Source organism: Gordonia sp. PP30, assembly GCF_023100845.1.
GTDB lineage: Bacteria > Actinomycetota > Actinomycetes > Mycobacteriales > Mycobacteriaceae > Gordonia.
Genome location: NZ_CP095864.1, coordinates 1 through 56401, shown reverse-complemented (window position 1 = coordinate 56401; position 56401 = coordinate 1). Strand labels below are relative to the sequence as shown.

54 protein-coding genes, 3 tRNA genes and 1 pseudogene (1 of these 58 cut by a window edge) are annotated in these 56401 nt (G+C 67.9%); 25 read left to right on the top strand and 33 right to left on the bottom strand.

The features are described 5' to 3' along the window. Nucleotides 1–11, top strand: the 3' portion of a protein-coding gene (locus MYK68_RS00285) for a hypothetical protein (RefSeq protein ID WP_247865647.1). It extends 763 nt beyond the left edge of the window; only the last 11 of its 774 coding nucleotides appear in the window; the start codon falls outside the window, past its left edge; its stop codon occupies nucleotides 9–11. 27 nt (nucleotides 12–38) lie between these two features. Here the strand turns inward: MYK68_RS00285 and MYK68_RS00280 are convergent, their stop codons facing one another. Together MYK68_RS00280 and MYK68_RS00275 are read right to left on the bottom strand one after the other, a co-directional pair. After that, nucleotides 39–326, bottom strand: a complete 288-nt coding sequence (locus MYK68_RS00280; RefSeq protein ID WP_247865646.1) for a YciI family protein — start codon at nucleotides 324–326, stop codon at nucleotides 39–41. 52 nt (nucleotides 327–378) lie between these two features. Further along, the gene (locus MYK68_RS00275) at nucleotides 379–939 is read right to left on the bottom strand and encodes a TetR/AcrR family transcriptional regulator (RefSeq protein ID WP_247865645.1); all 561 of its coding nucleotides are present in this window, start codon (nucleotides 937–939) and stop codon (nucleotides 379–381) included. Nucleotides 940–2218: 1279 nt separating this feature from the next. Between MYK68_RS00275 and MYK68_RS00270 the strand changes: the two genes are divergently transcribed. The 5 genes from MYK68_RS00270 (at nucleotide 2219) to MYK68_RS00250 (ending at nucleotide 5095) form a co-directional block, all read left to right on the top strand. Continuing rightward, on the top strand, nucleotides 2219–2479 hold the full coding sequence (locus tag MYK68_RS00270; RefSeq protein WP_247865644.1) for a helix-turn-helix domain-containing protein: 261 nt from the start codon (nucleotides 2219–2221) through the stop codon (nucleotides 2477–2479). After that, complete coding sequence (locus MYK68_RS00265) at nucleotides 2479–3003, top strand: hypothetical protein (protein ID WP_247865643.1); 525 nt, start codon at nucleotides 2479–2481, stop codon at nucleotides 3001–3003. Before MYK68_RS00270 ends, MYK68_RS00265 begins: the two co-directional genes overlap by 1 nt. Before the next feature lie 64 nt (nucleotides 3004–3067). Next, nucleotides 3068–3259 (top strand): hypothetical protein, encoded by a 192-nt coding sequence (locus MYK68_RS00260; protein ID WP_247865642.1) that lies wholly within the window; start codon nucleotides 3068–3070, stop codon nucleotides 3257–3259. A 46-nt stretch (nucleotides 3260–3305) separates the two neighbouring features. Next, nucleotides 3306–3944, top strand: a complete 639-nt coding sequence (locus MYK68_RS00255; protein ID WP_247865641.1) for a hypothetical protein — start codon at nucleotides 3306–3308, stop codon at nucleotides 3942–3944. 116 nt (nucleotides 3945–4060) lie between these two features. Beyond that, a complete protein-coding gene (locus tag MYK68_RS00250) occupies nucleotides 4061–5095 on the top strand; it encodes a DUF2637 domain-containing protein (RefSeq protein WP_247865640.1) in 1035 nt (344 codons plus the stop codon). Nucleotides 5096–5426: 331 nt separating this feature from the next. Here the strand turns inward: MYK68_RS00250 and MYK68_RS00245 are convergent, their stop codons facing one another. From MYK68_RS00245 to MYK68_RS00235, 3 genes and pseudogenes are all read right to left on the bottom strand, one after another. Then, the gene (locus MYK68_RS00245; RefSeq protein ID WP_247868133.1) at nucleotides 5427–5642 is read right to left on the bottom strand and encodes a helix-turn-helix domain-containing protein; all 216 of its coding nucleotides are present in this window, start codon (nucleotides 5640–5642) and stop codon (nucleotides 5427–5429) included. A 6-nt stretch (nucleotides 5643–5648) separates the two neighbouring features. Continuing rightward, a pseudogene (locus tag MYK68_RS00240) lies at nucleotides 5649–6018 on the bottom strand (recombinase family protein); the annotation flags it as partial. A 151-nt stretch (nucleotides 6019–6169) separates the two neighbouring features. After that, nucleotides 6170–6385: a hypothetical protein gene (locus MYK68_RS00235; protein ID WP_247865639.1), complete on the bottom strand. Its 216-nt coding sequence runs from the start codon at nucleotides 6383–6385 to the stop codon at nucleotides 6170–6172. Nucleotides 6386–6468: 83 nt separating this feature from the next. Here MYK68_RS00235 and MYK68_RS00230 point away from each other — a divergent pair, with 83 nt between their 5' ends. Beyond that, nucleotides 6469–7095, top strand: coding sequence for a hypothetical protein (locus tag MYK68_RS00230; protein ID WP_247865638.1), 627 nt, complete (start codon nucleotides 6469–6471; stop codon nucleotides 7093–7095). Nucleotides 7096–7409: 314 nt separating this feature from the next. On the opposite strand, the gene MYK68_RS00225 is transcribed toward MYK68_RS00230, so the two are convergent. Both MYK68_RS00225 and MYK68_RS00220 read right to left on the bottom strand, forming a co-directional pair. Continuing rightward, complete coding sequence (locus MYK68_RS00225; RefSeq protein ID WP_247865637.1) at nucleotides 7410–8210, bottom strand: TIGR02391 family protein; 801 nt, start codon at nucleotides 8208–8210, stop codon at nucleotides 7410–7412. A gap of 317 nt (nucleotides 8211–8527) precedes the next feature. Beyond that, nucleotides 8528–9720 (bottom strand): IS3 family transposase gene (locus MYK68_RS00220; RefSeq protein WP_247865341.1). Its coding sequence is split into 2 segments (ribosomal slippage): nucleotides 8528–9433 and nucleotides 9436–9720, totalling 1191 coding nucleotides; the frame shifts between segments, so codons are not numbered across the junction. Between the two features lie 83 nt (nucleotides 9721–9803). Here MYK68_RS00220 and MYK68_RS00215 point away from each other — a divergent pair. Beyond that, on the top strand, nucleotides 9804–10406 hold the full coding sequence (locus tag MYK68_RS00215) for a hypothetical protein (protein ID WP_247865636.1): 603 nt from the start codon (nucleotides 9804–9806) through the stop codon (nucleotides 10404–10406). 238 nt (nucleotides 10407–10644) lie between these two features. On the opposite strand, the gene MYK68_RS00210 is transcribed toward MYK68_RS00215, so the two are convergent. The 8 genes from MYK68_RS00210 to MYK68_RS00175 all read right to left on the bottom strand — a co-directional run bounded on the left by MYK68_RS00210 (nucleotide 10645) and on the right by MYK68_RS00175 (nucleotide 18220). Then, nucleotides 10645–11799, bottom strand: a complete 1155-nt coding sequence (locus MYK68_RS00210; protein WP_247865635.1) for an ApeA N-terminal domain 1-containing protein — start codon at nucleotides 11797–11799, stop codon at nucleotides 10645–10647. 3 nt (nucleotides 11800–11802) lie between these two features. Next, a complete protein-coding gene (locus MYK68_RS00205) occupies nucleotides 11803–12057 on the bottom strand; it encodes a hypothetical protein (RefSeq protein WP_247865634.1) in 255 nt (84 codons plus the stop codon). A 38-nt stretch (nucleotides 12058–12095) separates the two neighbouring features. After that, nucleotides 12096–15194: an N-6 DNA methylase gene (locus MYK68_RS00200; RefSeq protein WP_247865633.1), complete on the bottom strand. Its 3099-nt coding sequence runs from the start codon at nucleotides 15192–15194 to the stop codon at nucleotides 12096–12098. Nucleotides 15195–15254: 60 nt separating this feature from the next. Continuing rightward, nucleotides 15255–15716, bottom strand: a complete 462-nt coding sequence (locus MYK68_RS00195; RefSeq protein WP_247865632.1) for a PIN-like domain-containing protein — start codon at nucleotides 15714–15716, stop codon at nucleotides 15255–15257. Next, on the bottom strand, nucleotides 15713–16336 hold the full coding sequence (locus MYK68_RS00190) for a DUF433 domain-containing protein (protein ID WP_247865631.1): 624 nt from the start codon (nucleotides 16334–16336) through the stop codon (nucleotides 15713–15715). The genes MYK68_RS00195 and MYK68_RS00190 overlap by 4 nt, the downstream gene beginning before the upstream one ends. 162 nt (nucleotides 16337–16498) lie before the next feature. Further along, nucleotides 16499–17407, bottom strand: a complete 909-nt coding sequence (locus tag MYK68_RS00185; RefSeq protein ID WP_247865630.1) for a hypothetical protein — start codon at nucleotides 17405–17407, stop codon at nucleotides 16499–16501. Continuing rightward, a complete protein-coding gene (locus MYK68_RS00180) occupies nucleotides 17404–17898 on the bottom strand; it encodes a hypothetical protein (protein ID WP_247865629.1) in 495 nt (164 codons plus the stop codon). Before MYK68_RS00180 ends, MYK68_RS00185 begins: the two co-directional genes overlap by 4 nt. Before the next feature lie 4 nt (nucleotides 17899–17902). Then, the gene (locus tag MYK68_RS00175) at nucleotides 17903–18220 is read right to left on the bottom strand and encodes a hypothetical protein (RefSeq protein WP_247865628.1); all 318 of its coding nucleotides are present in this window, start codon (nucleotides 18218–18220) and stop codon (nucleotides 17903–17905) included. A gap of 133 nt (nucleotides 18221–18353) precedes the next feature. Between MYK68_RS00175 and MYK68_RS00170 the strand changes: the two genes are divergently transcribed. Next, the gene (locus MYK68_RS00170) at nucleotides 18354–19358 is read left to right on the top strand and encodes a site-specific integrase (RefSeq protein ID WP_247865627.1); all 1005 of its coding nucleotides are present in this window, start codon (nucleotides 18354–18356) and stop codon (nucleotides 19356–19358) included. A gap of 149 nt (nucleotides 19359–19507) precedes the next feature. On the opposite strand, the gene MYK68_RS00165 is transcribed toward MYK68_RS00170, so the two are convergent. Next, a tRNA-Leu gene (locus MYK68_RS00165) sits at nucleotides 19508–19593 on the bottom strand. Between the two features lie 258 nt (nucleotides 19594–19851). Between MYK68_RS00165 and MYK68_RS00160 the strand changes: the two genes are divergently transcribed. From MYK68_RS00160 to pknB, 7 genes are all read left to right on the top strand, one after another. Continuing rightward, nucleotides 19852–21159 carry an FHA domain-containing protein gene (locus MYK68_RS00160; protein WP_247865626.1) on the top strand — a complete coding sequence of 436 codons (1308 nt, stop codon included), beginning with the start codon at nucleotides 19852–19854 and terminating at the stop codon, nucleotides 21157–21159. A gap of 120 nt (nucleotides 21160–21279) precedes the next feature. After that, nucleotides 21280–21741, top strand: coding sequence for an FHA domain-containing protein FhaB/FipA (locus MYK68_RS00155; protein WP_247865625.1), 462 nt, complete (start codon nucleotides 21280–21282; stop codon nucleotides 21739–21741). Further along, complete coding sequence (locus tag MYK68_RS00150) at nucleotides 21738–23198, top strand: PP2C family protein-serine/threonine phosphatase (RefSeq protein WP_247865624.1); 1461 nt, start codon at nucleotides 21738–21740, stop codon at nucleotides 23196–23198. The genes MYK68_RS00155 and MYK68_RS00150 overlap by 4 nt, the downstream gene beginning before the upstream one ends. After that, entirely contained in the window at nucleotides 23198–24589 is a 1392-nt protein-coding gene (locus MYK68_RS00145; protein ID WP_247865623.1) for an FtsW/RodA/SpoVE family cell cycle protein, read from the top strand. The genes MYK68_RS00150 and MYK68_RS00145 overlap by 1 nt, the downstream gene beginning before the upstream one ends. Next, nucleotides 24586–26070: a penicillin-binding transpeptidase domain-containing protein gene (locus MYK68_RS00140; RefSeq protein WP_247865622.1), complete on the top strand. Its 1485-nt coding sequence runs from the start codon at nucleotides 24586–24588 to the stop codon at nucleotides 26068–26070. Before MYK68_RS00145 ends, MYK68_RS00140 begins: the two co-directional genes overlap by 4 nt. Further along, the gene (locus MYK68_RS00135; RefSeq protein ID WP_247865621.1) at nucleotides 26070–27407 is read left to right on the top strand and encodes a serine/threonine-protein kinase; all 1338 of its coding nucleotides are present in this window, start codon (nucleotides 26070–26072) and stop codon (nucleotides 27405–27407) included. The genes MYK68_RS00140 and MYK68_RS00135 overlap by 1 nt, the downstream gene beginning before the upstream one ends. A gap of 3 nt (nucleotides 27408–27410) precedes the next feature. After that, a complete protein-coding gene (gene pknB, locus MYK68_RS00130; protein ID WP_247865620.1) occupies nucleotides 27411–29303 on the top strand; it encodes a Stk1 family PASTA domain-containing Ser/Thr kinase in 1893 nt (630 codons plus the stop codon). A 319-nt stretch (nucleotides 29304–29622) separates the two neighbouring features. Here the strand turns inward: pknB and MYK68_RS00125 are convergent, their stop codons facing one another. After that, nucleotides 29623–30279 carry an aminodeoxychorismate/anthranilate synthase component II gene (locus tag MYK68_RS00125; protein WP_247865619.1) on the bottom strand — a complete coding sequence of 219 codons (657 nt, stop codon included), beginning with the start codon at nucleotides 30277–30279 and terminating at the stop codon, nucleotides 29623–29625. 54 nt (nucleotides 30280–30333) lie between these two features. Here MYK68_RS00125 and crgA point away from each other — a divergent pair, with 54 nt between their 5' ends. Together crgA and MYK68_RS00115 are read left to right on the top strand one after the other, a co-directional pair. After that, nucleotides 30334–30630: a cell division protein CrgA gene (gene crgA, locus MYK68_RS00120; protein ID WP_247865618.1), complete on the top strand. Its 297-nt coding sequence runs from the start codon at nucleotides 30334–30336 to the stop codon at nucleotides 30628–30630. Nucleotides 30631–30703: 73 nt separating this feature from the next. Next, nucleotides 30704–31189 (top strand): PH domain-containing protein, encoded by a 486-nt coding sequence (locus tag MYK68_RS00115; protein WP_247865617.1) that lies wholly within the window; start codon nucleotides 30704–30706, stop codon nucleotides 31187–31189. Between the two features lie 4 nt (nucleotides 31190–31193). Here MYK68_RS00115 and MYK68_RS00110 read toward each other — a convergent pair whose 3' ends face one another. Together MYK68_RS00110 and MYK68_RS00105 are read right to left on the bottom strand one after the other, a co-directional pair. After that, entirely contained in the window at nucleotides 31194–31952 is a 759-nt protein-coding gene (locus MYK68_RS00110) for a rhomboid family intramembrane serine protease (RefSeq protein ID WP_247865616.1), read from the bottom strand. Nucleotides 31953–32080: 128 nt separating this feature from the next. After that, on the bottom strand, nucleotides 32081–32608 hold the full coding sequence (locus MYK68_RS00105) for a peptidylprolyl isomerase (RefSeq protein WP_247865615.1): 528 nt from the start codon (nucleotides 32606–32608) through the stop codon (nucleotides 32081–32083). A gap of 66 nt (nucleotides 32609–32674) precedes the next feature. On the opposite strand from MYK68_RS00105, the gene MYK68_RS20720 reads away from it, so the two are divergent. The 5 genes from MYK68_RS20720 to MYK68_RS00085 all read left to right on the top strand — a co-directional run bounded on the left by MYK68_RS20720 (nucleotide 32675) and on the right by MYK68_RS00085 (nucleotide 36951). Then, complete coding sequence (locus MYK68_RS20720) at nucleotides 32675–32809, top strand: hypothetical protein (RefSeq protein ID WP_283255258.1); 135 nt, start codon at nucleotides 32675–32677, stop codon at nucleotides 32807–32809. Between the two features lie 1007 nt (nucleotides 32810–33816). Continuing rightward, complete coding sequence (locus MYK68_RS00100) at nucleotides 33817–34260, top strand: DUF4190 domain-containing protein (protein ID WP_247865614.1); 444 nt, start codon at nucleotides 33817–33819, stop codon at nucleotides 34258–34260. Nucleotides 34261–34297: 37 nt separating this feature from the next. Continuing rightward, a complete protein-coding gene (locus MYK68_RS00095) occupies nucleotides 34298–35014 on the top strand; it encodes a cutinase family protein (protein ID WP_247865613.1) in 717 nt (238 codons plus the stop codon). Between the two features lie 60 nt (nucleotides 35015–35074). Then, a complete protein-coding gene (locus MYK68_RS00090) occupies nucleotides 35075–36250 on the top strand; it encodes an alpha/beta hydrolase (RefSeq protein ID WP_247865612.1) in 1176 nt (391 codons plus the stop codon). Next, a complete protein-coding gene (locus MYK68_RS00085; RefSeq protein ID WP_247865611.1) occupies nucleotides 36247–36951 on the top strand; it encodes a cutinase family protein in 705 nt (234 codons plus the stop codon). Before MYK68_RS00090 ends, MYK68_RS00085 begins: the two co-directional genes overlap by 4 nt. Before the next feature lie 42 nt (nucleotides 36952–36993). Here MYK68_RS00085 and MYK68_RS00080 read toward each other — a convergent pair whose 3' ends face one another. Together MYK68_RS00080 and MYK68_RS00075 are read right to left on the bottom strand one after the other, a co-directional pair. Further along, complete coding sequence (locus MYK68_RS00080; protein WP_247865610.1) at nucleotides 36994–37590, bottom strand: hypothetical protein; 597 nt, start codon at nucleotides 37588–37590, stop codon at nucleotides 36994–36996. Between the two features lie 269 nt (nucleotides 37591–37859). Further along, entirely contained in the window at nucleotides 37860–38294 is a 435-nt protein-coding gene (locus MYK68_RS00075; RefSeq protein WP_247865609.1) for a MarR family winged helix-turn-helix transcriptional regulator, read from the bottom strand. A gap of 311 nt (nucleotides 38295–38605) precedes the next feature. Here MYK68_RS00075 and MYK68_RS00070 point away from each other — a divergent pair, with 311 nt between their 5' ends. Then, nucleotides 38606–40807, top strand: a complete 2202-nt coding sequence (locus tag MYK68_RS00070; protein WP_247865608.1) for an MMPL family transporter — start codon at nucleotides 38606–38608, stop codon at nucleotides 40805–40807. A gap of 249 nt (nucleotides 40808–41056) precedes the next feature. Here the strand turns inward: MYK68_RS00070 and istB are convergent, their stop codons facing one another. The 7 genes from istB to gyrB all read right to left on the bottom strand — a co-directional run bounded on the left by istB (nucleotide 41057) and on the right by gyrB (nucleotide 49616). After that, on the bottom strand, nucleotides 41057–41857 hold the full coding sequence (gene istB / locus MYK68_RS00065; protein ID WP_283255218.1) for an IS21-like element helper ATPase IstB: 801 nt from the start codon (nucleotides 41855–41857) through the stop codon (nucleotides 41057–41059). Beyond that, the gene (istA, locus tag MYK68_RS00060) at nucleotides 41854–43068 is read right to left on the bottom strand and encodes an IS21 family transposase (RefSeq protein ID WP_247865596.1); all 1215 of its coding nucleotides are present in this window, start codon (nucleotides 43066–43068) and stop codon (nucleotides 41854–41856) included. Before istA ends, istB begins: the two co-directional genes overlap by 4 nt. Nucleotides 43069–43202: 134 nt before the next feature. Then, nucleotides 43203–43275, bottom strand: a tRNA-Ala gene (locus tag MYK68_RS00055). Between the two features lie 26 nt (nucleotides 43276–43301). Beyond that, nucleotides 43302–43378: transfer RNA gene (locus MYK68_RS00050), tRNA-Ile, on the bottom strand. A 280-nt stretch (nucleotides 43379–43658) separates the two neighbouring features. Beyond that, the gene (locus MYK68_RS00045) at nucleotides 43659–44777 is read right to left on the bottom strand and encodes a DUF3566 domain-containing protein (RefSeq protein ID WP_247865607.1); all 1119 of its coding nucleotides are present in this window, start codon (nucleotides 44775–44777) and stop codon (nucleotides 43659–43661) included. A 61-nt stretch (nucleotides 44778–44838) separates the two neighbouring features. Then, complete coding sequence (gene gyrA / locus MYK68_RS00040; protein ID WP_247865606.1) at nucleotides 44839–47337, bottom strand: DNA gyrase subunit A; 2499 nt, start codon at nucleotides 47335–47337, stop codon at nucleotides 44839–44841. 236 nt (nucleotides 47338–47573) lie between these two features. Then, nucleotides 47574–49616, bottom strand: a complete 2043-nt coding sequence (gyrB, locus tag MYK68_RS00035) for a DNA topoisomerase (ATP-hydrolyzing) subunit B (RefSeq protein ID WP_283255257.1) — start codon at nucleotides 49614–49616, stop codon at nucleotides 47574–47576. Nucleotides 49617–49907: 291 nt separating this feature from the next. On the opposite strand from gyrB, the gene MYK68_RS00030 reads away from it, so the two are divergent. Next, complete coding sequence (locus MYK68_RS00030; protein ID WP_247865605.1) at nucleotides 49908–50405, top strand: hypothetical protein; 498 nt, start codon at nucleotides 49908–49910, stop codon at nucleotides 50403–50405. Between the two features lie 7 nt (nucleotides 50406–50412). Here MYK68_RS00030 and MYK68_RS00025 read toward each other — a convergent pair whose 3' ends face one another. From MYK68_RS00025 to dnaA, 5 genes are all read right to left on the bottom strand, one after another. Next, complete coding sequence (locus tag MYK68_RS00025; RefSeq protein ID WP_247865604.1) at nucleotides 50413–50958, bottom strand: DUF721 family protein; 546 nt, start codon at nucleotides 50956–50958, stop codon at nucleotides 50413–50415. Continuing rightward, a complete protein-coding gene (gene recF / locus MYK68_RS00020; RefSeq protein ID WP_247865603.1) occupies nucleotides 50955–52142 on the bottom strand; it encodes a DNA replication/repair protein RecF in 1188 nt (395 codons plus the stop codon). Before recF ends, MYK68_RS00025 begins: the two co-directional genes overlap by 4 nt. Before the next feature lie 15 nt (nucleotides 52143–52157). After that, nucleotides 52158–53078 carry a phosphogluconate dehydrogenase (NAD(+)-dependent, decarboxylating) gene (gnd, locus tag MYK68_RS00015; RefSeq protein ID WP_247865602.1) on the bottom strand — a complete coding sequence of 307 codons (921 nt, stop codon included), beginning with the start codon at nucleotides 53076–53078 and terminating at the stop codon, nucleotides 52158–52160. A gap of 34 nt (nucleotides 53079–53112) precedes the next feature. Then, nucleotides 53113–54348, bottom strand: coding sequence for a DNA polymerase III subunit beta (gene dnaN / locus MYK68_RS00010; protein WP_247865601.1), 1236 nt, complete (start codon nucleotides 54346–54348; stop codon nucleotides 53113–53115). Nucleotides 54349–54916: 568 nt separating this feature from the next. After that, nucleotides 54917–56401, bottom strand: a complete 1485-nt coding sequence (gene dnaA, locus MYK68_RS00005) for a chromosomal replication initiator protein DnaA (RefSeq protein WP_247865600.1) — start codon at nucleotides 56399–56401, stop codon at nucleotides 54917–54919.

The following is a 56401-nucleotide window of genomic DNA, read 5'->3' as shown; positions in this document are numbered from 1 at the left end:
TCGGGCCGTAAGCGGGTCGGTTCCCGGCGCGTCGGCGGTCAGCCCGCGAGGAACGACAGGCGCGGGTCGGTGAAGTTCGGTTCGATCTCGGCGATCTCCGCGGTGACGACGTCGTGCACCACGAATGGGTCGTCGGCGACCCGCTGCCCGAGCTGGTCACGGTCCGTCCCGGCGGCGAGGACCGCACCGCCCAGGCCGGGCTTGAGGCTGCCGACGAGAAGGAACACGCCGTCCCGGATGCCCTGCTGAATCCAGTCTTGATGGCCGGCCATGTGGTCCGGGGCCGCGGCTTTGTTGTCGCTGAAGCGAAGTAGGACGAGGAACATCGTGGACTCCTGTTCGGGGATTCGGAACGGCCGTGGAAGTGGCCGGCGGCGTCTATGCCGCCGTCGGGTCGTCGGTGAGTTGCCGCCAGAATCGGGTGACCTCGCGGCGCACCCAGTCGCGGTCGCGGAACGCGCTGGACAGCGTCGCCACGCCCTGGCTGAACATGAGCACGTGCAGCGCCAGCTCGTCGGCGTCGTCCCGTCCGAGCAGACCGAACTGGTCGCGCAACCACGCGCGGAACGTCTCGAACAGCGCCACCGCCTGCAAGCGCGCGGGATGGTCGAGCTTGGCCAGCTCACTGCTCAAGGTGCCGACGGGGCAGCCGTGCAGTTCGATGTCCGCCTCGTTGGTGATCACGATGTCGACGAATCGCCGCACGCGCTCCAGCGGATCGGACGACGACGCCTCCCACTCGGCGAGCATGGCGCGGGTGGCGGCCAGTCGTGCGTCGATCACGGCGTCGAGGATCTCGTCCTTGGTCTTGAAGTGGTAGTAGAAGTTGCCGCGGGAGATCTGTACCGCCTGCGCGATCGACGCGAACGACGTCGCCTCGTACCCCTGCTGGTAGAACAGCCGGTCCGCGGCCTCGATGATCGCCTCTCGAGTGCTCACCCCGGCTCCCTCCGTCTCTCTAGGTCATCTGTCCTAGATGTTCCTGAGCCGAGATTAGGACACTCGTCCTAGAGATGCAAGGGCTGCTGCCGAGACGATCCGGTCCGCCCGTGGCAGCGGTTCGACGCAGAAGCAGCGCCCGCGACCGCTGCTTCCGCACGTAACCGCTGCCACACCGGCCCGACCGCACGAACGACGAGCGCCGCGACACCTTCCCGAAGAAGATGTCGCGGCTCTCGTCGCATGGTGGGCGAAGGGGGACTTGAACCCCCACGTCCCGAAGGACACTGGCACCTGAAGCCAGCGCGTCTGCCATTCCACCTGGTCGAGAGGGTGGCGGCGGAATGGCCGGGCGCGTTGCGCGCGAGAAAGTGTGCCCAGAATGTGCCCACGGCCCCCGGTGTCAGCGTCCCCTCCGCGACAGCTATCGAGGGGACGTGACACCGGGGTCCGTGGTGGTGGTGGGCACCACGGTTCCGGTCGCTCAACGCGGCTCGGGAGCCCTGAACCCCGGGGTACTCACGGGCGAGTACCCCGACCCCTGAACCCCGGCACGTCGCAACGGCGTGCCGGGGTTCCCCGTTGCCCGGCCCGCCCGTCCACCAGCCGCGCACTGTCGCATTAAGAGGGACCGGCTATCCCCGCCGCGCCCCGTAGAACCACCACTGCCCGCCAACTTCGAAACAGGTCGATGACCGGCTCGGCCACGCGTCCCCGGCCTGATCGCACCCCCACTGGGTCGCGTGCGGCCCGATCCGCGCCCATGAGAATCCGGCGGGCAAGCTGCCGCTCGGAGGGTCCGGCCAGGCGTCCGGCTCCGGCTGCTCGGTGGTTGTCTGCGGAGGCGGAGGAGGTGGCAGGGCCTTTCCAGTCGGCTCGGTCTCGGTCGTCGTCTCTGTGACCGTGCTCGCCGTCGTCCCGGTCTCCGTCTCCGTCGCAACTTCGGTGAGCGTCGTCGTCTCCGGCGCGGCCCTGGGCGGGTCAGCAGCGCCCGTCGCGAGCACCACGCCGAGCGTCACGACCGCGATCAGCAGTCCGGCGGCGATGATCCAAGGCACGGGCGACCGCCCTGCTCTTGGCTGCGGTCCCAGGTGCTCGAACCCCGGCGGACGAGGCGGCTGGACAGGAACGGGCCGGGTTCCCGGGCGCAAAGGTGGGCGGTGCGGGTGCTGATTCGTCATGCCGAGATCGTGGCTGAAAGCTGAGAGGAACCTAGGCCGGCGGGCGTCACGTCCCCGGTCCGAGGGTCACGGGCTCCGGGATGACGACGTGTATGTGTATGACAACTCACGAGAGCACCGCACTGGTGCACGAGACAGTGCCGCCGGAGCCGTGGCTCACGGCGGACGAGGTCGCCGTGCTGGCCGGGCTGACGCCGCGCACGATCCGCACCGCTGCTCGCTCGGGGCGCATCCCCGGCGAGCGCGTCCGCCCGAGCGGTGGACGCCGCCACCGGTGGCGGTTCCGCTGGGCGGAGGTCGCCGAGGCATTGACCGCCGATCCGATCACCGAGACCACCGAAGAAGAGGAGAAGGGCTGATGGGAACCCCCGACGTGCAGATCGACCACGACGCGACTGCGGATTTCGTCTCGGCCCTCCGTGCCCAAGCCGATGCCCTCGAAACGTCAGCACCCCGTTACACGGCGGCGGTCGTCGCGGCTGCGAAGGCGGACGCGTCGCTGGGGTCACGCGATGGTGCGCCGATCCCGCTCTACGCGGAGGCCGTGACCGCGCTCGAACGAGTCATGGACAAGATCGAGCGCCAGGCGCTCGCTATCGCTCGCAAGATCAGGGCCGATGCTGACGTTCTCGAAGCCGCCCGCGCCGAGATCGCGGATGCCGACGGCGACGGCGCGGACGCGGTGAACAAGGCCGATGTCGCCCTCGGCGACGTGGGCGACATCGGCGGGTCGGTATCGCCGAAGGGCGGGCAGGACATCGCGGGCTCGGTCGTCGGCGAGGACCCCCGCTCCGGGAACCCGCAGGCGAAGGGCGGCGTGCCCGTCGCCGCTTTCGTCGACACGGCTGCTGTCATCGCCGCCGTGCGCGGCGGCACCCGATAGCCCACTCCCACAAGAAGTTTCACCCCGGGGCACCGTGCCCCGGACCTAGAGAAAGAAGAAGAGAATGAGCAGCACCAACACCCCCGCCGTGACGAAGTTCGTCGAACTGCCCGTCCCCCGGCGGCTGGACCTCCGCGACGATCAGGGCCGCTTGATCGTCGGACACATGGTCCCCCTCAGCGACGGCGAACTGGACTTCTCGCGCGCCGTCGCCGTGACCGAGACGCCTGTTCCTCTCGGCGTCCTGCCTGCCTGATTCCCCTGGACCATCTACCGCGAAGGACAAGAACACGACGACCTCGATGCTCCCCGCCCCGGCGACCGCACTGGCTCCGATCCCCGCACCCGCCGCCGGGGCGCTGATCTTCGACACCCCGGACTCGATCCCCGGCGAACCCCCGCTCCACCACATCTTGATTCGTCTGAGCCACGACGACGGGCGCACGGTCCACGTCGAGATGCCGGTCGAGTCCGGCTCCGGCACCCCGTACTGGTCCGACTACGCGCACGACGTTCTCGACGCCCTTGCGGCGCTGAGCGGACAGGCGATTCCCCGGTCTGTCTATCTGGTCGAGAGCGCACTGCTCGAAGCCGCCCTCGGCACGGTAGGGACGTGCCGCTACACCGAGCACGAGATCACGGCGAAGGTCGTCACCGTGGATGACCTCGAAACCGTGACCGTGACCGTCAGCGGGTTCGGCGAGGAGCAGTCTGCGCGGCTCTGTATCGACCCGCACACGGACCTGCCTGACGTGGAAGACCTCGCCCGCGACTGGCTCCGCGATGCCGTGATGCACCTGGACTACCGGGCCAGCGCCGAGGCCGCACGAGTTCTCGATTCGGTGGACTGGCCGCGCGTCCTCCCCGCGATCCGCGCCGGTGGCAGCGTCGAGGTCCGCCGCCTCGATGGGCCGATCCTGGTGACGCTCTCGCCCGCCTGACCCAACCGAACCCCGGCCCGCCGCACCTGCGGGGGCCGGGGTTCCCTCCCCTCCGTGACCCGCCGCTCCCTGAGCCGGCCTCGTCACGTCCCCGCAACATGATCCCGAGGAACACGATGCAGACCTCCGCCACTGATCCTGATGACCGCCGCCGCCGTCGCGCCCGGCGCTACTTCGTCTCGCTCATCTGGTGCTCGCTCGCGCTCTCTGTGCTCGGGAACGGCATCCACGCCGTCGAGGCCGAATCTGCGGGGAGCACTGCTGTTCGGGTCGCTGTCGGCATCCTCCCGCCGCTGATCCTCGCCGCCCTGATCCACGGCCTCGGGCACCTCGCCGGAGCCGGAATGTCTGGACGCCTGTACTGGTTTGGGGTGCTCTCGGTCGTGGCCGTCGCGGCGCTTGCGGGCGTGGCGTCGTTCGTCGCGCTTCGAGAACTGGCCGTCGGCGCAGGGTGGTCGACGGCACTCGCGCCTCTGCTTCCGATCATCGTGGATGCGCCAGTCCCCATCGCAACGGCGGTCGTTGTTGCCATCGACCGCGCCGCGATGCGCGTAGCGCCGAAGGCCGACCGCGTGGTGCACCAGGACGATGACGCACCCGCACTCGCACCTGAGCCGGTGCACCACGGACTCGCGGTGCACGAGGACGACGGCGTGGTGCACCAGGCCCACGGAGCATCAGAAGAGGTTCGCCACACCGCGCCGGTGCTGGCCGTGGCGCAGCCTGAGACCCGGGCCGACCAGCAGATTCCTGCTGGTGCACCGGAGCCGGTGGTGCACCAGACTGTTCCGGTGGTGCAGCCGGATGCCGCCGAGGTGATGGCTCCTCCGGTGCACCAGGACGTTGCACCGGCTCCGGCGATGGTGCACCGCGCGCCGGTGAAGTGCACCAGCGCACCGAAGCCGGAACCGGAGCCTGCCGATGGCGCACCGCTGGACGACGACGAGGTGCACCGGCTGGCCGATCGGATGGTCTCGGAACGGCGCACCACCGCCGACTTCTCGACCGTGCGCGAGGTGCTGGCGCGCTCGGCGCGGGGTGAGTCCAGCCGCGCGGTCGCCGAGGCGACTGGCATCGGTTCGAGCACGGTCTTGCGCATCAAGAAGTCAGCAGCGGAACTCGCCGAGGACCGGGAACTCCTGAACGCCTGACCCAATCTCATTGTCCTGCAACACCTCTCGCCGGTCCTCTGCCCTCTGGACCTCCCTCACGGGTGCCCTTTGCGCCGACTAGGCCCGCTGCACGCTCGATGACGTGCAGCGGGCCGCGTGGTGTTCCCCATATAGCACCCCTGACCTGGCCCGATGAATAACCACGCCGAGGGCACCGCCGGTCACGTGAGAATCCTCTGGCCCTCCCTCTGGTGGCCCCTCTGGCACTCCCTCAGGCCAATCATCTTGCCCGCGCTCTCGTCGGTCCTACGCCGCGCCCGCACCCCGGGGGAAGTGACGCCTGGAACAGGAAAAGTGCAGGTGAGAAGGGCTATGAGGCCGCCTGCTCGGCGATTTCGTCTCGAAGGGCGCGGTACACGGTGGACCGTCCGAGGCCGACGGTCCGCGCCGCCTGGCTGGCGGAGACTCCCGACCGGATCAACGTGCGGGCGGCATCGAGCTTGTCGGCATCCGCCGGTCGCTGGCCCCCGATCCGGCCCCGAGCACGAGCGGCGGCCAGTCCGTCGCGGGTGCGCTCCCGGAGCATTGATCGCTCCAACTCCGCAAGCGCGGCCAGCAGTTGAAGAGTGAACGCTGCGAACGGCGACGATGAACTCGTGTCGACCGGCTCGGTGAGGCTTCGGATTCCGACTCCGCGCGCCGACAGATCGTCGGTCAGGCGGAGCATGTCGCGGACGCTTCCTGATCCGCGAGAGCGAGTAGACCACGATGGTGTCCCCCGACCGCGCGTACCCGAGCAGTTCGGTCAGTGCCGGGCGGTCAAGGGTTCCACCGGAGAGCTTGTCGGTGAACACCCGGTCGACCCCTGCCTCGGCGAGGGCGTCCAGTTGCAGACTCTCGTCCTGGCGCGCGGTGCTGACGCGGGCATACCCGAGAAGCTGCCCGGTCTCGCCGGTGCTCATCGCTGCGCCGTCCCGTGAACGTCCGACCCGGCACGAGGGACACCTGATGATGCGGGACGGTCATGCGGGACGGATCGACCTGGGAGACCGCAGCGGGGGCGACGGTCTCCGGTGGTCGTCCCGCGAACGGTGGAATGTCGGACGGTCATGGTCACTCCGCCGTCATCGCGGTGAGCCAGGCGTCGGGGTCCAGCCCGTCGAGAGTTGGTCCCCACCCCGGCACGATCACGAACTGCCGCTCGGCCAGGACGATGCCATGCCGCCGGGCGCGCTCGATCACGCGCGCCATCGTGGTCCGGTCCTCTTCGGTCGGCTCCACCGGGGTCAGGCCAGGCAGGTTCGGGACGCTGTACGGATCGATGGTCATGTCGTCGATGGTGCGCCGGACCGACGGCGCGGACCAGGGCGCGGGTGTCACGTCCCCGCGACCAACGATGGTTGGATCGAGACGTGAATAAGAAGAGCATCAACAAGGCAACGGCGAAGTTTCAGAAGCAGGTCGCCGAGACGGATGACTTCCTGTCGAGTATTCGCGCGCACGACAAGACTGCGATGGGGACGAAGGGTCTGCGCGCCTCGGACATCCACCGCTGCTACGAGCAGGCAATCCTCGACCTGTACAGGTCGTTCGAGGGATACATGCTCGCCTGTCTGATCGCCTGCCTCAACCACGACCCGACCGAGTTCAGAACAAAGGGTGGCCGCGAGTGGCAGTTGCCGAAGCACATCAACCAGAGTGTCTGCGAACTGCTCATTTGCAAGGGTGGCTACTTCGATTTCAGTGGGCGGTCGGGCCTTTTGAGCGAGATCAAGAGCATAGTCGGCGACAGCCATTGGCTCTACACCACGACCAAAGACACCAAGTACAAGCAGCCGCTCGACCAACTGTCTGCCGTTCGCAACTACGCCGCGCACGACAGTGAGCAGAGCCGCAAGTCGTTCAAGAAGGTGACGGGACAGACCAGGCCCCGTCGCGCGGGTTCATGGCTGTCAGCAAACGGCGGCAAGAACTACACGACGATCCGCGACAAGCTCGTCGCTTTGTCTAACGAAGTCGATGTGCTCGCACCGTTCTGACACTACGTAGCCGGGGACGTGACGTTGGCCGGCTCGGCGTTGTCAGTGGTCACGGTGACGCTGGTGCATGCGAATCGACCCGCCGCTAAGGCCACTCGTCACCGCTGCCCGCCGCTGCGGGTGGACCCTGGATCGCCGACGGCGGCATCTGCGCCTCATCCCTCCGCCTGAGTGGTCAGCGCCCGACGGTCGGGCCGTCGAGCCGGTGATCGTCGCTTCCACGGGGTCGGACCACCGTGGACCGCTGAACGCGGCTGCCGCGCTGCGGCGGGCGGGGGTGCCTGTGCCTCACCGGGGCGGGCGGTGCTGACCTGTCACGAGGCCCGGACTGCTGAATCCAACCGACGATGCACCATCGACGCGGTGCCGAGCACATCGAGCGCATCCTGCTCGGACATCTGCCACTTGATCTTCGGCTCGTGCGCCGAGGGATTACGGAACGCGGCGAACAGCCCTTCGGCGAGGAGCGCGATGCCGCGCTGCTCATTCCGCTGGGTCTCGGTGCTGAGCACGTTGAGCCGGATCGTCGGGGTCTTGCCGCCGAGCGCCTGCTGCACCAGCTTGGACCCGTCAAGGTCCAGGCCACTCAATCGGCGGAGGCGATCACCTAGTCCCTTGATCGCCTCGAACACGGCCTCGTAGTAGTCGTCGCGCGGCAGTTCGGCGCGGCAGTGGCGCAACACTTCGTCGTGGGCACCGCGCTCGGCCAGGAAGTTCCGCAGCCGGGTCGAGCGAGCGGCAGCTTCGCTATCGGTCGTGGCCCGCTTTGCAGTGACGACGCGCCCCTTCTCGTTGACTTGGAACCCCGAGAGGGACAGCGCCTGAGTTAGTTCATCGCGGGCGACCGCCGCCTGGGCTCGGCGACTGAGGGTGCGGTCCGGGGTCATCGCGGCGTGGATCAACCCGATGACGGCTCGACCGTCACCCTTCTCGTTCTGCTTCTGCCGAAGTGAGGCGTCCAGCCTGCGCCACTTGGTCGTGCCTTCGCCGAATGGATCGGGCAGACGCGCATCGGCGAGAAGCTGCGTCAACTCGGTACCGGTGTAGAGGTCGCCGACTGCACGGGCGACTGCCTCGATGGTGCCAGGCTCGAATGAGGGGACTGGGATGGTCACCTGTCCAGTCTGACGGCGGCGTGCGACGCGGGAACCGGGAGGGCGCCGTCACGTCCCCTGGGTAGCGACAACCAGGGTTCAGATACGAGGAACCCCCGTTGGCAAGAGCCTCCGGGGGGTCCATGTAAAAACGGGCAACGCCCGCGCTATGTCCCATACTGTACGCATAGGGTAGCGGCATGGCAAACGGCTCAGCGGCAATCACGTCACATCTGCATCCTGCGCGACTCGCACCTTACGCTGCGCGATGCGATGGAAGCTCCTATAGCGTGTGGGCACTCCATGGGACTGCTGCACGTTTAGGTGACAGGTTGTAGTCACGCTGCGAGAGCGACGCTGTTGGTCATGATGGTCTCGAATTCGATGGGCGTCAAACGGCCGAGGCGGGCTTGCCGGCGGCGGCGGTGGTAGGTCCGCTCGATCCAGGTGACGATCGCGGTGCGCAGCTGTTCTCGGGTGGTCCAGGAGCGGCGGTCGAGGACGTTCTTCTGCAGCAGCGCGAAGAAGCTTTCCATAGCGGCGTTGTCTCCGCTGGAGCCGACTCTTCCCATGCTTCCGACCATGCGATGACGGGTCAAAGCGCGCCGGAATTTGCGGCTTCGGAATTGAGACCCCCTGTCCGAATGCACCACACAGCCGGCGACATCGCCGCGCATCGCGACGGCGTTCTCGAGCGCTCGGACGGCCAATCGGGACCTCATCCGAGAGTCGATCGAGTACCCGACGATCCGGCCACTGAACGCGTCCTTGATCGCGCAGAGGTACAGCTTGCCCTCCGCGGTCGGGTGCTCGGTGATGTCGGTCAGCCACAGCTGGTTCGGTGCGTCCGCGGCGAACACGTGCCGTGTCCGGCCGTGCTCGTCGACGACGGCGCAGAGGTCGTCGTGCACGGGCGGGCCGGGCTTGCGAGCCTTGCTGCGCTTGGGTTTGCCGAACGCGCTGAACCAGCCGTTCGTCGAGGCGATACGCCACGCAGTCCGGTCCGCCATCGCCTCGCCGTTGCCGCGGGCCTCGTCGGCCAGGAGCCGGTGCCCGAACTCAGGGTCGTCCCGGTGGGCGTCGAACAGAGCGTTCGCGCGATAGGCCTGCACCACCTCGCTCGGGGTGATGGGGTTGGCCAGCCACCGGTAGTAGGGCTGGCGGGAGAGCTTCAATACCCGACACGTCACCGTCACAGGAACCCCTGCGGCGGCGAGCTCGGTCACGAGCGGGTAGAGCCTTTTCCCGGCAGATTCGCCTGCGACAGATACGCCGCCGCACGGCGCAGCACCTCGTTCTCCTGCTCGAGGAGCCGGTTCCGTCGGCGCAGCTCACGGATCTCCGCGGACTCGGTCCGAGACTGACCCGGCCTGGCGCCCTCATCGATCTCGGCTCGACGCAACCACTTCTGCAACGTCATCGGATGGACCCCGAAGTCTTTCGCGATCTGCTCGATCGTCACTCCAGGTTCACGGTTCTGAGCGACGCGAACCACGTCGTCACGAAACTCGGACGGGTAGGGCTTGGGCACGATGGCCATCCTTCCAGGCCCACCCTCCCAGGCAAGCCAGATCAGATGTCACCTATCCGTGCAGCAGTCCCCATTCATGGAACATGCACCTGGCTGCGGCTTTCCACGAGACGCTGAGCTTCGTTGAGATCGTGCTGCGGAACGCGCTGGACCCACAGCTACAGACATGGAACCAGGCAATGATCGGGACGACGAACTGGACCAAGCACCCTGCGACCCCGCTAGACAAAATTGTGACGCCGAAGAAGGCGAATGAGCTACAGAACCTCGCAGATCAGGCGCGACGTCGGCGCTCACCAAACCACCCTCGCAAGAACGCAGGAATCGACCATAACGACCGTTTGGCCAACACAACGTTCGGGCTCTGGCGCAGGATCTTTCCCGACCCTCACCAGAAGAACACCTCGGGGTACGCCACGGCCTCGACTCTGTGGACCGACGCGCTGATGAACGCTTTCCCCAACCTTTCCCAAGACCCGTACGGACATGCGACCGGAGACCGCGTGCGTCGCCTCCACGCATTGCGGAACCGCGTGGCCCACATGGAGAACCTTCTCGATGTAGACATACATGCCAGGCTGCGCGACGCGCTGCAACTGGTGAACGCAATCGCGCCAGATTTTCGCGACTCACTGCAACAGTCGACCCGAGTGCCGTCAGTCGCGTCGATGCGCCCCAACCCGTAGCAGTCGATCAGAGACGGGATTCGGTTCCTGGGTGCACTACGCTCAGCTCCCAGAATAATGAAGCACTGTTGAGTGTAGTGCACCCAGGAGTCGATCCTGGCATTTCCCCAGTTCAACGGCGTGTCGAATGCCAGAAGACCCTAGCCGATTTCGGCTCACCGACGCTGGGGACGTGACGGAAGCCGGCTCTGGGGCTACCCGCGACAAAGAAATGCCCCCTGACTCGCCGAATTGCCGCTCAGTACCGGAACGAATCCGCGTTGAACGACCCGCCAAGGAGACGCAGGTACTCGGCCCTGACAAGCGGGTGGAGGTCTTGCACCACATCTAGAAGCTGGAACGCATCGTAGGTCGCGGTGCCGTGTGAGAGTCCGTTCCGCACCTCGATCAGAGCTTCGATCACATTGGTCGCGTCGCTCGTTGCGATGACCTCCCGAATGAGGGTGGCCCGGTCCAGCTTTGCTGCTACGTCGAGGTCATTGTGGAGTTTGAAGTAGTGGCTCAGCGCCTCCCCGAGGCTCGGTTGTGCGAAACGCGGAATCCGCGTTGCGAGCTTCCACTCCGCGCGCGTCAACTCTCCGTTGTCCTTCATGGTCTTGAGCTTGTCGAGCAGGGAGGTTCGCTCCGCCGTGTGCTTCTCCTGCTGCGCGTCGAACTTGCTCCGGTGGTCGAATCCATAGCTCGCTTCGAGCCACTGCAACAGCAGGAGCAGCCGAGCCTGGGGATGCTGGTCGTCACCGAGAGCGATGACGTTGTAACCCACGATCAGCGGGTGCCCAGAACCGTGCAACTCGTTCCACAGCGTGAGTGCCTGCACGAGGGAGAAGTCCTCGGCTGAGGCTGTGAACGCGAGGATGTCCGAGGACTTCTTGGCACAGTAGTACGGTTCCTGCGACACCGGGTTGGAGAAGATCGAGGCCGTGGTCTTCTCGTCGCCGGAGGTTTCCAGGCGCACGAGAGTTGACTTCTCCCGCGCGCCCGTAGCAACGGAGATCAGCTCGACCAGCGGAAGGCACCACCGGCGGAGCCACGCGGTCGCGTCCATCGGGGTAGACGAGGTGAACTCGATCCACGGGGTGAAACGCACCGAGAGGATGAACGGATCGATGCTGCTGCGGTATCCGTAGTAGAACGTCGCCGACATCTCGTCACCGGGCCACTCACGCCTCATGGTGGTTGTGGTGATGCCGAACTCACGCGGAGCACCGCGCGACAAGGTGTGGCTGTCGATCGGAGCCAGGCCGCTGAACCGCTCAATCTGTGTGACTTGCGTGGTCATCGAAGTGAACGCGATGTCGTCCGGCAGCTCCGTCTTGCTGACCAGCGCGACGGCTCCGGCGATGCGGGTACGTCCTGTGAACTCAGCGGTGAGCCGAACATCGAAGAAGGTCACGTGCTACATCTGGCTGTCGATGTATCCGCGCACCACGGGAACGTCGCAGCTCGTGGGGTAGCTCCGCGCGTACCGCCCGGGCTGTCCGGGTATCTCGCCGTCGAACAACTCGGCACGGGCGTAGCCGATTGGCGGACGACCCGCGCGTAACTCGACGTGCCCTCGCACTTGCTGACCGTTGATGGTCCACTCGCAGTCGTACTCCCCCGGCTCGATCGAGCCGTGGTCGCGAAAGAGCTTCATCTCGTCTTCGATCACGCGCCCATCGTCCCACGCGGCAGTGACACGTCCCCCGGTCAGACGACGGCAGGAATCAGCTTCGCGACGGCAGACTCGATGTCATCCGCGACACCATCCGCTTCAAGCGCCGCGACGACGATCTTGCGCGCTGCCTGAAACGTGTTCGCACTGGACACGTCGACCCCCGCCGCGAGTTCTTCGGCTCGGCAACCGAGGCCAGAGAGTGAGAGGTGGAGGTCGTTCGTGTTGTCGTAGATGGGGAACGGTGCGGCGAAGACGTTCTTGTCCCAGTCGCGGCCTTTGAATAGACCGAGGGCTTGGAGCGGCTTGACCCGGTCGAGCACCGTCTTCGAGTTCAGGACCGCGCAGAGGTAGTGGGCCTCCGCTTCACTGGAAGCTGGTGCCCAGTACAGCTTGTGGTCGATGATCGCCTCATGGTCGCGGATGATCGCTGCTGCGAGAGTGTTTCCGGCCTTGGTGTAGGCGACACGTACCGGTGCGATAGGTAGCTGCGCTGTGAGTTGACCGTGGAAGTCGATCCGATCGAGCAGCCGGGAACTGTCGGACTGGGACTTCCAACGACCCCAGACGGATTCAGCGGTGTCCCACCAGGTGTTGAGTCCGAGCTGCCCGTCGATCTCGGTACTGGTCAGGATCGCGGTCCCGGTGCTGTTGATCGGAAGCACTGCGGTCCGGGGATTGAGGGTGCGGTACGGGGCCACAGTCTCACCGAGATAGATCGACCGAACGAAGTTCTTCTCGACGCGTGCCTGGATCGTGTCGACGCTCTTCCACGGTTCCTTCTCCTGGTTCGAGCGCATCGACTCGACAGCGACTCGACCTGCACCCGAGCCGAGAGGTCCGGCGGCGGCTTCGGTGACGAAGAGCGTCATCCGGGGTGCCAGCACCGCGCCTTGGCGGAACTTCGACTTGTACGGCGAGGTCGGCATCGTTGAGTCGGTGTCGAGTGCGACGATGGTGCCTTTCTCTGTCCGCAGCTTCGCCTTGGCATGCGACCAAGGGCTGTCTGCGCGCGCAAGGTAGCCGATCCAGCGCAGGACGGTGGTGGGCATTTTCGTTGCAGCGTCGACGCGCTGACCGAACACCACACCGGAAACCATCGGAAATCCGGTCGTGGCTTCGGCCAGGTCCCAGCTCTCCGCGAACTGCACCGTCAGGTGTTCAGAGTTCTTGGTCATCCACTCGCCGGAGCGGAACCCGGTGTGTGGCTTGCGGGTGAGGATGCCGTGAGGCATGACGAACGCGAACCTGCCGCCGGGCCGGAGGTATAGCTCGACCGCTCGCACGACGAACAGGGTGGACAAGTCCCGGCTGGACGCTCCCAACCCTCCGGTCAGCAGGTTTCGGGGCTTCGCCAGCTTCTTGTATCTCTCCTGCATGTTCGCCGTCATCTTGGAGTACCGCAGCCAGGGTGGGTTTCCGACCATCACGTCAACTCGGTTGGACGGTTCGGACAGCCAGAGAGGGCGGATCAGGTTCCGGACGTAGTAGCCCCAGATGTGGTTGCGCCCGCTGCGGTGCAGGGCGCGCATCGTCGAGAACGTCGTGGTGAGAACCTTGCCCTCCGCCTCGGTAACGCCGAAGTTCGTCAAGACCGGGTCGATCAGCTCCTCATCGGTTTTGAGGAGCTTGTTCTTGTACCGGGTGTCGAGCCGGACATCAAGAGCGCGATCTGCCATTTCGCTGACGAGGCGGTCGAATCGTCCGGCGTCGGCGAGAACGCTTCGGGGGAACACGAGGTCGTCGCCGAAGAGCACGCCGCCGCCCTCGACGAGTTCATCGCCCTCAGTGGCGACGGTGATCAGTTCTCCGCCGTCGATGAGGTCGCGGCGCTGCTCCCATTGCATCGAGTCTCCGAGGTAGACGGGAATGGTCAGCGGACCACGATCGGGATGCTGAATCCGTTCAAGACCAATCGCAAGGAGGTAGGTGACTCTGGCGAGGGTCACTGCGACGGGGTGCACGTCCATGCCGACGACGTGCGCCGTGACGTATTCGAGCGCCTTGTTCGGTGGTGCGCCGCCGCTCTCTGCGACAACCAGGAACTTGCGGATTGCATGGAACAGGAACGTCCCAGACCCGCAGCTCGGATCGGCGACCCGAGTGTTGAGCGGATCGGTGATCGTCTCGTGTACGACGCGATCGGCGAGCCAGTCCGGTGTGTAATACTCGCCCAATCGCTCGCGTTCCTGAGTCGGGATCACCGACTCGTAGAGGATCTTCAATACGTCGTGTTCGACCTCGTTCCACCGGAATCGGGACAACCGACGCCCAAGTTCTGTCACGAACATGTCGCCGCCATCAACCTGAGTCACCCAGTCGAAGAAGTCCGCCTCGATCACCCCGTGAATCTGAGATGCCTGGAACTCGGACCCCGAGGTGAGTTGCGCGGAGGTGAGGGGTCCGTGCGGAGAGATGTCCCAACCGATCGCGGCGTGGGCGATTAGCTCAGCGGTGACCACGAGCAGCGTGTGGTTGATGAACAACTCGGGGTCGTCGGTGAACTGTTTACCGAACGCTGTGCGAAGGAGCTTGGCCCACAGCTCGCGTTTCAGCTTGACCTCGGGGTGGTCCTTGTTCGCCTCGTAGAGTGCAGCGAGCGTTGCGAAGTCGAGTGCATGGCCCGGCGATTCAGCGCCGAGGCGTTCCTCGATTTCGGCGGGCGTCGGCTTGATCTGCTCTCGGGTTGCCATAACCGATTCGAGCCAGATCAGCAGCCGCTCGGCGTCGGGACGTTGCGGACTCAGTGCCAGCTCGGAGACATATACCAGTTGACCTTCAAGTAAGTGGTAGAGCCGCCAGACCGTCCCGTCGGTGAGGATGCCGACGTATCGGCTGTCGAGTTCGGTGCTGCGCTGCTGAACGTATCCGGCGAGCTGGCTCTCGTACTCGCTGAGGTTGCCGACACGCAGGTCCTTCTTGACCTCGATGACGACGTGCCCAGCTTCTACGTCAATCCGGCGACGGGTCCCGTCAGCGACCTGCGACTCCATCTTGACCACATCATCGGCGTCCAGCCCGAGTGCGGCGAGGGTCAGCAGTGCGTAGATGTCTGCTTGGATCTCGGCCTCGGGACGTACGGGCTTGCGAGAGGCGAGGCGGGCAACGATCTCTTCGATCACTTCACTAAGCACGGTGGCAACGATATGGGAGGGTGCCTGTCCCCTTGGGGAGGTTGGCAATCGCCAGCAGCGTCAAGCACCGGCGAGGCCGAGGCCCTGGCTACGGGGTCGCCCCCAGCCTGGTCGTCCAACTGCGCTGATTTTCACTCGCTGGGCCGCTTCGGTGCCGATGCCGTACAGCTTGTAGACGTGCGGTTCTGGGCGCAGATCGGCAAGAACGTACACGAGTCCTGCCGTCAGCGTTGCCGTCTCCGTCGTCAGGCCGCGCAGTCCCTTGACACCCTTGGCCACGTAGCCGATCCAGTGCAGCCCGGCGTCGAAGATCGCGCGCCGCTCTTCCTCGTCGCGAAGTTGCGTCCGGTCCTTCGTGATGATTGCGTCGTAGCCCTGCTGCTGCAAGGTGTTCAGCAGCGGTACGTCCTTCGTCCCGCCGAGTCCTTCGCTGTACGCGTGCCGGAACTCGTGGTCACCGTAGAGAGCTTCCAGCGGTTTGAGGCATCCGACGTTCACGTTCTCATCGAGGAAGAACTTCATGAAGTCCTCCGCTTCGAGGACACCAGTTCTGCGAAGTCGAGCGCGTCGTGCGCCGCGCTCGGGCTGACTCCGGGGTAGAAAGCGCGAACCTGTTCCTCACTGATCGGCAGGTCACCGGACAGAGCGTCAGCCACGGTGTCGAACGGAACGCGGGTGCCGTCAATCGTTGGCCAGCCTCCGAGCTTACGCGGGTCCACAGTGAGCGTGGGGCGAGGGCGCTGGAAGTCGACGATCGGTTCGTCATTCCGATTGTTGAATGGCCGGAACATGTCAGCCAGCGTGTAGAGCTGATACTGGCCAGGCGTCTTCACCAGGTCCATGAAACCTGCGTCGGTCCAGACTGCGATGCTGCCTCCGCCGACAGCAAACTTGTAGGCGGAGGGGTGGTCAGTCAGGTCGAACTCTTCGAGTTGCGCGAACGCCCGGCGCACCTTCTGTAGGGACGTACTGGTTCGGAGCCAAGCCACGGTCCGCAGCGCCACAAGGTCTCGGAATGAGTACAGCGGTGGACGGGTCGGGTTCACCTCGGGAATCAGAAGCTCGGTACGCCGCCAGTTGTCGAGCTGCGACCGAGTGACGCCGGTGAGAGCGATCGTCAGCTCCACGGGGAATCCAGTCACCGCTGCCTCCTTTCGCGCTGCTCGCGAGGTGATGCCATGACGGTAGCGCAGGGGACCGACCATCGGTCGTATTCGGTCCGCGCAGCCTCCCGAGGAATCAGGTCCGGGGCGACGACGGGCCACCTCGCCAGTGGACGTGACGCCCGCCGGCCCAGGTTCCTCTCAGGATTCAGCGTCCAGGTCGGCGTCCGGCGCAGGTCGCTTCGCGGCGCGTACTGCCGTGATCCATTCGGCGGGTGGCAGACCGTCGAGCACGATGCCGCCGTCGTGGTCGCGCTCGAAGTCGCCCGGCAAGAGCTTCACGGGATGGACCAGCCGCGCCTCGCGCAGGTACCGCCGGATAGCGGCTTGCTCTTCGCGCGCCCATCTCGGCTTCGGCGGCTGCGGAGTTCGCACGCGGCGCAGTACGCGCACAAGCTCCCGCTGCGCGTGCGGCCCCAGCGCGGGACTCTGAATCGCCAGGTGGCGAACGCGGGGCGGCAGGCGCTCAGGTACCAGCCCACAGCCCCGTACGAGCCCGAGAATCAGGTCGGCCAGCGCGGGGAGCACGCCGGGCACGGTCGACGGCCAGCAGTCATCGAGCGCGACCGCGACGGCGAGCGGATCGGGTGCGTGCCACCGCTGGCCGGTGCCGAGGTCGCGCAGGACCAGCGGGTCCGGGAGCAGCGCCCACGCCGTCTCCGCTGCGGTGAGCCAGCCTTGCCTGTCCCTCGGCGGGGAACGGTGCGGGCCGTGAACGTGCGACGAGTTCGGAAGCCGGTCGGGGTCACTCGGCACCATCCCGAGGTCGAGGCACCGAGCTTCGATCCAGGCGAGGCACGCTCCCGGATCAGATGCCGCTGGCGGCTGGTGGACCTCTCCACTGGCGCGGAAGGTGACGAGTGCCCAGTCTTCGGCCTCGCGCCGCGTCGTCTCGGGTCCAAGGACGAACGCGGGGCACCCGCACGGTCCCGCGACCGCCCACGTCGCCCTGAGCTTCATCAGCAGGTCTCGCGCCGAGATGACCGCCGCGATGTGCGGATAGATCAGCGCCCGTCCCCCGACGAGGTGCCAGGTGTGCGGGATCATCATGGCCCGCAGGTGCCGCAGGGACCGTCGAAGTCGTGCCGGTCGTCAACTGGTGCCCAGCCCGGCCCGTCGGGCAGAGCGGCGGCGAGGCAATCGAGAGGCAGCACGTCGTGATCGTGAGCGATGCGACTGCGCAGGGCATCGTCGCCGGGTCGCTCGCGGATCGCAGCGACGGCGCTGGCGGGCAGCGGGGTGTGGCTGTGGATCGCCGGGAACCGACCGACGCCGGGACGCAGGTCCAGGGCCAGTAGGGCGCGTTCCAGCCACAGCGACACCAGGATCGGATCGAGGAGGTCGTCCGGCAGATCGTTTGCGAAGGGGCGCAGCACCCGGGACCACTCGTAAATGTCGCGGCGGGTGGTGAAAGCACCGAGATGCAGGATGGGACACAGACAGCCGTGAGGCGCAGCGACGATGGTCTCATCGACGCGGATAGCGGCGGCGAGGATGGTGGTGAGCGCGGTCTCCACCGGGTCGGCTTCGAGGGGGATCACACGATCACCGCTTCGTGCCCAACGTCTTCGAGCCAGAGCAAGAAGCCATCGGCAAGCCGGTCCCTCCCCATCCGTTCGCGTGCCGCTGAGCACGCGCCCAGAGAACGTCGGCGGTGCTCGGCGTCATCGCGATGCCCAACGCCCGGCACAGTTCGCCCAGAGCCGCGGTCCCTGCGTTCCTGTGTCCGAGCCGATACTTGCCGACCTCGATGTCGGCGCGCTCTTCATCGAGCCGGTCGATCAGCGCGACGGCGGCGATGAGGAAACGGCCCAGCGAGTCGAAGTCGCCCCAAGCTCGGGGCCACGGGGAAGAGATGGTCATGCCGAGATCGTGCGCCGCAGGACCGACAACCAGCGACCGCCGACCCGTCACGTCCCCAGGCCGGAGATCAGGCGGTTCTGTCGTGTGCGACGCCTAATGTGGGATGGCCGTGAGGAGAGGAGAGGAGAGGCTGATGGCAACCGTCGAGCCGTACGAGGTCGCGGCTGGACGACGGTATGTCGTCCGCTATCGGCAACCCAACGGCAAGCAGACCAAGCGGCGCGGGTTCAAGACCAAGCGAGAAGCCGAGGCGTTCGCCGCCACCGTCGAGGTCAGCAAGCTGCGGGGTGAGTACGTCGCGCCGTCTCTCGGCCTCATCACGGTCGGCGAGATGGGGCCGACCTGGTTGAAGCACAAGACCGCCACCGTGTCGACATCGTGGGCTCATTCGCTCGATACCGCTTGGCGAACTCACGTGAAGCCGAAGTGGGAGCACACCCGGATCGCTGACATCGATGCGCTGTCTGTCGAGCAGTGGGTCTCCGAACTATCCGCCGCCAAGTCGGCGACCGTCGTTCTGCGTGCCCACGGGGTGCTCATCGGTGTCCTGGACGACGCTGTGAAGGCGCGGCGACTGGTGAGCAATCCGGCGAGGCACATCAGCAACCTGCCGAAGAAGACGAAGAAGCGGCACGTCTATCTCAGCGGGAATGACGTCGATCGGCTCGCGGATGCCTGCCTCACACCGGACAACCGGGTCATCGTCTACGTGCTGGCGTTCTGTGGTCTGCGCTGGGGCGAGTTGATCGCGCTGCGGGTGGTGGACATCGAGTTCCTGCGCCGCCGGATCGCGGTACACCGGAACGCGGTCTGGGTTGGAACAGAGATAGAGGTAGGCGACACCAAGGGCCGGGAATCGCGCAGCGTCCCGGTACCAGCGTTCCTCCTTGACCTGCTCGAGCAGCAGGTCAACGGGAAGGAGCCCTACGATCTCGTGTTCCCGGGTGCGGACGGCTCTTACCGGGGAGTGAACAAGGCTCCGCGCGGCTGGTTCCACCGTGCGGTGCTCCGGGCCGGGATCGCCGAGGGGCACCACGCCCTCACGCACCGCGGCACACCTGCGCGTCGCTCACGGGCAGCGCCGGGGGCAACGTGCTCACCTTGGCCCGAAAGCGCGGGCACGAGGATGCGAGCGTGACCCTGCGCGTCTACTCCGACCTGTTCGACTCGGACCTCGACGCTTCACGCGAGCTACGCGCCGACATCAGATGTGCCCAAGGCCGTGGCCACGGCGGTTCGATGTAGATACAAAACGACCCCCTACCTGGGTAGATAGGGGGCCGCTCCTGGTGGGCGAAGGGGGACTTGAACCCCCACGTCCCGAAGGACACTGGCACCTGAAGCCAGCGCGTCTGCCATTCCGCCACTCGCCCGTGGCTGCCGATTTCTCGACGCTGTCCGCTTGCGGACTTGACCGAGATTACACGGATGCGCGGCGGAGTAAAAATCGGCTCTCCCCCTCCGTCCTGACCTGCGCGAACGACGCCCCGCGACGGCGCGCCGAGGCGGTACAGAAGTGACGGCCGGGGTACGAGTGAGTAGCTGACGGGCGCATCGGCGCCGCGGACCGGTAACATCGAACGACGACGCATGCACGCCGACACGCCAGCGAACGCAGAAGGGGGCCGGGAGTGGGTCTACTCGACCGTATCGAGCGCAAGCTCGAGTCCGCCGTCGACGGTGGCTTCGCGCGCGTCTTCGGCGGCAAGGTGGCACCGCAGGAGATCGAGCAGAGTCTCCAGCGCGAGGCCGAGGCGTCGGCGGAAGACCTCGGAGACGGCGCGTCACTCGTCGCCAACAGCTACGTCGTCACCCTGAGCGACTCCGATCTGAAGCACGTCAGCGAAGAGTACGAACTGAACCGGAAGATCTTTTCGCGCCACCTCGAAGACTTCATCGGAGACAATGGGTGGCAGACCTACGGCCCGGTCGTCGTAGAGTTCGACCAGGTGCCGTCACTGCACACCGGTCAGTTCCGCACCCGTGGCACCGTCGATCCCGACGTCCGGCCGCGCGCGGTACCCGACCGGTCCGACCCGTCCCGACTTCCCGATAGCCCCGACCAAGGAGCCCCCGACATGACCAATCCCCCCGAGTACCCCGGCCAGGGTTACGGCCAGGGCGGCTACGACCAGGGCTACGGGCAGCAGCCCGGCTACGACCAGTACGGCCAGCCGCAGAGCTACGACCCCAGCCAGCAGGGCTACGACCCGAACCAGCAGGCATACGGTCAGCCGCCGGCCCACGACCAGTACGGTCAGCAGCCCGCCTACGACCCGAACCAGCAGGCGTACGGCCAGCAGCCCGCGTACGACCAGGGCTACGGCCAGCAGGGCTACGCACAGCCCGCCGCCGATCCTTACGGCCAGCAGCCCGGCTACGACCAGCAGGGCTACGCACAACCGGCCGCCGACCCCTACGGCCAGCAGCCCGGCTACGACCAGCAGGGCTACGCACAACCGGCCGCCGACCCCTACGGCCAGCAGCCCGGCTACGACCAGCAGGGCTACGCACAGCCCGCCGCCGACCCCTACGGCCAGCAGCCCGCGTACGACCAGGGCTACGGCCAGCAGGGCTACGACCAGGGCTACCCGCAGCAGGCCGCCTACGACCAGACCGCGTACGCGCAGCCGGGTTACGGAGCCCCGGCCCCGGCCGCGATCACCCTGGTCCTCGAGGACGGCAGCAACCGCACCTACTCACTGCGCCCCGGCTCCAACGTGATCGGCCGCGGTCAGGACGCGCAGTTCCGTCTCCCCGACACCGGCGTCTCCCGCCGGCACGTCGAGATCCGCTGGGACGGCCAGAACGCGATGCTGCAGGACCTGAACTCCACCAACGGCACGACGGTCAACGGACTCACCGTCAGCAACTGGAATCTGGCCGACGGCGACCGGATCCGGCTGGGTCATTCGGACATCACCGTTCGGTTCCAGTAGCGGTCGTGCACATAGAATGCGGTCGGGGCCATCGGGAGCCCCGACCGCTACGTGCATCGCCGATGCACCCGGCCGGCTCCCGCCGGCACCAACCAGACCGATTCAGGAGGTGAAGCGCGCATGCAGGGACTCGTTCTGCAGTTCACCCGCTTCGGGTTCTTGATCCTGCTGTGGCTGTTCGTGTGGGCACTCGTCCGCGCGATGCGCGGTGATCTCGCCTCCGCGGCCGGGACCCGGCGCCCCAGCGGATCGGGTTTCCGCGACCGTCGCCGCTCGTCGGCGCCCCGCGGCGGCGCCCGCTATCTGGTCGTGACGGCCGGGGCGCTCGCCAACACCCGCATCACCCTCGGTGACCAGCCGGTGCTGATCGGCCGCGCCGACGACTCGACGCTGGTCCTCTCCGACGACTACGCCTCGGAGCGGCACGCCCGCCTCTCCAAGCGCGGTGACGACTGGTACGTCGAAGACCTCGGCTCCACCAACGGCACCTACCTGGACCGCGGCAAGGTGACCACCGCCGTCCGGGCCCCCATGAACACGCCGATCCGCATCGGCAAGACCGTGATCGAGTTGCGCTCGTGACCCTCGTACTGCGCTACATCGCGCGAAGTGACCGCGGCCTGGTCCGGTCCAACAACGAAGACTCCGTCTACGCCGGCGCCCGCCTGCTCGCCCTCGCCGACGGCATGGGCGGCCACGCGGCCGGCGAGGTCGCCAGCCAGCTGGTGATCCAGTCGCTCCGCACGCTCGACGACGACGAGCCCGGCGGCGACCTGCTCGATGCCCTGAACGCGGCCACCCGCGCCGGCAACGAGGCGATCGCCGCGCAGGTGGAACGCAATCCCGAGCTGGAAGGCATGGGCACCACGCTCACCGCCATCCTGTTCGCCGGCACCCGTATCGGCCTGTGCCATGTCGGTGACTCGCGCGGCTATCTGCTGCGCGACGGCCAGCTGACGCAGATCACCCGCGACGACACCTTCGTCCAGAGCCTGGTCGACGAGGGCCGCATCACCGCCGAGCAGGCGCACAGTCACCCGCAGCGGTCGCTGATCATGAAGGCGCTCACCGGCCAGGAGGTGGAGCCCACGCTGACCATCCGGGAGGCGCGCGCCGGCGACCGCTACCTGCTGTGCAGCGACGGGCTGTCCGACGTGGTCAGCGAGGAGACCATCGCCGAGACGCTGGCGACCATCGCCGACCACGCCGAGGCGGCGGACCGGCTGATCGAGCTCGCCCTGCGCAGCGGCGCACCCGACAACGTCACCGTCGTCGTCGCCGACGTCGTCGACACCGAATACGGCGAGTCGCGCCCCATCCTCGGTGGCGCCGCCGGCAGCGACGACCAGGCCGGATACGTACCGAACCCGGCGACCGCGGCCGGTCGTGCCGCGGCGCTCCGCCCGCCGCCCGCGCCGACGCAGCGACCCACCGTGCACCAGGATCCGGTGCCCGCCCCCCGCAGCCGCTGGCGGCTGCCGCTGGCGATCATCGTCGTCCTCGCGGTGATCGCCGCCCTCGTCGTCGGCTACTTCGTGGTCCGCTCCAAGGCGATGGCCAACTACTACGTGGCCGCCGACAACGGCGCGGTGGTGATCAGGCAGGGCACCCCGGACGGATTCCTCTTCATCGACTTCTCCAAGCCGGCCCAGCAGGTCTGCGCCGAGGACCTGAACACCGACGAACCGCAGGTGGTCTTCTCCGATCACGGCGCGTCGTGCACGCAGGTCAAGGTCGACGACCTCACCCAGGTGGGCCAGACCACCGTCGTCTCCGCGAGCATCAAGAGCCTCGGCCTGCGCGAGGTGCAGGACCGGGTCCGCGGCCTGGAGTTCCTGCCGCTGTGCCCCACCGGTGACGTGCCCGCCGGGCCGCCGTCCGGCGAGCCGTCCCCCGCCCCGACCGGCGGGTCCGAGCCGACGCATCCGGCCGCCACCCCCGCTCCCGCGGGTTCGCCGGCGACCGTCTCCCCCGCGCCCACCGCCACAACGCCGGTCACGACCGACCCCGAGGGTCACCGGAACTGCCGGGAGTCCTGATGGCCGCGCCCGTAGCTCAGGCACCCGCCGCGGCCGCCAGCCGCCGTGTCCGCACCACCGAGGTGGTGCTGCTGATCGGTGCCCTGGTGCTGGTGACCGTCGCGCTGCTGATCGTCGAGGCGTCCCAGGACGACGCCTTCGACTGGGGCCTGTTCTGGTACGTCCTGGCGTTCGCCTGCCTCTACGGCTTCGCGCACGCCATGATCCGGTGGCTGGCCCCGTACGCGGACCCGCTGCTGCTGCCCGCCGTCGCCCTGCTGAACGGGCTCGGCCTGGTGATGATCCACCGGCTCGACCTCACCCCGCGGGACGGCGATCCGACGTCGTACGCGAGCTCACAGGCGATGTGGCTCGGTGTCGGCATCGTCGTGTTCGCCGCGACGCTGTTCCTGATCCGGGATCACCGCACGCTCTCGCGCTACTCGTACACCCTCGGTCTGCTCGGCCTGATCCTGCTGATCCTCCCGATCGTGCTGCCCAATTCCGAGCGCGGCGGCTCCAACCTGTGGATCTCCACGCCGTTCTTCTCGATCCAGCCGGGTGAGTTCGCGAAGGTCCTGATCATCATCTTCACCGCCTCGTTCCTGGTGTCGCGGCGCGATCTGTTCACCACCGTCGGCAAGCACTTCGCCGGGATCGATTTCCCGCGCGCCCGCGATCTCGGACCGCTGCTCGCGGCCTGGGTGATCGCCATCGGCGTGCTGGTGCTGGAGACCGACCTCGGCAGCTCGCTGCTGATCTTCGCGACCATGCTGGCCATGCTGTACATCGCGACCGAGCGGGTCAGCTGGCTGATGGCGGGCCTCGCGCTGTTCGTCGCGGGCGCCGTCGCGGCCTACTTCCTGTTCGCTCACCTGCAGGTCCGCGTGTCCATCTGGCTCGACCCGTTCGCCGATCCCACCGGCAAGGGCATGCAGATCCTGGCGAGCCTGTTCTCGCTGGCCGCCGGCGGCCTGTTCGGCACCGGGCTCGGTTCCGGACACCCGAACGAAGTCCCCGAGGTCCACAACGACTTCATCCTCGCCGCCTTCGGTGAGGAGCTCGGCCTGGTCGGGCTGACCGCGATCGTCATGCTGTACCTGTTCATCGTGATGCGCGGCCTGCGGACCGCGATCAGCGTGCGTGACAGCTTCGGCAAACTGCTCGCGTCCGGGCTGGCCTTCACCATCGCCATCCAGCTCTTCGTGGTGCTCGGCGGCATCTCCAAGCTCATCCCGATGACCGGTCTCACCTCGCCGTTCCTCTCGTACGGCGGGTCGTCGCTGCTCGCCAACTACATCCTGATCGCCCTGCTGATCCGGGTCTCCAACGCCGCGCGCGAACCCGACGCCCCGAAGAAGCAGGCCGCGCCGGTGGGCGCCATGCCCACCCAGGTGGTGCCGCGCCGATGAACCGACCCATCCAGCGCGTCGGCATCGCGGTCGTCGTGATGATCCTGGCGCTGATCGCGAACCTGACGTGGGTTCAGGTGATCCACGCACCGTCGCTGCGCGCGAACAGCGCCAACAAGCGGAGCATGATCGACGCCTACTCGCGCCAGCGCGGGCTGATCCTCGACGCGGACGGCAACGTCCTGGCCGAGACCGTGCGGTCCGACGGCCAGTACAAGTATCAGCGCCGCTACCCGGCCAAGCCGGTGCAGGCGTTCGCGCCGGTCACCGGCTTCTATGGACCCTATTTCGGGGCCGGCTACGGGCTCGAGGACGCCGAGAACGACTTCCTCGACGGCACCGACGACCGGCTGTTCACCCAGAACTTCATGGACATGTTCTCCGGCCGCGACCCGCGCGGCGGCAACGTCCAGACGACGATCGAGCCCAAACTGCAGGTCACCGCGTACCGCTCGCTGGTCGAGGGCTCGTGTAACGGCAAGTGCATCGGCGCGGTCGTCGCCCTGCAACCCAGCAGCGGCAAGATCCTCGCGATGGCGTCGACGCCCAGCTACGACCCGAACCTGATGGCCACCCAGGACTACACGGCCGCCAAGGCGTCGTGGGATCAGCTGCAGGCCGAGCCGTCCCCGCTGCGCAACCGGGCGATCGCCGAGTTGTACCGGCCGGGTTCGACGTTCAAGGTGATCACCACCGCGACGGCCCTGAACGCCGGGCTGAAGCCGGACGTCGCGCTCACCGCGAGCCCGTCGTTCCCGCTGCCCGGATCGTCCGCGGTCCTCCCGAACGACGGCAACCCGCCGACCCGCTGCGGTGGCACCTCGGCCCGCACGGTGACCCTGACGCAGGCGTTCGAGTACTCGTGCAACGCCGCGTTCGGCGATCTGATCCTCGACAAGCTGCCGGGCGACCCGTTCAGCCAGTTCAGCGACACCGCGCTCAAGTTCGGCGTCGGCGAGAGCCCGGCCGGCATCCCGCTGTCGGTCGCCAAGTCGACCATCGGCGACATCGGCCACGACAAGGCGGCGCTGGCGCAGTCGTCGATCGGTGAGCGCGACGTGAAACTGACCGTGCTGCAGAACGCGGTGAACGCGGCGGTGGTCGCCAACGGCGGCATCCGGATGCGGCCGTATCTGGTCGACAAGCTGCAGACCGCCGACCTCGGCACCGTCTCGGCCACCCGGCCGTCGCAGATCAGTCGGCCGCTCAGCGCCGAAGAAGCTGCCACACTGACCAACATGATGGTCCTGTCCGAGCAGCACACCAGGAATGCTCAGGCGGGGATCGCCAGCAAGACCGGCACCACCGATCCGAATGAGACCGGTAGCGCCTTCGCCTGGTACATCGGATTCAAGCCCGGATCCGATATCGCCGTCGCAGTGATGGTGGAGAACGGTACCGGCGGTGCCGACGCCTACGGCGGCCTGATCGCCGCCCCGATTGGACGTGCAGTGTTGAATGCTTATACGGGAGGTCACTGATGAGCCTGCAGAACGGCACCATCATCGCCGACCGGTACCGATTGGTCCGGCTGATCGCCACCGGCGGCATGGGCCAGGTGTGGGAAGCCCTCGACACCCGGCTCGGCCGGCGCGTCGCGGTCAAGGTCCTCAAGGCCGAGTACTCCAACGATCCGACGTTCCTGCAGCGGTTCCGGACCGAGGCCCAGACCACCGCGCGTCTCAACGACCCCGGCATCGCGAACGTCTTCGACTACGGCGAGACACCCGACCGCAACGGCGGCGACCCGCTCGCCTATCTGGTGATGGAGCTGGTGGACGGTGAGCCGCTGAACTCGGTGATCAGCCGCCTCGGCCAGCTCTCGCTGGCCCACACGCTCGACATGCTCGAGCAGACCGGCTGGGCGCTGCAGGCCGCGCACACGCAGGGCCTGGTGCACCGGGACGTGAAGCCCGGCAACATCCTCATCACGCCGACCGGCCAGGTCAAGATCACCGACTTCGGCATCGCCAAGGCGGTCGACGCCGCGCCGGTGACGCAGACCGGCATGGTGATGGGCACCGCCCAGTACATCTCGCCCGAGCAGGCGACCGGCGGTGAGGCCACGGCCGCGTCGGACGTGTACTCGCTGGGCGTCGTGGGCTATGAGGCGCTGACCGGCATCCGGCCGTTCACCGGCGACGGTGCGCTCACCGTCGCGATGAAGCACATCCAGGATCCGCCGCCGCCGCTGCCGGATTCGGTGCCCGGGCCGGTGCGTGAGCTGATCATGATCACCCTCGCCAAGGACCCGCAGCAGCGGTATGCCACCGGCGGCGAGTTCGCCGAGGCGGTCGCCGCGGTCCGCGCCGGTCACCGGCCGCCCGCCCCGCGCGGGGGCGTCCCGGCCGGTCCGCGACCGTCCACCCGTCCGGTCTCCACGCCGGTCGTAGCGCCCCCGGCCCCGCCGGTGCGGCCCCGCCCGACCGCGCCGGTCCCCGCTCCGGTGGCCGATGACAGGTGGAGCACCGGCCAGAAGGTGCTCGCCGGCGTCGCCGCGGTCCTGCTGATCGCCGCGATCGCCCTGTTCGCGAAGTGGGTGATCGACTCGCCGGGTGTCACCACCCGGAACGAGAACACCGTGCGGCCGTCCATCTCGACCGAGACCGAGACCGAGACGCCCACCCGCCGGACGACGACCCGTTCACCGTCGCCGACGACCACCACGACGACCACCACGTCGACGCCGACGGACACCGACACCTCGACGCCCACCGAGACGACGACGCCGCAGGAGCCGACCACCACCAGCAGTCCGGCCCAGCCCGGACCGGGCATTCCGCTCCCGACCCTGCCCCCCATCTTCGGCGGCGGATAGCCGATGAACGACGACGAGCTGCTGTCCGACCGGTATCAGCTGGGTGAGGCCCTGGGCTTCGGCGGTATGTCCGAGGTCCAGTTCGCGCGCGACCTGCTGCTGCACCGCGACGTCGCGATCAAGATCCTGCGCCCAGACTTGGCCCGGGATCCGATGTTCTACCTGCGCTTCCGGCGCGAGGCCCAGAACGCCGCGAAGCTGAACCATCCGACCATCGTGCAGGTCTTCGACACCGGCGAGGCGGATACCCCGGACGGCCCGCTGCCGTTCATCGTGATGGAGTACGTGGACGGCGAGACGCTGCGCGACGTGCTACGTAACAACGGGCCGGTGGCCCAGCGTCAGGCGATGACGTGGATGGCCGACGTCGCGGCGGCGATGGACTTCTCGCATCGGGCCGGGATCGTGCACCGCGATATGAAGCCGGCCAACGTGATGATCGACCATCACGGTGCGGTCAAGGTGATGGATTTCGGTATCGCCCGCGCCATGGACGACACCGGCGCCACCATGACCCAGACCTCGGCGGTGATGGGTACCGCGCAATACCTGTCGCCCGAGCAGGCCCGGGGTATCAAGGTCGATCCGCGCAGCGACATTTATTCGATGGGCTGCGTGCTGTTCGAGCTCATCACCGGCGAGCCCCCGTTCACCGGCGACTCCCCGATCGCCGTCGCCCACCAGCACGTCCACGAGGATCCGCGCCGGCCGTCACAGGTGAACCCGGACATCACCCCGGAACTCGACTCGGTCGTCATGAAGGCGATGAGCAAGAACCCGGCCAACCGCTACCAGACCTCGGCCGAGTTCCGCTCCGACCTGATCAAGGTGCTGGCCGGCGGTAAGCCGTCGGCCCCGATGCTGCTCGACGCGCCGGACGACGACGACTTCCCGACCCTGGCGGTCGCCGGCCGGCGTCGTCGCGACGAGAACCGCCGCGACGACGACTTCGACGACGATCTGCCGTTCTATCGACGACGCCGGGCGAAGGCCGTGGTCGCCGTCGTGCTCGTGCTGATTCTGGGCATCACGCTGTTCACCTGGGCCCCGTGGAAGTCGTCGGCGCCGCTGGTGCCGGTGCCGACCGTGGAGAACCTCGACGCGCACGCCGCCCGCACCAATCTGGAGAACGCCGGCTTCGGGGTCAAGGAGCTGAAAGAGGCGAGCTCCACCATCCCCGAGGGCAGCGCCACCCGGACCGCCCCGGGCAGCAACGTGCCGACCCGCAAGGGCTCGGAGGTGACGCTGTACGTGTCGTCCGGACCGGAGAAGCATCCCATCCCCGACCTGCGCGGCAAGACGCTGAAGCAGGCCAAGGACGCACTCGCCGCACTCGGTTTCACCGAGGTCAAGGACGAGAAGACCGACTCCACCGCGGCCCTGAAGGACAAGGTGGTGCGCACCCAGCCGGGCAGCGGCAGCGAGACCGCGATCAACTCCACCGTCGTCGTCTACATCGGCACCGGTCCGAAGGAGGTGACGGTCCCCGATCTGGTCGGCCAGACGCAGGCGCAGGCCGAGTCGACGCTCGCGCAGCTCGGGCTGGAACCGTCCATCGTGCAGGGCGACTCCGAGCGTCCCGTCGGCCAGGTGGTGTCCACCTCACCGAACGCCGGTCAGACGGTGAAGGTCGGCAGCGTGGTGCAGGTGACCATCTCGCGCGGCAATCAGTTCGTGGTGCCGGATCTGAAGGGCAAGACGCTCGATCAGGCGCGTGCGGCGCTGGCCGCCGCCGGCTGGACCGGCGGGACCGTCACCGCCACGCCGCGCTCGGTGGGCCTGGCTTCCAACCAGGACGGCAAGATCATGTCGCAGGACCCGCCCGCCGGTGCTCGCTGGCGCAAGGACGACGCGATCTCGGTGACCGTCGGCCGCGCGAGCCTGCTCCCGAACTGACAGAATTCCCCGGACAGGGGGGTCGTTTCGACACCCCGCCTCGCCCTTGCGGGCTCGGCGGCGGCTCAACGGGCTGCTACGGACGGCGCGCGTTGACCTGGGCACCTACATCGCGTTAGTCGGGCGCTACGTCGCTCGTTGAGCACGGCACCTACGTCGCCCGTTAAGTCGGGCGCTACGTCGCGCTCGCTGAACCGGGCACCTACGCCGCCCGTTGAGCCGGACCCCCACCTCGCCCGTTGAGCCGGACACCTACGTCGCTCGTTGAGCCGGACGAGCCGCCAGGCGAGACCGTGTCGAAACGACCCCCCGACCAGGACTACGACCCCGGCGACAGCGCCCCGGCCACCTCGGCCTCGAGCACGACCACGCGCTGCTCCGGAACCTCGAGCCCGCACACCCGCAGCCAGTTCGCGAGCATCCGATGCCCGCCCTGGGTCAGCACGCTCTCCGGATGGAACTGCACCCCGTGAATCGGCAGCTCGCGATGCATCATGGCCATCACGATCCCCGAATCGGTGGTCCCGGTCACCACCAGCTCGTCCGGAATCGTCTCCGGCAGCACCGTCAGCGAGTGGTAGCGCGTCGCGACGAACGGATCGGGCAGTCCGGTGAGGACACCGCGGCCGTCGTGCGTGACCAGCGAGGTCTTACCGTGCAGCAGCTCCGGCGCCCGGTCGACGGTGGCACCGAAGGCCGCGCCGATGGCCTGGTGACCGAGGCAGACCCCGAGCAGCGGGGTGCCGGCGGCCGCGGCCACCGGGATGATCGGCATCGTCGCGCCGGCCCGCTGCGGGGTGCCCGGACCGGGCGAGAGCAGGATGCCGTCGTAGGCGTCGACGACGGCCGGCAGGCGATCGTGATCGAGCCGATCGTCATCGTTGCGCCAGACCTCCGCGTCGACACCCAGCTGACCCAGGTACTGGACCAGGTTGTAGACGAAGCTGTCGTAGTTGTCGATGACGAGAATGCGCACGCAGCCAGGTTATCGGTTGCGGCCACCTCTTTCCGCGTGGGTTACCGTAGAGACATGCCTAAGTCAAAGGTGCGGAAGAAGACCGACTACACCATCAACCCGGCGAGCCGCACGCCGGTGAAGGTCAAGGCCGGCCCGTCGGGCATCGCCTACCAGGCCCTCATGTTCGGTTTCATGCTCGCAGGTCTGGTCTGGCTGCTGGTGTTCTACCTGGCCGCCTCGAACGACAGCCGGTCCGTCGCTCAGCCCGGCGGCTGGCTGCACTGGATGTTCAACCTCGGTCAGTGGAACCTGCTGATCGGCTTCGGCCTCGGTGTCATCGGCCTGTTGATGACGATGGGCTGGCGCTGAATGACATGTGTGTCATTCATCCACACTGTGGAAATCACATGTGTGTAACTCATCCCCACTGTGGGTAACTCCTGTGGATAACTCCGCGTCCGTCCACCATCGCACCTGGTCGACGCCGCTGCCCGCGGGAATCGCCCTCCTCGGGCTGGGGACAGCTCTGGTGATCGCCGCGATCGCGTCGTACCAGGAGCCGCCGGCGCTGGTTCTCCTCGCGGTCGCCGCGCTGGGGGTCATCATCACCGGGACCGTCGCACTGATCCGCCGTCCGCGCCTGACCCTCGCACCGGGTCCGGTGCTGACGGTGCGCACCCTGCGCGGGACGCGCGAGGTGATCCCCGCCCAGGTCGAATCGCTCGAGCTGCTGGGCACCCGCCGCCTCGCGTTCCGCTCGGTGCAGCTGCTCATCGAGCTGCACGACGGCGGCCTGCTGGTCTTCGGTCAGTGGGATCTGGGCACCAGCCCGCGGACCGTCGCCGCCGAACTCGCCGAGGCGGGCTTCACGCTCGACGATCGGTCGGCGCCGCGCCGTCGAACCGCCCCGCCGGTCGACGACGCCTGACGTTTCAGCCGCTCAGGACGGCGCCGGTACCGACGCCGATCGCCGCGGCGACCACGAACAGCGCGATCAGCGCGGCCCAGCCGACCCGGCTGACCTTCGCCTCGGTCCGCTGGCCCGCTGGCAGCACCGCGACGGGCAGCCAGATCATCGCCACGGCGCCGAGCGCGCCGAACAGCAGGCCACCCAGGTGCGCCCACAGCGAGATCCCGGGCAGACTCCAGGAGATCACCACGTTCAGGACGATCACCCCGGCTACCGTGCCGACCGGCAGCTTCAGCCGCAGGACCACCACCAGCAGCGCCCCCAGCAGACCGTAGATCGCTCCCGACGCGCCCGCGGTGAGTGAGTCGCTGTGCTGGACCGCGGTGACCACCGCGCTGCCGCCGAGCAGACTCGTCACGTAGAGCATCAGATAGCGCGCCCCGCCGAAGAACCGCTCGAGGTCGCGGCCGACGACGTACAGCGACAGCATGTTGACGGCGATGTGGATCACCGACCAGTGCAGGAAGCCGGAGGTGAGCAGGCGCCAGTACTCGTCGTTCCAGTGGCCGTCGTACCCGGTGATCAGGACGCCCTCGCGCATCAGCCACGAGCGCCACATCTCGCTCCGGTCGCTCAGGGCGCCCGCGCCGGCCTGCGCGATGCAGGCCAGGAACACCACCGTGTTGACCGCGATCAGCCCGTAGGTGACGTACGGCGTGGCCGTCGCGTCCTTGACCGGCGCCACCGGATCGACGCGAACCGAGGCCCTGTCCTGCGCCACGCAGTCGACGCAGTGCTGGCCGACCGGGGCCGGCCGTAGACACTCCGCACACGCCGACCGCCCGCACCGCGTGCAGGAAAGTGCGGTGGGGCGGTCGGGGTGTCGGTAGCAGACGTGCTGCACCGGTGTCAGTTGATCTCGACGCTCTCGATCACGACCTCGTCGAGCGGGCGGTCCTGGCGATCGGTCGCGGTGGTCGCGATCGCATCGACGACGGCGCGAGAGTCCGCGTCGACGACCTCACCGAAGATGGTGTGCCGGCGGTTGAGGTGCGGGGTGGGGCCGACGGTGATGAAGAACTGCGAGCCGTTGGTGCCCGGCCCGGCGTTGGCCATCGCGAGCAGGTACGGGCGGTCGAACTGCAGCTCGGGGTGGAACTCGTCCTCGAACTTGTAGCCCGGGCCGCCGCGACCGGTGCCGGTCGGGTCGCCGCCCTGGATCATGAAGCCGTCGATCACGCGGTGGAACACCGAGCCGTCGTAGAACGGCCCGCTGTCGCCACCCTGGGCGTTGGCGGTGCTGTAGTCCTTGGTGCCGTCGGCCAGGCCGACGAAGTTGGCCACCGTCTTAGGGGCCTGGAACTCGAACAGCTCGACGACGATGTCGCCACGGTTGGTGTGCAGGGTTGCGGTCTTCTTGTCACTCACGGTCTCCATACAACCATGAGCGCGGCCTCCGGGGTCCCGCTAGCGACGGGAGATTCCGCCTGGCAGGGTGGAGGCATGTCGTACAAAGCCGCGGGAATCGCCGCCTCCGCCGTGCTCGCCCTGTTCGCCGCCGTCGCGGTGGTCCTGCGCCGGGCCCGCACCGAGCATCCCCCGGCCGCCGCGTCGGTGCCTCGCATCGAGGACCTCTAGACGGCATCGGAGAAGTCTTCTGCGCGGTATCGGTGGATCCGATGGTGACGAAGGGACTTCCGTAACACTGACCAGGCGGTGCCAGCGGGTAGTTTGTATACGTGGCTCCCGACGAATCCCGCGACACCTCCGCTGATCCGGTACCCGGCGGCGCCGGCGCGACGACTCCGCCGCCGTCCCCGCTCCCGGTTCCGGAGGGCGGCAACGGCCCGGTTTCCGCACCGCGGGAGCGTCCCGGACCGGCACCCGCGGCCAGCGGTATGCCGGAGGTGACCGACGCGCCCGCGAAGTCGTCGTCGGGTCCGGCCTCCGGACCGAACCGAGCGGCACACGCGGCGCCCCGGCCCCAGCCGAATACGGCGCCGGTGTCCGGGCCCACTCCCGTCGCCGATCCGGCGGCCACCACCGTCCGGCCCGCGCCGCAGCCCGCATCCGGTCCCGCACCGAGCGCGCCGGCCGGTCCCACCACAGGTGCGCCGAGTCGTCCCGCGCCGCAGGCCGGCCCGCCTTCCGCTCCCCGAAGCGGCCCGGTGCCGCCCTCGACGCCCGCACCGCCCCGTCCCGCCGGGGCTCCGGTCCCCGGTCCTCCGCCCGGCGGTCCCGCTGGTGCCCCGCGCCCGGCCGCCCCCGGCGGACAGCCGCCGCAGAGTGGCCCGCCCCGGCCCGGTCCGGCACCCTCCGGTCCGCTGTCTTCCGGTCCGGCGCCGTCCGGACCTGCACCTTCCAATTCGGCGCCGTCCGGACCTGCGCCGTCCGGACCTGCACGGTCAGGCCCGGCACCGTCCGGATCGACGACGTCAGGCCCGGTCCCCTCGGGGCCGGCACTGTCAGGTCCGGCACCCTCGGGACCGGCCTCGCCAGGTTCGGCGCCGTCAGGCCCAGCACCCTCGGCATCGACGCCGTCTGGCCCGACACCCTCGGGACCGACACCATCGGGGCCCGCGCCGTCCGGCGCACCCGGCTCGGAACGACCGCCCGCCCACGCCGGCTCCGACAAACCCACCGCCATGCTCGGGAGCGTGGACGCGGCCGCCGAGCCCCGCAACGCCGCACCGCTGGCCTATTCCGCGGTACCCGACTCCGCCAAGGCCGCCACTCCGATCGCCCCGGCGGCGCCGCCCGCAGCAGCAGGAAGGACCGCACCCGTGAACCCACCCGCTCCGGCACGACCCGCACCGACATCGGCGCCCCGTTCCGGCTCGTCCACCGCGCAGACCGGCCAGAAGCGACCGCTCAGCATCTCGGCGATCGTCGGCTTCGTCTGCTCGGGCCTCGGGTTCTTGCTGATCACCGTGCCTTTCGGTCTGTGGCTCGGCTACCGCGGACGTCGCGAGACCACCGCGGGCAGCCGCGAGGGCCGGACCTTCGCCGCGGCCGCGATCTACCTCGGGTGGGCCTGGGTGATCTTCTGGATCCTGGCATTGATCGCCTACCTCTGGATCCTCCTCTGACGCAGGCCACGGCCCCTCGGGGCGTACCATTCGCTTCATGCTGAAGCGGATGCTCCTGGTACTGGTCACGACCGTCACCGCCGTCGCGGGTGTGGCGATCGGCACCGCCGCCCCCGCCGTCGCGGCACCGGGCTGCCCGGACATCGCGGTGATCTTCGCGCGCGGGACCGCCGAGACCGGGGCGCCCGTCGGGATCACCGGGTTGTCGTACGAGAACGCGCTGCGCAACCGGCTGCCCCGCAAGGACATCCGGGTCAGCGCCGTCGACTATCCGGCGAGCAGCAATTTCAACGACCGGGTGAGCTTCGTCCGGAACGTCGTCCGCGGCATCGACAACGCCCAGGCTCAGATCCGCGCCACGGCCCGCCGGTGCCCGGCCACCGACATCGTCGTCGGCGGCTACTCGCAGGGCGGCGCGGTCGCGACCTACTCGGTGACCGACCGCATCGACATCCCGGCCAAGTACGCGCAGTACCGCTCGCAGGCGCCGGCGCCCCTGCCCGCCGACGTCCTGAAGCACGTCTCGGCGGTGGTGCTGTTCGCGCCGCCGTCGGCCACCTGGATCCGCGAACTGGGCGCCCCGCCGATGAAGGTGGCCACCTCGCTGCGCGGGGCGACCGCCACCTACTGCATTCCCGGTGACGTGGTCTGCGACGGCGCCCGCGTCGGACAGCCGAATGGATTGCACGTCCTCTACTCGGTCAACGGTATGACGGGGCAGGCCGCGGACTTCACCGCACGCCACACCCGCTGATCCGTGCCGTCCCCGAGCCGCTGGGCTCGGACCCCCTCCGCGGTGCCTTACGCTGGACGGATGGTGATGGCAGATCGCGAAGGCGTCAAGACCGCGTCGGGCCCCGATACCGTGCTGACGGTGATCGGGCTGGCCGACAACATGCTCAACGGGCTCGCGCGGGTCCCGTTCAACCACCCGCTCACCGGTCCCGGCGGCCTGCTCGACAACATCGGCCAGGCGGTGACCCGGGCGACCATCCGCTCGTTCCTCGGCTATTCGGTGAGCCTGCCGATCGAGGACTTCCGCTCGATGGAGAAGATCCTCGACACCATCTGCGGCGCCATCCTGCCGCCGGTCGTCGGCCACTTCGGCGGCGTCGAGATCGAGACGGACGTCATCGGTGGTCAGCAGGGCATCTGGTGCCGGGAGAAGGCCTCCGTGGCCGCGAACGACGACGAGCACAAGGCCCACGACCGGACCATCCTCTACCTGCACGGCGGCGGCTACTTCGGCACCACGCCGAACATGTATCTCATGTTCGCCGCGGCGCTCGTCCGCATCACCGGCTGCCAGGTGTTCATCCCCGACTACCGGATGGCCCCGGAGTTCCCGTTCCCCGCGGCCGTGTACGACGCCGCCGACGCCTACCAGGGCCTGATCGACCGCGGCATCACGCCCGACAAGCTGATCGTCGCCGGTGACTCGGGCGGCGGCGGCCTCACCACCTCGCTGATCGTGCACCTGCACGAACAGAACATGCCCAAGCCGCAGGCGATCGCGCTGTTCTCGCCCGAGGTCGACCTGGATCTCGCGCAGGATTCGGTGATGGACAACGCCGACAAGGACATCCTGCCCTGGAACATCCCGGTCACCTTCTACCTCCGCGGTGTGCAGCCGAACGACGGCCGGGTCTCGGTCGTGTACTCCAAGCCGCGCCCGGAGTGGTTCCCGCCGACTTTCGTGTGCTGGGGCGAGGACGAGATGTTCCGCGACGCGATCCGCGTGTTCGTCGAGGAGTTGCGCGAGGGCGGCGTGCGGCTGATGGCGATGGAGGAGCCGGGCATGTTCCACGTCTTCCCCATCGTGATGCCGTGGTCGGAGGCCGCCAAGCGCGTCTTCCAGCAGATCGCCGAGCTCGCCCGGACGGAGACCGTGGAGGCGCAGGCGGAGTCGGACACGTCCGGCACCGGAGAACTCCCGGCCATCCCGCACGATGCGACGGTGACGGCTGCGTCGCCTACCATTCAGCCATGACCGCACGACTGCTCCTCGTCTTCTCCGCGTTCGCACTGCTGCTCGGCCTCGCCGTGCCGATGGGTGCGGGAGCGGCGCAGGCTCGTGATTGCGCCGACGTTCAGCTGCTGTTCGCCCGCGGCACCGCCGAGGCGGGTGCACCGGTCGGTACCACCGGCCAGGCGATGTATCGCTCGCTGCAAGCCCGGTTCCCCGGTAAGGACGTGCGGGTCTCGCCGGTGCACTACCAGGCCAGCGATCAGTTCCAGAAGGGCACCGTGTTCCTGAAGTCGGTGGCCGCCGGTGTGCGCAGCGCGCAGAACCAGATGCGGTTCATCGCCGACACCTGCCCGAGGACGCGCATCGTGCTCGGCGGATACTCCCAGGGCGCCGTGGTGGTCACGTATGCCGTGAGCGACCAGATCGCGATGATCGCGCCCGTGCTGGCCGAGGTGCCGAACGTGCTGTCGCCGACGATCGCGCCGCATGTCGCCGGTGTCGTCACCTTCGGCGCTCCGGCCGACCGCTGGTTCCGTGAGGTCGGCGTCCCCCCGATGCGTGTGGGGGCGCTCTACACGGCCAAGACGCGGGAGTACTGCATCCCGGGCGACAACATCTGCGACGGCGGCCCCGTCGACCGCCCGAACACGGTGCACGGTCTGTACGCGACGAACGGCATGACGGCCGCGGCCGCGAACTTCGTCGCCCGCCGGATCCACTGACGGCTCGCCGCTGGTGCACGAGCCGACGCGGCGCGGTTCCGGTTATCCGGTAGTGCGGCGCCGGTAGCGCGTCGCAGTGAAGCGATCCGAGACCGCGCTGGTCTTGGAGTCGATGTACCCCCGCTCCCGAAGATGCGCCCGGACCGTCTCGCCGCCGATCGGGCCACTCGTGCCCTTCGGGTACACGAACCACACCGGGAGATCCGGAACCGTTTCGGCGACGGCCACCGCAGCATCGAGATCGGTGGCGTCATGCAGCACCGCGACGAGGGCGGACGCCTCGCCCACCATTTCCGTCTCGGCGCCGGCGAGTGCCGCCCGCAGCGCGTCGTCAGCGACGCCGAGCACCAGGGCCGGCGTCGCCGCCGAGATGCCGAGCTTCTCAGCGAGGGTGGGCGGCGCCTTGAGCAGCGCCTCCGCCCACCGGCCGGCCTCCGGTTCACCCAGGATCAGAACGAGCGGCTCACCGTTCACCCGAACGCGGACGCGATCTCCGTCGGCGACGACGTCGCTGATCCCCGCCCGGGGGAGGCGGGCCCGGATTCCGCCCCGGAGGATCAGATCCTGGGATTCGAGCAGGACCTTCACTTCCGCCGTCGCACCTCGCCACGTCGCCGTCCCGATGGCCTCCCGTCTCATGGCCTCTCCTCTGCGCTCGCCGATCCGTCGTGTCTAGGTGTCACTATGTCGCACCGGGATTCGGCGGACCGGGAAGTTCGACGCGCCCGGACAGATCCGCCGTCGCCGCCTAAGCTGCGATCGGATGAAGCATGGCGTCGGAAGGGAGCGCCTCGAACGAAGCACGATCCGTCTCGCGGGTGATGACGTCGCCGAGGTCGTCGGGCCGCGAGAACACCGCCAGTGGCCGGTGGGCAGGTCGCAGCGGGGCGATCCCGGGTGCGTGCCGGTCATTCAGCCCAATCGGCAGTGGTGATCGAGATCTCGCGGGCCATGTCACGCAGAAACCGGATCACGGTGTCCCGCTCGTCACTCGTCAAGCGGGCGGCGGCGTTCAAGCGCTTCGCGTGCTGCCGTCCCACGGTCCTCTTGGCGGACAGTTCCGACCCGGGTGTGATCTCGATGGCGAACGCACGGCGATCCGTGGGATGCAGGCGGCGCACCACATGACCGCCGCGTTCCAGGCGGTTCAGCAGCTTGGTGGTGGAGGCCGGAGAGATCGACAGGAACCCGGCTAGCATGCCGGGCGTCACGACCTCGCCGCGATTCTTCGCGACGATCAGGTAGTGAAGCGCCCGCATGTCCTGCGCGCTGAGCTTCATGTACTTCTCGGACGCCTCCGTGATCGCCCGCTCGGTTTCTCGCAGCGCGCCGAGCGCCCTCATGAGATCGGTGATCTGGGCGAGGTCAGCGGCCGTGAGGTCGAGGCCGTCGACGACGCCGCGGAGGGGATTCCCGGTGTCTAGGTCGTACAGGCTCGCTGCGATCGGGTCGTGAGTCGACCGAGAGCCCCGCTCCTCCATGGGGCTCATCGTAAGGCCAATCAGTCGGAGATCGGTAGATAATCAACTTTAGGTTACTATATCTATCCAGAGACAGTATCCTATGCTCAACTGGATCGAGCGCGGGAGGCACCGATGACAACTGAGCGTCCTGCCACCGGATTCCCGGTGATCCACCCCTGGATCGTCACGGCATGAAGGGACTTCGCCGTCTCTCGGTGACGCCCGCGCCGTCCGCCGGAGAACCCCGCTCACGATGGCTACGGGTAGTCCTGCCAGCCCTCACCATCGTGGCGTGGTTGGTGGGAGCGGCGATCGGTGGCCCGTATTTCGGCAGGGTCGATGAGGTCTCCTCGAACGACCAGACGGCCTATCTGCCCGCCTCCGCGGACGCGACACTCGTCCAGAAGCGCCTGGCCGATTTCCGCGACTCGGATGCCATTCCGGCGATCATCGTGCTGGTCCGCGACGACAGACCGACCGAAGATCAGGTCGCCGCACTGCGGAGTTCCATCGCCGGACTGTCCGATCTCACCGGGGTAGCGCCGGGGCTGTCGCCACTGATTCCCGCAGAAGACGGCCGTGCGTTCGAGGCGATCGTGCCCATCGACGCGGATGCGGACGTCGGGGAGGTGGTCGGCTCGATCGGCGAGCACCTCCGTGCAACCGCTCCCCCCGGAACGGCCGTCTACGTGACCGGCCCGGCCGGCTTCACCGCAGACCTCATCGACGCATTCTCCGGGATCGACGGGATCCTCCTCGGCGTCGCACTCCTCGCGGTATTCATCATCCTCGTCCTGGTCTACCGTTCGCTGCTGCTGCCGATCGCCGTCCTCTCGACGAGCCTCTTCGCGCTCACCGTCGCCCTCCTCGTCGTCTGGTGGCTGGCCAAGGCCGGCGTGATCCTGCTGAGCGGCCAGACCCAGGGCATTCTGTTCATCCTCGTCATCGGTGCCGCGACCGACTACTCGCTGCTCTACGTCTCCCGCTACCGCGAGGCCCTTCGCGTCCAGCAGGACAAGTGGGTCGCCAGCAAGGCCGCACTGCGCGGTTCGTTCGAGCCGATTCTCGCCTCGGGTGGGACGGTCATCGTCGGCTTGCTGTGCCTGCTCCTCAGTGATCTGAAGTCCAACAGCACACTCGGCCCGGTCGCGTCCATCGGCATCGTCTTCGCCATGTTGTCCGCGCTGACGCTGCTGCCCGCGATCCTCTTCGCCTTCGGACGCGCGGCGTTCTGGCCGAAGCGCCCCCGGTTCGAGCCGCAGGCCGTCGCGGACGAGGACGGGATCCCCGCCCGGGGAATCTGGCCCAGGGTCGGCCGCCTCATCCGCCGCCATCCCCGCGCGATATGGGCATGCACATCGCTCGTGCTGATCGCCGGCGCGTTGGGCGTCACCCAACTCCACGCCGAGGGTGTCCCGCAGTCCGATCTCGTGCTGACCGCCTCCGAAGCCCGCGCGGGCCAAGACGCCCTCGGCAAGCACTTTCCCGGCGGCTCAGGGAGTCCGGTGTATGTGCTGACGACGGCGAGCACACTTCAGCAGACCGCCGACACACTCCTGGACACTCCCGGCATCGACGATGTGACCGTGGCAAGCAAGGACTCGGTCTCCGGATCCGCAGCGGTCACGAGGAACGGAATCGTCCCGATCGGACCGCCCGGTGCCGCCGCTCCGGCACCGACGGTGGTCGGCGGGCAGGTGCTGCTGCAAGGCACGCTGGCCGACGCGGCAGATTCGGATGCGGCCGAACACACGGTTCGAGATCTGCGCGCACGTCTCGCGGACACCGGGAGCGACGCGCTCGTCGGAGGGGTCACCGCAACCGCCGTCGACACCAACGATGCCTCGATACACGACCGCACCCTCATCATCCCGATCGTGCTCGTCGTGATTCTCCTCATCTTGATGATCCTGCTGCGTGCGGTCGTCGCGCCGGTGCTCCTGGTCCTCACTACCGTGCTCTCCTTCGCGACCGCGCTCGGCGTCTCCGCCTTCGTGTTCGACTACGTCCTGCATCTCCCTGGGGCGGACCCGGCCGTGCCGCTCTACGGTTTCGTGTTCCTCGTCGCCCTCGGGATCGACTACAACATCTTCCTCGCCACCCGGATCCGTGAGGAGGCACGCGTGCACGGGACACGTGACGGGGTGATCCGCGGGCTGGCCGTGACCGGAGGGGTCATCACCTCCGCGGGTCTGGTGCTCGCCGCCACCTTCGCCGCGCTCGCGGTGATCCCGATTCTGTTCCTTCTGCAGATCGCGTTCATCGTCGCATTCGGCGTGCTTCTGGACACCTTCCTGGTACGAGCGCTGCTGGTGCCCGCCCTCTTCTACGACATCGGCCGCACCATCTGGTGGCCGTCGAAGCTGAGTACCGAGCCTCCGCGCGCGCCATAGGCCCGCATGAAGGCGTGGACTCCTTCGATCACGGTCTTGCGCATACCGTCGAGGTCGACCGCGGCGGGGTTGGGCTGTTCGTTGTCCTGAGTCGCCGACATCCCCGTCGGCCACGGGAAGCGACAGCGGACCCGCCGCGCCGGCAGCGATGCCGAGGACCAGAGAACACCGGTAGAACTCGAAAGTACCGAGCGGTGTCGGCGGCGGTCGAAACCTGAACGGTTTCGGCGGTCCAAAAGTGAACAGTCTCTAGTCTAGGTTTTCTTGTTCGGCCTTGATGCTGGGAAGTGTTTCCAGGCCTCTGTCGCGTAGTCGGTAGGACGCTCCTTTGAGGGCGATGACGTCGGCGTGGTGGACGATGCGGTCGATCATCGCGGCGGCGACGACTTGGTCGCCGAACACCGCACCCCAGGAGCTGAATGGCAGGTTGCTGGTGAGGATGAGTGAGGCGTGTTCGTAGCGGGATGAGACCAGTTGGAAGAACAGGTTCGCGGCGTCTTGTTCGAAGGGCAGGTAGCCGACTTCGTCGACGATGATCAGTCCGTATCGGCGCAGACGCGCCAGTTCAGCGGCGAGTCGTCCTCGCTCGTGTGCTTCGCTGAGCCGGGCTACCCATTCGGTGGCGGTGGCGAACAGGACGCGGTGTCCTTGGTGGCAGGCGGCCACTGCGAGGGCGGTGGCCAGGTGAGTCTTCCCGGTGCCCGGTGGCCCGAGGAGCACGACGTTGCGATGCTCGGCGAGGTAGGCCCCGGAGGCCAGTGCCTGGATCGGGCCTCGTGCTGTGGGCTGGTGGTCGAAGTCGAAGTCATCGAGCGTTTTGGTCGCGGGCATGCCGGCGGCGCGGATCCGTAGCCGGGCGCCCGAGGCGTTGCGGGCGGCGACTTCGCGTTCCAGGACCGCGGCCAGATAGGTTTCGTGGGTCCAGCCCGAATCGCGGGCGTGGTCGGCTAGGCGGGCGGCCGATTCGGTGATCCGCGGGGCTTTGAGGACCGCAGCGAGGTGAATGATCTGTTTGATCATCGCGGCGTTGTCGGAGACCGGTGGGTTCATGGGTGGCTCACTTGCTCGGGGTCCAGGCCGAAGGCCCGGTCGTAGTCGGCCAGATCACGCATCATCGTCTCGGCCTCGGGTCGGGTCACGGGTTGTTGAAACGTAGTGCGCAGGGTGCCGGCGATCCTCACGTGTTCGGGGTCGGTGACGACCATGCGCCGGGCCCACCGCCGCTGGTGGACAGCGACCACGCGGCCGCCGTGGCGGACCTTCACGGTCTCCAGATCAGCCGAAACGTCCACGCGGGCACCGATCGCGCGGGGATCGACGGAGTAGTCGTTGGTGTCCACGCGCACGTAGTAGTCCCGGCCCAGCCGGATCTGGTTGTGCCAGCCCACATGCAAGACCGCTGGCGGCAGCGCCAGCATCGCCGCCTTGTCGGCGGCCAGCAGATCAGCTGGGCGCGCCTTGAGAGTGCGCACCACACGCTGATTCGCCGTGGCGAGCCACTCGGTGAACTGGTCGTTGAAATCGGCTGGCGAACTGAACGTGCGGCCCGGCATGAACGAGGTCTCGAAGAACCCGTTACGGCGCTCGACAATCCCTTTGGACTCCGGATCACGTGGACGCAGCAACACGAACTTGGTCGCCAGCGACCCGGCGAACACCGCCGCGGCCTCAGTGGGGTTGCCACGCCCGATCCCGGGCTCGTTGTCCCAGATCAGGCGGCGCGGTACCCGACCGAGTTGACCCAGCAGCTCCCATGACCCCAACAGCAGATCAGTGCTGGTGCGAGTCGGAATCATCCGGCCATACATGTACCGGGAGAATGCCGGAACCATCACCAGCACCGGCAACAACGCCCGCGAACCATCCTCGAGCACGAACTTGTACGGCGGGAACCACAAATCGCACTGCGCAGCATCGCCGGCAGACCAGGACAGCCGATCAGCCGGATCGATCCGCGCGCCCTCGGCGCGAACCCGTTTGACGTTGTCGCGGAACCAGCGAATCGACCCGGTCCAGCCCACCCGCTCAGCCAGCACCGTCGCCGGCATATCCGGGGTCTGGGCCAGCAACTCACGCACCCGCGCCTGGAACGGCGTGAACGACGTCGGCGCCGCAGACCGCTGATACCTCGGCGGCTCATGTGACCCGACAGCCTTGATCACCGTCGTCCTGCTGATACCCAACTGCTCAGCAATCCGCTTGTTCGGCACACCATCAGCGGCCAGCCTGCGGATCAACGCCCAATCCTCCAAAGTGATCACCCTCCAATCGTCGGCAGAGTGTTCACTTTTCAAGCGCCGTTAGTGTTCAGTTTTCAAGCGCCGTCGACAAGCGGCCGGCCGACTCGACCGACGACATCTCTTGACTCGTCGCGGGAGCTTGTTCACATACGTTGTGGAGCCTAGGAGATTCGAACTCCTGACATCCGCCTTGCAAAGGCGGCGCTCTACCAACTGAGCTAAGGCCCCGGACCGGCGGGAACCGGAGGGAATCGTGGTGGGCCTAGGAGGACTTGAACCTCCGACCTCTTCGTTATCAGCGAAGCGCTCTAACCGCCTGAGCTATAGGCCCGTGAACCGAGATGGAACATTACCCGACACCACCGCGAACTGACAAAACGGCTGGTCACGACACGTTTCGACGGGGCTCAAAGGGCGGCAGGACGGGGCTCACCGAGCAGCCAGACGAAGCTGAACGAGCCGACGGGCGACGGCTGAACGAGCGGACAGTCGAGACCTAACCAGCGGACAGTCGAGACCTAACCAGCAGAGAGGCACGACCCGACGAGCGGACAGACGGGGCTCGACAGGCCACCTCGCCGGGGCTCGACGAGCCCGGCGAGGCCGGCCGGTCAGTCCAGATCGGCGAGGGTCACCTCGACGCCGCCGACCACGTCGGCGCACACGTTGTAGATGTACGCCAGGATGGTCGCGAGCGCGGTCAGCACGATCGCGGCGAAGACACCGAACAGCGCCGAGAAGCCGAAGACCTGGCCGGTGCTGATCAGGTCGCCGCCGCTGCTGCTGCCGTCGGCGCTCACCAGGGTGCCGAAGGAACTGTTGATCTGGTCCCAGACACCCATCCCGGCGAGCACGCCGTAGAGCACCGCGATCGCGATCATCCAGATCAGGAAGCCGGCGATCGCCAGGACGCCGCTGACCTTGAAGATCGACCACGGATCCACCCGGCGCACCTGCACGGCTGCGCGAAGAGGGGTGCCGATGGTCGACGACGCCGGGATGCGCCGCACCGCGGCACGGTCACCGTCCGCCTTGGCCCCCGTCTTGTGGATGGCGTCCAGATCGGGCTTGGGTCCCGCCGGCGACGCGACCGGCGTCTTGGTGGTGGCCGCCGTCGGAGCGGAGTGATCTCGGCTCCGCTCAGCCGACAAGTCGGGATCGGCGACGCCCGGGCGCGGCCCCGGACCGGTCACCGCGGTACCGGTGACGAGCTTCCCGAGACCGGAACCGCCCTTCGGACCACCGGGCCCCGGACCATGCGGGCCGGGCGCACCCGGCTGTCCGGGTCCCCCGGGGCGCGGACCGGGCCCACCCGGGCCCTGAGCCGGACCGGGCGGGCTCTTCACGGCCGCGGCCGCCGCACCGGCGGTTCCGGGAGCCGGTTTGCCGCCTCCCGGGCCACCGGCACCGCCACCGGGAACCGGAACGGCCTGCGTCGGAGGAGCCTTCACAGGAGGAGCGGGAGGAGCCGGAGGAGTCTGCCCCGACGGCCCCTTCACCCCGGGGCCACTCTGCACCGGAACCGCCCGCGTGGGCGCTCCCGACGAGCCGTCACCGGGCACACCGGGCGCCGGCGGACCGACTGTGGCGTCCCCGGTGAGCTGCTGCGCCGCTTTCGCCACGTCTCCCGCGGTGAGTCCCGTATTCGAGGTGGTCTCGCCCCGCTGCCAGGGCGTCGGCATGGTGCCGCGCTCGGGTGCGGTTTCCTCGGGCTCGTTGGCTTTGCTCACTGACAGATCCTCACTGGACGGGTTGCTACAACCCTAATCGGTGCGGCCACGTTTCCCCGGCTTACGCCTCGGCGTCGTCGGGGTCCGGCTCGTCCGCATTCCGGGCAATCGCCAGAAGGCTGTCACCGTCGCCCAGGTTCATCAGGCGCACACCCTTGGTCTGGCGACCGGCCTTGCGGACCTGCTTGGCCATCGTGCGGATCACGCCGCCACCCGAGGTGATCGCGTAAACCTCGCTGTCGAGATCGACGATGATCGCGCCCACCAGTTCGCCGCGCTTGGGGTCGTACTGGATGGTGAGCACGCCCTTACCGCCGCGTCCCTGCGCGGTGTACTCCTCGATGTCGGTGCGCTTGGCGTAGCCGCCCGAGGTAGCCACCAGCAGGAACGTATCGTCCTGCACGACGTTGAGGGAGAGCAGCTCGTCGTCGGTGTTGAACCGCATGCCCTGCACGCCGGAGGTCTGCCGGCCCATCGGGCGCAGCGTCTCGTCGTCGGCGTGGAAACGGATCGACTGGCCCTTCTTGGAGACCAACAGCAGGTCGTCGTCCGGGCCGCAGAGCTGCGCGCCGACCAGTTCGTCGTCGCCGCGCAGGTTGATCGCGGCGATGCCGCCGGAACGGTTGGAGTCGAAGGCGTCGAGCGCCGACTTCTTCACCAGACCGTTGCGGGTGGCGAGCACCAGGTACGGCGCGTCGTCGTATCCGCTGATCCGGATCACCTGGGCGATCTTCTCCTCCGGCTGGAAGGCCAGCAGGTTGGCGACGTGCTGGCCGCGCGCGGTGCGGTTGGCCTCGGGCAGCTCGTAGGCCTTGGCCCGGTACACGCGGCCCTTGGTGGTGAAGAACAGCAGCCAGTCGTGCGTGCTGGTGACGAAGAAGTGGGCGACGATGTCGTCCTGCTTGAGCCCGGCGCCCTGAACACCCTTGCCGCCGCGCTTCTGGCTGCGGTAGAGGTCGGTCTTGGTGCGCTTGGCGTAGCCGGTCTCGGTGATCGTCACGACGACGTCCTCGCGGGCGATCAGATCCTCGTCGGCCACGTCGCCCTCGGCGGCGATGATCCGGGTACGACGCTCGTCGCCGTACTTGTCGACGACCTCCTTGAGCTCGTCGCGCACGATGGCACGCTGCCGTTCGGGGCGCTCCAGGATGTCCTTCAGATCGGCGATCTCGCGCTCGATCTCGGCCAGCTCGTCGATGATCTTCTGGCGTTCCAGGGCGGCCAGGCGGCGCAGCTGCATCGCGAGGATCGCGTCGGCCTGGATCTCGTCGACGTCGAGCAGGTCCATCAGGCCGCTGCGCGCGATGTCGACCGTCGCCGACGCCCGGATCAGGGCGATCACTTCGTCGAGTGCGTCGAGCGCCTTGACCAGGCCGCGCAGGATGTGCGCGCGCTCCTCGGCCTTGCGCAGCCGGTAGCGGGTCCGGCGCACGATCACGTCGATCTGATGCGCCACGTAGAGCCGGATCATCTGGTCCAGGCGCAGGGTGCGCGGCACACCGTCGACGATCGACAGCATGTTGGCGCCGAAGTTGGTCTGCAGCTGGCTGTGCTTGTACAGGTTGTTCAGCACCACGCGGGCGACGGCGTCGCGGCGCAGCGTGATGACGATGCGCATGCCTGCGCGGTCCGACGACTCGTCGTCGATCTTGCTGATGCCCTTGAGCTTGCCGTCGCCCACCTGCTCGGCGATCGACTGGATCAGGTTGTCGGGGTTCACCTGGTACGGGAGTTCTGTGACCACCAGCGTGGTGGTGCCCTTGTTCTCCTCGATGTCGACCACCGACCGCATGCGGATGCTGCCGCGGCCGGTCATGTACGCGTCCTTGATGCCCTGGCTGCCGACGATCAGCGCGGCGGTCGGGAAGTCCGGACCCTTGACGACCTCCATGCACGCGGCGAGCGTCTCCTCGTCACCGGCATCCGGATGCTCCAGTGCCCAGAAGACGGCCTCGGCCACCTCGTTCAGGTTGTGCGGCGGGATGTTGGTGGCCATGCCGACCGCGATGCCGCCCGAGCCGTTGATCAGCAGATTCGGGATGCGCGACGGCAGCACCGTCGGCTCATCGGTCTTGCCGTCGTAGTTCGGGACGAAGTCGACGGTCTCCTCGGTGATGTCGCGGAGCATCTCCATGGCCAGCGGCGTGAGCCGGGCCTCGGTGTACCGCATGGCGGCGGCGCCGTCGTTGCCGCGGGAACCGAAGTTGCCCTGACCGTCGATCAGCGGGTACCGCATCGACCACGGCTGCGCGAGCCGCACCAGGGCGTCGTAGATGGAGCTGTCGCCGTGCGGGTGGTAGTTACCCATGGTCTCCGAGACCGGGCGCGCGGACTTGACGTAACCGCGGTCCGGGCGGAAGCCGGCGTCGAACGACGCGTACAGCAGACGACGATGCACCGGCTTGAGACCGTCGCGGACCTCGGGCAGCGCACGGCCCACGATCACGCTCATCGCGTAGTCGATGTAGCTGTTCTGCATCTCCTGGCCGAGATCGACCGGCTCGATGCGGTCGTGGGTGACGGCGGCCCCGTCGTCGGGCACGTTGGTTTCGTCGCTCATGGGATCACTTTCTGGGGGTTCTCGACGGGCTCGGCCGGCGGAAAGAGTTCTCTATCCGGCCGGGAACGGCGTGGGCGGGCCGAGTCGTCGAGGTGGCGGCGTTGGTCGGGGGTTTCGACAAGCTCAACCGGCTGGTCGTGGCTCAACCGGCTGGTCTTGGCTCAACCGGCTGGTCATGTCTCACCCGGCTGGCTAAGCGTCTCGGCCGGCTCGCTGGTCATATCTCAACCGGCGAATCAGACGTCGAGGAAGCGGACGTCCTTGGCGTTGCGCGCGATGAAACCACGACGGGCGACGACGTCCTCCCCCATCAGGATGGAGAACAGTTCGTCGGCCGCGGCGGCGTCGTCGAGCGTGACCTGCTTGAGGATGCGCACGGCGGGATCCATCGTGGTCTCCCACAGCTCGCTGGCGTTCATCTCGCCGAGGCCCTTGTAGCGCTGGATGCCGTCGTCCTTGTTGATCTTCTTGCCCGCGGCCAGGCCGGCGGCGAGCATCACGTCGCGCTCGCGGTCGCTGTACGCGAACTCCGGCTCGGCGCCCTTCTGCCACTTCAGCTTGTAAAGCGGCGGCTGCGCCAGGAAGACGTGGCCGTGCTCGATCAGCGGCCGCATGAAGCGGAACAGCAGGGTGAGCAGCAGCGTCGCGATGTGCTGGCCGTCGACGTCGGCGTCGGCCATCAGCACGATCTTGTGGTAGCGCAGCTTGGCGAGATCGAACTCGTCGTGGATGCCCGTACCGAACGCGGTGATGATCGACTGGACCTCGGCGTTCTTCAGAACGCGGTCGATGCGGGCCTTCTCGACGTTGATGATCTTGCCGCGGATCGGCAGGATCGCCTGGTACATCGAGTCGCGGCCGGACTTGGCCGAACCACCGGCCGAGTCGCCCTCCACGATGTAGACCTCGCACAGGCGCGGGTCCTTGCTGCGGCAGTCGGCGAGCTTGCCGGGGAGACCGCCGATGTCGGTGGCGGTCTTGCGGCGGACGAGTTCGCGGGCGCGTCGTGCGGCCATCCGGGCCTGCGCGGAATCGGCGGCCTTGCGAATGATGATCTTGGCCTCGGCCGGGTTGGCCTCGAACCAGTGACCGAGCGCCTCGTTACAGGTGCGCTGGACGAAGCCCTTGACCTCGGTATTACCGAGCTTGGTCTTGGTCTGGCCCTCGAACTGCGGGTCGGCGACCTTGACGGAGATGACGGCGGCCAGACCCTCGCGGATGTCGTCGCCGGTGAGCTTGCCGTCCTTCTCCTTCACCAGCTTCTTGTCGAGCGCGTACTTGTTGACGGTGCTCGTCAGCGCCGCGCGGAAGCCCTCTTCGTGGGTACCGCCCTCGTGGGTGTTGATGGTGTTGGCGAAGGTGTGGACCGACTCGGAGTAGCCGTTGTTCCACTGCATCGCGATCTCCACCTCGTGGCCCTCGCCCTTGGCGGAGAAGTCGATGACGGTGTTGTGGATCGGGTGCTTGGTGCGGTTGAGGTGGCGGACGAAGTCGACCAGGCCCTCGGGGTAGTGGTACACCCGCGAGCGGACCCTGGCGATGACGGTCGCCTTCTCCTCGTCGGACTTGATGCTGGCGTCGTCGTCCTCGACGTCCACCTCCGCCTCGGCCTCGGAGACCCGCTCGTCGGTGAGGGTGATGGTCAGGCCCTTGTTGAGGAAGGCCATCTCCTGCAGGCGCCGCGCGATGGTCTCGGCGCTGTACGTGGTGGTCTCGAAGATCTCCGGATCCGCCCAGAATCGGACGGTGGTGCCGGTCTTCGCCGAATCGCCGATCCGGTTGAGCGGGGTCGGCTTGGCGTAGTCGTACGCCTGCTCGAAATGCCCGCCGTCGCGCTGGATCTCCAGTTCGACCTTGGTCGAGAGCGCGTTCACCACGGAGATGCCGACGCCGTGCAGACCACCCGACACCGCGTACGAATCGGAGTCGAACTTTCCGCCGGCGTGCAGCTGGGTCATGATGACCTCGACCGCGGGCACACCGGTCGCATGCATACCGACCGGCATACCGCGGCCGTCGTCGACCACCTGAATACCGCCGTCGGCCAGGACCGTCACGTCGACGCGGGTCGCGTAACCGGCCATCGCCTCGTCGACGGAGTTGTCGACGACCTCCCAGATCAGATGGTGCAGGCCGCGCTCACCGGTCGAACCGATATACATGCCCGGGCGCTTGCGGACGGCCTCCAGGCCCTCCAGGATGCTGATGGAATCGGCGCCGTACTCCCCGGACTTACCCTTGGCCGGCTTCTTCGATTCAGACTTACTGGTGTCGGCCACGAGACGCGTCCGCTCCTTCTCATAGAGAACAGTTACCGGCCAGTGTACTTCGAAGTCACGCAGAACCACAGTTTGGCACGGCCTGAAGGCGCCCCAGATCGGCGAATCACGGTGCATCCGCCTCAGATTGTGTCCGGAACCGGTTCCGCGCCCTCTCGGGCCGATGAGGCCAGCTGCGGCAAATCCGGATGCGCGAGTACGAAGATTGCTACCTTCCACGAGTGATCAGCGATAACGTCCGCACCGCCCGCGCCATCGGATTCAGCCGCCGGGAGATCGGAGAAATTCGCCGTGCTCGGCGGGGCGGCGGCGGTCGTCGCGGCCTGCGGCGGCGAGTCGACGGACAACATGGCACTGCGGAAATTCGTCGCGGGCACCTGGTTCTTCGGCGACGGTCCCTACTCGAACGGCACCGACAATTTCGTCACCGTGTCGGCGGGCGGCAACTTCGTCACCAACGTCTACCCGCACAGCGGACGATGGGAGTTCGTCGACGGCCGCATCCAGATATTCAGCGACGAGCCGTCGGCGAGTACCACCGGCAGCGGTGCGTTCGCCGTCGCCTCCAACGTCCCCGCCCAGGTCAAGGACACGGTGATCGACTGGAAGTACTCCGACGACGACGCGTTCAGTGTCCCCGTGCGCTGGGACAAGTCCACCGAGACGCTGTATTTCACCGGGCGGGACGGCTACCGCGGGGGGACCTTCGAGATCGCAGTCTCCCGCAAGCCACAGCCGGCGCGCCCGTCGAGCTCACCGTCATCGGCGAACCGGTCCTGGTGGTGGTGACGGCCGGTCAGCCATAGGTGTCGCGCGGGCCGCGACCGGAGACGTGCAGCGGGCCTTTCCGCCACGACGGCGCGGACGGGCCGCTGATCCGAAGGCTCTTGACCACACCGTCGCCGGCCACCGCGGAGATCTTGGCGACGATCTGGGCCGACAGGTAACGCAGCTGCGTGGCCCAGGCGGTGGAATCGGCGCGCACGTGCAGCACACCTTCGGACAGGTGAGTCGGCTCGGCGTGCGCGGAGATCTCCTCGCCGACGATCGACGGCCACTGCCCGATCACCGTGCCCTCGCTGATCTTGGCCGACCAGCCCCGAGAACGGGCGACGGCTCCGGTCAGACGTCCGAAGGGCTGCGGGTCACGACTGTCCGGACCCGCTCCCGACCAGCGCTTACGACGACGATCCCCACTCTTCCGGGCGGTCGAGCGGACCGGTCCGGACCGGCCGTGGCCGACGTTCTTGCCCGCCGCGCGGGCCTCCGCCCGCGCCTGCTCGAGCGCCCGGCGAGCCAGTTCGTACCCTTCGCTGTGGCCGTCGGCCGCATCGTTCGTCACTGCTCCGCCCTTTCGTCACCGATGATCTGCGAGCGTCGCCGACCATCTTCCTCGGTGACTCCGACAGCGATCCGCCTGCCGCGCAGCGCGGCGGGGATGTCCTCGCCGACCGCGGCGGTCAACAGCAGCTGCTCGGCCGACGCGGTGAACTCGGCCAGTTTGCTGCGCCGGGCCGCGTCCAGTTCGGCGAAGACGTCGTCGAGCATGATGACCGGTTCGACGCCGTCGGCCCGCAGCAGATCGACGCACGCCAGGCGCAGGGCCAGCGCCAGCGACCACGACTCACCGTGGCTCGCGAAACCCTTCGCGGGTTCCTCGCCCAGATTCAGCAGCAGGTCGTCCCGGTGCGGACCGATCAAGCACAGTCCGCGATCGATCTCCTTGCCGCGCACCTCGGTCAGCCGCTGCGCCAGCACCTCGCGGATTCCGGCGATGGACTCATCGCCGCCCGGGCTCTGATCGACGTCCGGCCCCGCCGCCGACCGGTAAGCGATCTGCGCCGGTCGTGAATGCGGAGCGATCGACGAATATGCCTGCGCGACAAGAGGATTCAACTGTCGTACGACGCTCAGCCGCTCGGCCGTGACCTCCGCACCGAATTGCGCGAGCTGCCCGTCCCACACGTCGAGCGTGCTCATCACCGAGTCCGCCTCCGCCGACGAACGACGGATCGCCGCTCCCGCGGTCTTCAGCAGCGCCGACCGCTGCCGCAACACCCTGTCGTAGTCGGCCCGCGCGCCGGCGGCGAGCGGCCGCAGTTGTACGACGATCTCGTCGAGGAACCGGCGCCGCTCCCCCGGCTCGCCGCGGACCAGCGCGAGGTCTTCCGGTGCGAACAGCACCGTGCGCAGGATTCCCAGGATCTCGCGCGTGCGCCGGACCGGCGCGGTGTTCACCGTCGCCTTGTTGGCGCCCTTCTCCACCACGGTGAGCTCCACCGACAGCTCGCGGCCGTCGTTCTGCACGGTGGCCCCGATCCGCGCGGCCGAGGCGCCGCTGCGGACCAGTGGCGCATCCGAGGAGACTCGATGCGAGCGCAGAGTAGCCACGTAGAAGAGGGACTCGAGCAGGTTGGTCTTACCGAAACCGTTGCGGCCCACGAAGATCGTCGGCTCGGGCTGCAACTCGAGTTCGACGTGCTCCCACGACCGGTAGTCCCTCAGTGCGAGTTCGCGAACGAACATCCGGCACTCACGACATCATTCCGCCGGGGTCGCGGTTTCCCCGACGCTGCGACCCTGCTGGTCGACCATCGCGTGACCACCGAACTGGTTCCGCAGCGCGGACACGGCCTTCAGCGCGGGCGAGCTCTCCTGCCGGGAGGCGAAGCGCGCGAAAAGCGCCGCCGAGATCACGTTCAGCGGAACGGCGTGGCGCACACCCTCCTCGACGGTCCAGCGGCCCTCACCGGAATCGGTGGTGTAGTCGGAGATCTCGGTCAGCCCGGGATCCTCCTCGAGAGCCCGGACCAGCAGGTCGAGCAGCCACGACCGCACGACCGTCCCCTGGGTCCACGCCTTGAGCGTGCCGGTGACGTTCTCGATCAGCGGCTCGGCCTGCAGCAGCTCGTAGCCCTCGGCGTAGGCCTGCATCAGGCCGTACTCGATGCCGTTGTGCACCATCTTCGCGTAGTGCCCGGCGCCGACGGGTCCGACGTGGACGAAGCCGTTCTCGCGGGGACCGGCAGGACGCAGCGCATCGAAGATCGGCTGGACCTTCGAGACGTCGTCCGCGGAGCCGCCGACCATCAGCGCGTAACCGTTCTCCAGACCCCAGACGCCACCGGAGACACCGCAGTCAAGATAGCCGATTCCCTTGGCGCCCAACAGATCAGCGTTCGGCTGGTCGTCGGTGAACCGGGAATTGCCGCCGTCGACGACGACGTCGCCCGGCGAGAGCAGACCGGCCAGCTCGGCCACCGCGTTCCGGGTGATCTCCCCGTGCGGCACCATCAGCCAGACCACCCGCGGACCGTCGAGACGGTCCACCAGCTCGGCGAGGCTCGCGACGTCGCTCACCTCCGGGCGCGGGTCGTAGCCGATCACCTCGTGTCCGGCGGCCTTGATCCGGGTGCGCATGTTGGCACCCATCTTTCCCAGACCGACAAGTCCCAGTTGCATGTGCGGATTCCTCTCGACAGGGGCGACGGCCGGCTCAGCCCGGCAGCCGGACCGGCATCAGCAGGTAGCTGAACTCACTGGCGGGTGCCAGGTAGCTTCCGGATTCGTCGGCGACCGGCTCTTCCTCGGACGCGGGACGCAGCACGGCGGGCCGGATCGCGGCACGGCGTTCGCCCGAGCCGTCCGGCTCCGGGTTGGTGAAGCCGAACTGCACCGTCTTCGCACCGATCGCGGCGAGGCCGTCGAGTAGGTAGTTCGGGTTGAAGGCGATCAGGATCGGCTCGCCGTAGAACTGGACGTCGAGCGATTCCTCGGCCTTGCCGGCCTCGTCGCCGCCGGCGGTGAGCAGCACCGAGTCGCCGGAGAAGTCCATCCGGATCTGCGCGCCGCGCTCGGCGACCAGGGACACACGCTTGATGGCCTCGATCAGCGAGGCGCTGTCGACCGAGGCGACCGAGGTGTGGCTGGCCGGGAACAGCTGACGGAACTTGGGGAACTCGGCGTCGAGCAGGCGCGTGGTGGTCTTCTTGGCACCGACCAGCGTCGACGAGCCGTCGTCACCGGCGCCGGTGGTGACGCCGAGAATGCCCTCGGCGCCGATGGCCTGTCCCGAGCCGAAGGCGAGGGCGACGCTGCCGGCGTGATCGGCGCCGGCCGACTTCGCGGCCTCGGAGAGGGTCTTGGCCGGCACCAGCGCGGCACCGGTGGCGTTGGGGTCGCGCGGCTCCCAGGCGATCTCCCGGACCGCGAGGCGGAACCGGTCGGTCGCGGCGAGCACGATGCGGTTGCCGTCGATCTCGACGCGCACACCGGTGAGCATGGGCAGGGTGTCGTCGCGTCCGGCGGCGACGGCGACCTGCGAGACGGCCTCGGCGAACAGGCCGCCGGGCACGGTGCCGGTCTGCTCGGGGACCTCGGGAAGCTCGGGGTAATCCTCGACCGGCATGGTCGGCAGCGAGAACTTGGAACTGCCGCAGGCGATCGCGAGCCGCGCGCCGTCGATCGTGACCTCGACCGGCTTGTTCGGCAGGGCCTTGGTGATGTCGGCGAGCAGGCGGCCGGAGACCAGCACGGTCCCGGGCTCGGCGATCTCGGCGGAGATGGTCTCGGTGGCCGACACCTCGTAGTCGAAGCCGGCGACCTGCAGGCCGGCGTCCGTCGCGGTCAGCACCACGCAGCCGAGGACCGGCACCGGCGGACGAGACGGGAGGCTGCGGGCGACCCAGGCGACGGCTTCGGAGAACTCGTCGCGCACGACACGAAACTTCATCTGCTGTGATTGCCCTTCTCGACGTACCGGCCGGTGCAGCCCGCGCACCGACCCGGCGATGGATGATCGCCGAATCCCACTGTAGAGCCCGAGGACGTGGTCGTGTGGCCCGGGCGCTGATCCGGGTGCACGACGGGACCGGTCCGGCTTCCGGGAACGGCCCGCGCACTGTGTATCCACACGCTTACTTCTAAAAGAAGATCTTTAAAGAGAAATACTTCTTAGTAATAAGTCCTGTGCACGCTGTGCACAACTGGGCATCGGTGCAGGTGGCGTCGAGTGTCGTCATCGACAGGCTCGGTGGACTAACCACGTGCACAACTTCGCGGGCCTGTGGACACGATCGGTGATCCACCGTCCGTCCCGGCTCCGTCCACATCTGAGGGGCCGGTTGTCACCATGCTGTCCACAGGGATTCGCGATGCGCTCACCTGGGGTTTGTCCGTCGACGACGATGCGGGAACGCCGCCGGCCGGCGGGATGAGCGCCGGTCGGCAAGTCTTGCGCTGAGGTTGAGACTCGAGGGCGGGAGGCCGGTGGCGGACCGAGATCCGCGACTTCCCCGCCGTCAGCCGCGGGCGCGCTGACGGATCAGCGCGGTGAGCTGCTGGACGTCGTTGTAGACGTCCGAACTGGTGCGCATCAGTTCCTTGATGCGACGCTCGGCATGCATCACGGTGGTGTGATCGCGGTCGAAGGCCTCGCCGATGCGCGGAAGCGACAGGTCGGTCAGCTCGCGGCACAAGTACATGGAGATCTGGCGTGCGCGGACGACGGGGCGGACCTTGCTGGGGCCGCGGAGATCGTCGATCGAGATGTCGAAGTAGTCCGCGGTGATGGTGATGATGCCGGCGGCGCTGATGTCGGGATTGGTGGAGTCGGGCATCAGCTGCTTGAGCACCACCTCGGCGAGACCGAGGTCGAGTTCGGCGTTCTGCAGCGAAGCGAAGGCGGTGACGCGGATCAGCGCGCCCTCGAGTTCACGGATGTTGCGCTCGATGCGGGAGGCGATCAGCTCGAGGACCTCGTCGGACACGTCGAGCTGATCCATCTGCGCCTTCTTGCGGAGGATCGCGATGCGCGTCTCCAGGTCCGGTGGCTGCACGTCGGTGATGAGGCCCCACTCGAAGCGGGTGCGGAGCCGGTCCTCCAGGGTCGCGAGTTTGCGCGGCGGCCGGTCGGAGGAGATGACGATCTGCTTGTTGCTGTTGTGCAGCACGTTGAAGGTGTGGAAGAACTCCTCCTGGATGCCCTCGCGGCCCTCGAGGAACTGGATGTCGTCGACGAGGAGCATGTCGACGTCGCGGTATCGGCTCTTGAAGGCCATGGTGCGGTCGTCGCGCAGCGAGTTGATGAAGTCGTTGGTGAACTCTTCGGTCGAGACGTACTTGACCTTCATCCCGGGGAACAGGCGCTGGGCGTAGTGGCCGGCGGCGTGCAGCAGGTGAGTCTTGCCCAGCCCGGACTCGCCCCAGATGAAGAGCGGGTTGTAGGCGCGCGCCGGGGCCTCGGCGACGGCGACAGCCGAGGCGTGCGCGAACCGGTTCGAGGTGCCGATGACGAAGGTGTCGAAGGTGTACTTCGGGTGCAGGCGGGTGGTGCTGTCGGCCGCGGGCATGGCGGTCTGCCGGTCATCGAAGTACGCGGCCCAGTCCCGGGTGCCGCCGGCCTGGACCTCGGCGGGCCGTTCGTAGGTGCCCGACGGCGGGTCCGCGGGCGCCGGCGGGGCGGTCTCGGCGGGTGCGGGATCCGGGCGCGGCGGAGCGTCGTCCGGTGCCTCGGCGATACGCACCGCGACCTCGACGGGTTCACCGAGATGGCGGGTGAGCGCGGCGCCGATGATATCGCGCAGATTCCGTTCGATCTGCTCCTGGACCAGGGCGTTCGGCGCCGTGAGCAGGGCGAATCCGGAGGTGATCGCGAGCGGGTTCGCCAGGCTCAGCCAGGCCTTCTGCTGCCGGGAGAGCGGATTGGCATCGGGGGCCTTATCGTCGGTGAGTTCGGCGACGACGGTCTTCCAGACCTCACCGAACGAACCGTGGTCGTCGGCCAC

Coding starts and splice junctions, on each gene's coding strand:
- MYK68_RS00170 (WP_247865627.1), top strand. CDS start 18,354: ATGGCAACCGTCGAGCCGTACGAGGTCGCGGCTGGACGACGGTATGTC.
- MYK68_RS00255 (WP_247865641.1), top strand. CDS start 3,306: ATGCTCCCCGCCCCGGCGACCGCACTGGCTCCGATCCCCGCACCCGCC.
- MYK68_RS00140 (WP_247865622.1), top strand. CDS start 24,586: ATGAACCGACCCATCCAGCGCGTCGGCATCGCGGTCGTCGTGATGATC.
- MYK68_RS00080 (WP_247865610.1), bottom strand. CDS start 37,590: ATGAGACGGGAGGCCATCGGGACGGCGACGTGGCGAGGTGCGACGGCG.
- MYK68_RS00145 (WP_247865623.1), top strand. CDS start 23,198: ATGGCCGCGCCCGTAGCTCAGGCACCCGCCGCGGCCGCCAGCCGCCGT.
- MYK68_RS00195 (WP_247865632.1), bottom strand. CDS start 15,716: ATGAAGTTCTTCCTCGATGAGAACGTGAACGTCGGATGCCTCAAACCG.
- pknB (WP_247865620.1), top strand. CDS start 27,411: ATGAACGACGACGAGCTGCTGTCCGACCGGTATCAGCTGGGTGAGGCC.
- MYK68_RS00105 (WP_247865615.1), bottom strand. CDS start 32,608: ATGGAGACCGTGAGTGACAAGAAGACCGCAACCCTGCACACCAACCGT.
- MYK68_RS00155 (WP_247865625.1), top strand. CDS start 21,280: ATGCAGGGACTCGTTCTGCAGTTCACCCGCTTCGGGTTCTTGATCCTG.
- recF (WP_247865603.1), bottom strand. CDS start 52,142: ATGTTCGTTCGCGAACTCGCACTGAGGGACTACCGGTCGTGGGAGCAC.
- dnaN (WP_247865601.1), bottom strand. CDS start 54,348: ATGAAGTTTCGTGTCGTGCGCGACGAGTTCTCCGAAGCCGTCGCCTGG.
- MYK68_RS00095 (WP_247865613.1), top strand. CDS start 34,298: ATGCTGAAGCGGATGCTCCTGGTACTGGTCACGACCGTCACCGCCGTC.
- MYK68_RS00085 (WP_247865611.1), top strand. CDS start 36,247: ATGACCGCACGACTGCTCCTCGTCTTCTCCGCGTTCGCACTGCTGCTC.
- MYK68_RS00270 (WP_247865644.1), top strand. CDS start 2,219: ATGACAACTCACGAGAGCACCGCACTGGTGCACGAGACAGTGCCGCCG.
- gnd (WP_247865602.1), bottom strand. CDS start 53,078: ATGCAACTGGGACTTGTCGGTCTGGGAAAGATGGGTGCCAACATGCGC.
- MYK68_RS00100 (WP_247865614.1), top strand. CDS start 33,817: ATGCTCGGGAGCGTGGACGCGGCCGCCGAGCCCCGCAACGCCGCACCG.
- istB (WP_283255218.1), bottom strand. CDS start 41,857: ATGAACCCACCGGTCTCCGACAACGCCGCGATGATCAAACAGATCATT.
- MYK68_RS00235 (WP_247865639.1), bottom strand. CDS start 6,385: ATGACCATCGATCCGTACAGCGTCCCGAACCTGCCTGGCCTGACCCCG.
- MYK68_RS00185 (WP_247865630.1), bottom strand. CDS start 17,407: ATGATGATCCCGCACACCTGGCACCTCGTCGGGGGACGGGCGCTGATC.
- MYK68_RS00070 (WP_247865608.1), top strand. CDS start 38,606: ATGAAGGGACTTCGCCGTCTCTCGGTGACGCCCGCGCCGTCCGCCGGA.
- MYK68_RS00075 (WP_247865609.1), bottom strand. CDS start 38,294: ATGAGGGCGCTCGGCGCGCTGCGAGAAACCGAGCGGGCGATCACGGAG.
- MYK68_RS00175 (WP_247865628.1), bottom strand. CDS start 18,220: ATGACCATCTCTTCCCCGTGGCCCCGAGCTTGGGGCGACTTCGACTCG.
- gyrA (WP_247865606.1), bottom strand. CDS start 47,337: ATGAGCGACGAAACCAACGTGCCCGACGACGGGGCCGCCGTCACCCAC.
- MYK68_RS00215 (WP_247865636.1), top strand. CDS start 9,804: ATGCACCTGGCTGCGGCTTTCCACGAGACGCTGAGCTTCGTTGAGATC.
- MYK68_RS00265 (WP_247865643.1), top strand. CDS start 2,479: ATGGGAACCCCCGACGTGCAGATCGACCACGACGCGACTGCGGATTTC.
- MYK68_RS00250 (WP_247865640.1), top strand. CDS start 4,061: ATGCAGACCTCCGCCACTGATCCTGATGACCGCCGCCGCCGTCGCGCC.
- crgA (WP_247865618.1), top strand. CDS start 30,334: ATGCCTAAGTCAAAGGTGCGGAAGAAGACCGACTACACCATCAACCCG.
- MYK68_RS00280 (WP_247865646.1), bottom strand. CDS start 326: ATGTTCCTCGTCCTACTTCGCTTCAGCGACAACAAAGCCGCGGCCCCG.
- MYK68_RS00245 (WP_247868133.1), bottom strand. CDS start 5,642: ATGCTCCGGGAGCGCACCCGCGACGGACTGGCCGCCGCTCGTGCTCGG.
- MYK68_RS00260 (WP_247865642.1), top strand. CDS start 3,068: ATGAGCAGCACCAACACCCCCGCCGTGACGAAGTTCGTCGAACTGCCC.
- MYK68_RS20720 (WP_283255258.1), top strand. CDS start 32,675: ATGTCGTACAAAGCCGCGGGAATCGCCGCCTCCGCCGTGCTCGCCCTG.
- MYK68_RS00090 (WP_247865612.1), top strand. CDS start 35,075: ATGGTGATGGCAGATCGCGAAGGCGTCAAGACCGCGTCGGGCCCCGAT.
- MYK68_RS00135 (WP_247865621.1), top strand. CDS start 26,070: ATGAGCCTGCAGAACGGCACCATCATCGCCGACCGGTACCGATTGGTC.